Genomic DNA, 57,671 nt, shown 5'->3' on the forward strand with positions numbered 1-57,671 from the left:
CCCCCCCCCCCCCCCCCCCCCCCCCCCCCCCCCCCCCCCCCCCCCCCCCCCCCCCCCCCCCCCCCCCCCCACCCCCGGATCTGGCGGAACCCCACACCCTGGGAACCGGCGGAACCCAACCCCAGTTCCAACCTCAGCCGGCGGCCAGCGACCCGTCCGAGGAGAAGACCAGGCCCACGCTGGCGGCACCGGTCTTGAGCGCGGACTTGGTCTGCGGACCACCCGCGTCCAGCGAGCTGAACGAGCCGGCCATGAAGCTGTACACCTGCACCAACCCGGCCTGGCACTTGGGCCGTTGCGGGCACTCCGGCGGGCCGGCCAGCACCGTCGCCGAGCCGGAGCACTTGCTGGCCAGGTCGGACAGGGTCTGCACGCCGTACTTGTCGGCGAACGGCTTGGTCACCGCGAAGGCGTTCTGGTCCTGCGCCGGCGACGGCTTGCCGAAGGTCAGCCCGACCTTCTGCCCGGCGGCGGTGAGGCCGCTGACCGTCTGGTTCAGGTCGCTGGAGGAGATCGGCGGGGCACTCGGTCCGGCGGCCTTGCCACCGAGGAAGTCGGCGAGGGTCGCCGCGTACTCGGGTACGACCTGGATCTGGCCCTTCTCCAGCGCCGGCTCGTACAGCTCGCGGTTGCCGATCTGCTGCACCTTGACGTCGTAACCCGCGGTCGTGAGGGCGATCCGGTACAGCTCGCCGAGGATCTGGCTCTCGCTGAAGTTGGCGGCGCCCACGGTGACCGAGCCGCCGGGCCCCTTGGTGATGCCCGCGGTGAGGTTGTTGGCCGCCGCGAACTCCTCGGCGGCCACCTTCGGCGTCTTGCGATCGATGTCGACCGCCTTGTTGAGCTGGATCAGCTTCGTGGTGTCGAGCGAGTCTGAGACCTTGTCCAGCGCCGCGACGAGCTGCGGGGTGGCCGCCTTGGAGTTGATCGCCGGGATGACGTTGTCGGTGTTCTGGAGCTTCTTGTCGTCGTTCAGCACGACGAGCTGGTCACCGGCGACCGGCGCGCAGCCGGCGCCCGCGGCGCCCGACTGCGGCGCCTGGGTGCCGGAGGAGCCGGCCCCACCGCAGCCGGTGAGGAATCCGACCGCCGCGAGTGCCCCCGCGGCGCCCAGAGCGATTCGGTTACGTGAGCGCATTACGCCCGCCTTCCGTGTCCCGGCGCGGCCCGGTGTGGGCCGGCCGCGTGTCCGACGGGCGAACCCACTGGCCGCCCGCGACCTCCAACCCAACATCTTTCACGTTGGACCGACAAATTGAGGGCCGATGTTGTCACCTGATCGTCATCTGACCAGCGTCAGCGACGGACGCGGCACCCAACCCGGGCGGAACGGCGTAGACCGGGCTGGATCATCCCAAACCGTCATACCGGCAGAACCGGATCAATCAGGTCTGAATGTGGACTGATCAGCGCCGAGTCCGGGCATACCGGATTGGGGTGTCGGAACCCGTCGTACCCGGATTCCGACGCGGGGTGGTGGACGACGGACCGGTGCCGGCTGGGCGGCCGTGCCGGGGTGGGGGTGGTCAGGCGCCGGCTCCGGCGGCGGCGGACCGGGCCCGGCGGTCGGCACGTCGACGGGCCCGCCGCAGCGGCGGTGGGGTGACGAGCCGTTCCAGGCCACCCACCGCCAGCTCCACGAGCAGCGCCAGCCCGGCCACCAACACCCCGCCGGCCAGGATCTGGCCACCACCCACCGCGATACTCAGGCCGAACCCGGCACTGATGATCTGGCCGAGGCCACCACCGTTCACGAACGACGCCAACGCCGCGGTCGCCACCACCTGCACGGCGGCGGTCCGGAAGCCGGCCGCGAGGTACGGCACGGCCAGCGGCAGTTCCACCCGGCGCAACAGCTGGGCGCCGGAGAGCCCCATGCCCCGGGCAGCGTCCCGGGCCTCCGGGTCGACCTCCCGGATCCCGGTGTAGGCGTTGGCGAGCAGGGGCGGCACCGCGAAGACGGACAGCGCGATGATCACCGGCGGTCGACCGAACCCCAGGGCGGTCAGGGGCAGCAGGGTGAGCAGCGCGATCGTGGGAATCGCCAGGGTCACGTTGGACAGCAGCACCACGATGCCGCCACCCCGCCCGGTGTGTCCCAGCCAAACCCCGATCGGCCAGGCGACCAGGCAGCCCAGCGCGACCGCCGCGCCGGACAGGTACAGGTGCTCGCCCAGCCGGTCGAAGATTCCGCCGGGGTTGGTCCAGTTGAGCGGGTCGTTGAGCCAGACCACCGCCTGCTGGATGGGGTTCATCGCGCGCTCCGCCGGGTCAGCCAGGGGGTGAGCAGCCGACCGATCCCGGCCAGCGCGAGGTCGAGGATGAGGGCGAGCGCCACACAGAGCACCGTTCCGGTGACGATCTCGGCCCGGTAGAAGTTGTTCCGGAAGCCGCCGATGATCAGCTGCCCGAGGCCGCCGTGCCCGACCAGGACGCCGACCGTCACCAGGGCGACCGTGGAGACCGTGGCCAGTCGCAGCCCGGTGAGGATGCCGGGCAGCGCCAGCGGCAGGTCGATCCGGAACAGTCTGGCGAACCGCCCGTAGCCCATCCCCTGGGCCGCGTCCCGCACGTCGGCGGGTACCTGGTTCAACCCGGCCAGGGTGTTCCGGATGATCAGCAGCAGGGCGTAGATCACCAGCCCGATGAGCACGGTGGCGGTCCCGGTGCCGAGGTACGGGGCGACAAAGGAGAACAGGGCCAGCGACGGAATCGTGTAGAGGACCCCTGAGAGTGCGAGAATCGGACCGGTGAGGGACCGGAACCAGTACGCCGCCACGGCCAGCGGGATGGCCACCAGGGCGGCGATCAGCATGGCCTGCGCGGTCAGGGTCGCGTGTTCGCGTAACGCGGCGAGTATGGTCTCGGAGTTGTCCCGCACGTACTGCCAGGAGAACCACGGATTGCCCGGAGCTTCCTGATAGCTCAAGTGGAAGGACATACGTGGACGTTACCCCGGAAGCCGATCCGGGCGCCGGCCGCCGCACCCCACCGGTGGCCGCGGCTCCGATCACCCTGGAGCACATCCGCAAGCAGTATCCGGATGGCACCGTCGCGGTCGCCGATCTGAGCCTGGAGATCCGGGCGGGCGAGCTGGTGGTGTTGATCGGCCCCTCCGGCTGCGGAAAATCCACCGTGCTGCGCATGATCAACCGGCTGATCGAGCCGACCTCGGGGCGGGTCCTGCTGGGCGACGAGGATGTCACGGCGGTCGACCCGGTCCAGCTCCGCCGCCGGATGGGGTACGTCATCCAGAACGTCGGCCTCTTCCCGCACCAGACCATCCGGACGAACGTCGGCACCGTGCCCCGCCTGCTCGGCTGGCCGTCGGCCCGCATCCGCAGCCGGGCGGACGAACTGCTCGAACTGGTGGGCCTCGACCCCGGCACCTTCGGCCGGCGGTACCCGCACGAGTTGTCCGGCGGGCAGCGCCAGCGGGTCGGGGTGGCCCGAGCCCTGGCCGCCGATCCGGTGGTGCTGTTGATGGACGAGCCGTTCTCCGCGGTCGACCCGATCGCCCGGACCCGGCTCCAGGAGGAGTTCCTGCGGCTACAGGCCGAGGTGCGCAAGACGATCGTGCTGGTCACCCACGACCTGGACGAGGCCGTCCGGCTCGGCGACCGGATCGCGATCCTCTCCCAGGGCGGCAAGTTGGAACAGTACGACCCGCCCGCGGCGCTGCTGGGCGAGCCGGCGTCCCCGTTCGTCCGGGAGTTCGTCGGCAGAGACCGGGGCATCCGGCGGCTCGCCGTCACGCCGGTCACCCGGGACCTGCTGGACCCGGTCGAGGGCGTCGACGCCGAGAAGCTGCCGGCCGTCCAGGCCGGTAGCTCGCTCTACGACGCGCTCGCCACCATGCTCGTCACGAACGCCGACCACGCCCGGGTGCTCCACGAGGGAGAACCGGTCGGCCTGCTCAGCCGGCACCGGGTGCTCAGCATCGACTATCCCGCCGAGACCGGCCAGCCGTGACCGTGCGGCCGGCTCCCGAGAGGGTCGGCCGCACGGGTCGCGGTTCGCGCTGGACTTCCGCCGCCGGTCAGCGGCGACCGCGATAGCCACCCAGGGTGGCGATGCCGATGATCCAGCCGGTGAAGAGGCCGTACCGGGCGCCGTCACCGGCCGCCTGAAAGGCGCCGAGCAGCGACGGGTTCGACCTGATCAGCGCGGTGAGCAGCGCCGCGAAGGCACCGGCGAAGATGTACGACGCCCAGCCGGCGAAGAACTGGCTGAGGGTTCCCCGCGCCCGGGCCAGCTGGGAACCCGGCAGCAGGAACAGGAACAGCGCGGTCAGGGCGATCAGCAGGATCGCCTTGAGGTCGGCGGCGACGACGTCCTGGATCGAGTCGGACGAGTCGAACCGCCAGGCCGGCCAGGCCAGCAGTTGCAGGAACCAGCCGCCGGCGGTCCTGGGATTGGTGTTGTCCCGGGCCCAGTCGGCATACCAGGGGCTGCCGAATACCAGGACCAGAATGAGCGCGGCGAGTGTGCCCGCGCCCGGCGCAGACTTGTACCGGTTGGTGAGAGCCATGGGGCGATAATTCCCAGCACGATCCCGCCAGCAAACCTGGCGCAGCGGCACTCGTAAATGGGCACCGGTGCGGTCAGCGCCCGGTGGGCGGCACTTCAGCGCGCTCAGCGCTCGATGGGCGGCGCTGCGGCGGTCAGCGCCCCAGCGGTCAGTGCTTCAGCAGGTAGTCGATGAAGGCGGCCCGCAGCAGCGAGGCGGACTCCTCGTACCCGTGGCCGGTGAGCTCCCGCCAGAGCGCGACGGCCTCGTCGACGGTCGGACCGACCGAATTTGGCGAGCCGTCCAACACCGCCGCCTCGTCGGCGTTGGGCAGATGCCGAAGCACCGACCAGAAGAACCGGATGTCCCGGTGCTCCCGGGCCACGGCGAACGCCCGCTCCCGCAACTCCTCGGTGGAGAGCGCGTCGAGCTGCGCGAAGCCGGCTGGCGACCCGGCGGATGGCGATTCCGTCATGCCTGGAGACTAGCCGGCCGCCATCAGCGGCCGGTGGACCCCCAGCGATCGGCGTCCCACGGGTCGGGCCGCGACTCCGCCGGTTGCGCCGGCAGGGTGGCCGCCCACGAGTCGGAATGGCCCGATCCCGACCATTCGCCGCCGGAGTCGACCGCCCAGTCGCCGTCGCCGGAGTCCGCCAACCGGGGCCGGCCGAACCGCTCCACCAGCCGGGTCACCAGCAGGCCACCGACCAGGGCCGCCGCCGCCGTGGCGGCCAGGGCGATGTTCCAGTCCTTCGCCTGCGAGTACCGCAGGAAGAGGGTAGTCAGCAGGACCGACAACAGGGTGCCGAAGACACCGCCACGGCGACCGAAGGCGCTCGTGCCACCGATCAGGGCGACACCGATCGCCAGGCCGGTCCAGTCCAGACCGGTCGTCGGCCGGGCCGGGCCGGTACCGCCCGCCACGAACAGCAGGCCGGCCGCCGTCGCCAGCACCATCGACCCGACGAGGGTCGCGGTGGCGAGCACGCCGGCGGCCACCCCGCGCCGACGGGCTGGATCGGCCACCGGCCGGAAGCGGCCCACGGTGCGCCGGATCGACTTGATCGTGCCGAACGCCCCGCCCAGGACCGCCAGCGCGGCGAACCCGCCGAACAGGTAGACCGCGGTACGGGTCGGGTCGTACCCGCCCTGCACGGTGACCGGCCCGCCCCGTTGCTGGATGAAGACGATGACGCCGAGCGCCGCGGCCAGGCTGGCCGCCCAGCTGGGCACGTGGAAGCCGACCACGAGCACGGCGACGGCCAGCCCGAGGCCCGCCGCGACCACGACCGCCGGCAGCATCGCGCTGACCACGCCCCGGTCGCCGTTCTCGGCGAAGTGCAGGCCGGCCGCGACCACGACGGGTCCCAGCGCGAGGTTGGGCACCGCGGCCCGCAGGGTGAATGCGGCGGCGAGGGTGAGCAGGCCGAGCGCGGTGGCGGAGACCAGCAGCACCCGAAGCCCCTGGTCGCGCAACGCGGCCGGATCGTCGCGGTACAGCAGGTAGCCGAGCGTCGCCGCCGCGACCAGCAGCAACGCCTCCCACCCCAGGTGTACGGCGAGCCGATCCCGTCCCGGCTCGCCGTGTGCCGGATCATCGAACACGTCGTCCAGCCCGGGTGCCGGAGCCCGGTGGCTGCGGGCGGTCCCGCCGTCCGCGTCGCCGTACGGGTCCGCGTCGTCCAGGTCGCGGCGCCGATAGGGCGACTCGTCGTACGTCATGCGATGCGCCTCCCGGCTCGTCCGACCGACCGGGGTCGCGACCCGCGTGCCCGCGCTCGATGGGGGGCCGCTCGTCCGATCACGGATCGTCGGATCCCGGTCGCAGGCACCGTACCCGCACGACCGGCCGGAAGTAACCCCCTGGCCGACCGGTCGTCACCAGAGTGCAACCAGCCGGCCGTCCCGAGCCGGCCGTCCCGGCCGTGAGCAGGGTCTACCGGCCGCCTGGCAGCCGGTTTTCGTCGTCCGGTTCGTCCTCGTCCGGCCGTTCCGGTACCCGACAGGACCGCTCCAACCACAACGCCGCGGCGACCAACCCGAGCGAGGCCACCAGGCCAGCGACCGTGGCCGGCAGATCGTTGGAGGCCGCCTTGGTGCGCTCGGCCACCAGCCACAGCGTCAGACCGGCCCAGAAACCCGCGAAGATGGCCCCCACCAGCGACGACGCCTTGGCCAGTACGGCGTACCGGGCGACCACGAGCGGCTCGACGGGTTCCCGTCCGGGCCGGCGCTCGATCCGGGCCCGGGTGGTGATGGCGGCGTACGCCTCCAGCACGGCGAGGCCGGCGAGGGTGACCGCCGGCAGCCAGGGCAGGCTCGGTAGGTCGGCGTAGAAGGTGCTGATGAACAGCCAGGCCAGAGCGGCGCTCGCCAGGCCGGCGACCACCAGGCTGGCGGGTCTGGTGGGGCCCATGCTCGGGTTGGGCGCCGGGTCGCGGGGCGGGGTGGACCGATCACTCATGCCGACGTCCCACCATGCCCGACGCCGGTGTGCGGCCCGATCGCGTTGAGCCCGACGGTCCGCTCGCTACGCTCGCTCACCGGTCCGACTCTATCGGGCCGTCCGGCGTGGGGCGCAGCTCCCGGGCCGCCGAGGCCAGCGGCTCCCGGTCGAGCAGGTCGGCCAGCGGGCCGTACCCGGGAAGCTGCCCGTGCGGTTCGAGATCCAGCCACGGTCGGAGCACGAACGCCCGCAGGTGGGCCCGGGGATGCGGCAGGGTCAGTTCCGGGTCGTCGCTCAGCACCGGCTCGCCGTCCGGTCCCCATACGGCGATGACGTCGACGTCCAGGGTCCGCGGTCCGAACCGGCGGTCGGGATCCCGCCGCCGGCCCGCGGCCGACTCCAGCTCGCGGGCCCGGTCAAGCCAGTCACCCGGGCCGGCCACCGGGGCGGCGACCAGCAGGGCGACGTTGAGGTACGCCGGTTGGTCGGTGTCGCCCCAGGGTGGGGTCTCGTACACCGGCGACGCCGCCAGCAGCACGTCGCGCAGGCCCGTCGTGGCGATCCGCAGGTGACCGAGCCGGTCGCCCAGGTTGCTGCCCACCGACAGCAGGGCCCGGGTCATCGCCCCGGCTCCTCGTCGGGCGCCGGATCGGCGGCCCGGCGCTCCCCCTCGGCGGTTCGCGGATCCCCCTCGGCGGCCCGGCGCTCCCCCTCGGCGGCGTCCCCGGTGCGCCGCTGCCGCCCCCGGGAGACGGTGACCGCGACATCGGCGAACTCATATGGAATAGGTGCCTGCGGCTTGTGGACCGTCACCTCGGCGCCGACCACCCGGTCGTCGGCGAGGCAGGCCTCGGCGAGCCGTTCGGCCAGCGTCTCGATCAGGTTGACCGGCTCGCCACCGACGATGTCCACGAGCCGCCGCGCCAACTCGCCGTAGTGGACGGTGTCGGCAACGTCGTCGGTCCGGGCCGCCGGGGCCAGATCCAGGAGCAGGCGTACGTCCACCACGAACTCCTGGCCGCGTTCGCGTTCGAAGTCGTAGACGCCGTGCCGACCCCGGGCGCGCAGGCCGGTGAGCACGATCGCGTCCCGCGGCACCGCCGTCACCCCGCACCCCCGGCGCCGCCGGGAGGCAGACTCGGACCGCCGCCGGGAAGCAGGCTCGGACCGCCGCCGGGGAAATGCTCGGGACCGGCCGGGCCGCCGGTCCCGTCGGGTACCAACCGCGGCCGACCACTGGCCTGCCAGACCGCCAGCGCGTCCGCGGTGTCCCGGACGTCGTGAACCCGGACCCCCCAGGCGCCGGCGGCCACCGCGAGCACGCTGGTCGCGATGGTCGCGGCCGCACGTTCGTCGACCGGCCTGGGCGTACCGTCCGGCCCGGCGAGCAGGCGACCCAGATAGGACTTGCGGCTCGCCCCGAACAGCAGCGGAAAGCCGAGGTCGAGCAGTTCGGCCAGCCGGGCCGTGAGGGCCCAGTTGTCCTCGGCCGCCTTCGCGAAGCCGAGACCGGGATCGATGATGATCCGGTCTGCCGGCACCCCGGCACCGGTCGCGGCGTCGATCCGTCGGGCCAGTTCGGCCTTCACGTCCGCGACCACGTCGGTGTAGCGGGCCAGTTCGTTCATCCGGCGCGAGTGCCCTCGCCAGTGCATGAGAACCCAGGGGCAGCCCGCCGCCGCGACCACCCGGGCCATGTCGGGGTCCGCGAGCCCGCCGGACACGTCGTTGACCACCGTCGCACCCGCCGCCAGGGCGGCCTCGGCGACGGCCGCCCGAGTGGTGTCGATGCTCATCGGTACGCCCGCGTCGGCCAGCGCGCGCACCACCGGAAGCACCCGGGTCAGCTCGGTGTCCACGTCGATCCGATCGGCCCCCGGCCGGGTCGACTCGCCACCCACATCGACCAACCCGGCGCCGTCGGCGTACATCCGCCGGCCGTGGTCGACCGCGGTCGCCAGGTCGGCGTAGCGGCCACCGTCGGAGAAGGAGTCGGGCGTGACGTTGAGGACACCCATCACCACCGGCTGGCCGGAACGTAGCAGTTCGGTCACGTCTCCAGACGGTACCGACCGCGGGTCCTCGCACGTCGAACCGGGCTCATAGTACAGGTGTACGATGAACCGGTCAGTCCGCGCGATCGGGCACTCCGGTCACGCCTTGTTAGAGAAAGGGGCGGGCCGTACGCTGTGCAGTTGCGAGGCATCCAGACGGCGAAGCTGAAGGGAACGGGCCAAAGTATCCACAACACGCCCAAAACTCGTCACTGCTCGTTGCGGGCAGGGAACGTTGGGTCCACCAGGACCGGCAGATCCGGCGTTTTCCAGCCCCTCTGACAACCGCAGTGCGGCTTCGCCGGCCGCGCCTTGGGGAGGTATCGGATGATCGCCACGGAACTCGTGGAACTGGTGTGGAGCGGAGGCGGCCACGCCCTGCACGCGATGACCCAGGCCGCCGCGGCGGCGCCCGAGCCCAAGGGCACAATCAACACCGAGAACGTCGTCACCTTCTTCGCCAGCAAGATCGCCCCGATCCTGCTGGCCGTGCTCGGGGTCATCTTCATCGGACGGGCGAGCCGGGGTGAGATATCCAAGGTGCTGACCAGCTCCGCCATCGCGATCGTGGGGCTGGCGTTCATCGCCGGCGCCGCCACACTGTTCTTCGTCGGTGACTACCTGATCAACCTGATCTTCCAGTAGGCCGGGCTCGACATGCGGCTGCGCACCGACGACGACATCTACCGGGCCCGCCTGGTCTACCTCGGCCCGCCCGGCTACACCCTGCCGGTCCACCTGCCCTACGCCCAGTACGGGCTCTTCATGTTGCTCGTACCGCTGTACGTGTTCATCCACTGGTTGTTCACACTCGAAGTCGATCTCTTCCCCGCCTGGGAGATCGCCCTCGCGATCGTCAGCACATCGTTCGTGTTCCGGTACGTCGATCCGGACCGGCCGGCCCGCACAGTGATCCGTACCGCGCTCACCGACTGGCGTCGTACCCGCGAGCCCGCCGTCGAGCAGCGCGACCCCCGACTCGTCGCCACCCGCATCCGGGTTCGGGAGGAACTGGTATGAGCGTGTCGCGCGGGCGGTTCGACCGGACCGCCACACCGGACCCTCGATCGGGTCACCCGCACGTCCCGGTCCGGGCCGGCGGCGCCGGCCACCGGACGAGCTCCACCGGACCATCCGCGAGCACCTACCCGGACGAGGCGACGGGATGAACCCCTCCTCCTCGCCGGGCTTCCACCGTCCGGCGTCATCGCCGGCCGACCCAGAAGGTAACGGTGTGCGACCGATCGATTACGACGACAGTGATGGCGTGGACGAGGAATCGCTCGACCCGGCCCTGGTGACCAGCCCCGGAAAGGGCACCGTGGCACGGTTCAGGCCGCCGCAGCCGGTCCGCCGTCGCACCGGACCTTCCGGCCATCGGCCGGGCTCGGCCGAACACCCCGACATCGACTCCCCGTTCCTCGACCTGTTCGGCGGCGCCGCTCCGGGCCGCCGGGCCACCCCGGCACCGCCCACCCCGCCACAGCAGCGTCCGGCCGAGCCGTCCGGTCAACGGGTCACCGGACCCGCGTCGGCCAACGGGCGGACCGGCTCGGCAGCGACCTCTCCGGCGAGCACGCCGGAGGCGGCGTCGCCTCGGGCGGGGAGCACGCCCAGACCGGCACCGGCACCGCGACGCGCCGAGCCGGACCCCCGAACCGCCGACCGCCACCGCACCGAGCACCGGCCGGTTGCCGCCGATCCCGACCGGGTCGACGGACCGGCCACCGTGGACCCACGGTCCAGCATCCGGTCGTCGAACGGTCCGATCGGATCCGCCGACCCCGCCGACACCCGGCGGCCGGAGTCCGACGCCCCGCGGGTCCCCGCGTACGTCGAACGGTCCTCCGTCGAGGCCACCCCGCCGGCACCCGGCGGCCGGGGGCGGCCGACCCGGGACGAGCCGACCCGGGCGGCCCTCGGCGGTACCGAGCGAGCGGCGATCGGCCCCGCCGCCCGGACCACCCACCGAGCCGGCCCGGCGGGCACCGCCGAAGATCCCCGGGGAACCGTCGCCCCCGACCGCTCCGATCGGTCCGGCGCACCGACCCGACCCGCGCCGTCGATCGGTGCCGCGGACCCGGCGTCCGCACCCCGCGGGACCGGGCCGGCAAGGCCCGACCGGACCCGCGAGCAGTCCGGACAGACCCCCGCCGAGTCGACCGGACAGTCCCGCGCGGAGAAGAGCGGGCGGTCCCGCACCGAGCAGACCGGGCGGCAGCCACGTCGCCAGCGGACCGCCAAGCCCCAGCCGGCACGCGCTCCCAAGATCAAATTTGGTGATCGTGACCCGTCGGTCGAGTTGGCCATCACCGAGATCGCCGGGCACCTGACCTTCACCCCCAACACCGTCACCGCCTGGTACTGGCTGCCGGAGGTCCGCTGGGCGTTCCGGCCGGACGCCGAACGCGAGGCGCTGCTCTCGGCCATTTCCGAGCAGTACGCCGGGCTCGCCGGTTTCCGGCTGCACCTGCGCCGCACCACCCGGCCGTTCCCCGCCGACGAGTGGGCCCGGACCCTGGACGCACACACCGCCCGTCCGTTGCCCACGGTGCGGGACGGCACCAGTTGGGCCGACCATCTCGTCGCCGCCCAACGGCACCTACTGGCGGTGAACCACGCCGAGGGGCAGACGTACCTGGGCGTGACGTTCGCCCGCCGTTCCATGGGCGACTCGCTCGTCGAACGGGTGCTCCGGACCTTCGGCCGGGGAGTCGCGGACGCCGAGCGCCGCAAGCTGGGCCGGACCGTCGAGCAGTTCGACGAGGTGCTCGGCGCGTTCGGGATGCGCGGCCGACGGGTCACCGCCGGGGAGTTGGAATGGCTGCTCTACCGCTCGGTGGCACTCTGCATGGCGCCGCCGACCACGCTCTCCCCGGTCTCCGGGGGGCACTGGGAACGCGGTGACCTGCTGGCGCTGACCGAGCAGGTCGAACGGTACCGAACGCCGTACGGCTCAACCGTCAAGCTGGTCAACCGGATGACCGGCGAGGAACGGCACGTCGCCGTCCTGGCCGTCGGCCGGATGGAGCCGCTGGAAATCCCCGAACGGCACGAGCCCTGGCTGCACTTCCACGAGCGGTTGCCCTGGCCGATGGAACTGTCCAGCCGGATCGACCTGCTCGGCCCCGGCGACTCGTTCCGCAACCTCGAACACCGGCTACGCATGATCCGGTCCCAGCAGCTCGACTACGCGCAGCACGGCATGGACGCCCCGCCCGAGCTCGAACGGCTCGCCAAACGAGCGCTGGTGATCGGTGACGAGATGACCACCGGCCTGCCGGTGGAGTCGGCGCGCGCACACGGCTGGCACCGGATCGCGGTGGGTGGTCGCAACCGCGAGGAATGTCTGGAGCGGGCCCGCCGGCTGATCCAGCTCTACTCCCGGGAACTGCGGGTCTCCCTGCAACACCCGAAGAACCAGGACTGGCTGGCCCGGGAGTTCATCCCGGGCGAACCGGTGGCGAACACCGGCTACGTCCGCCGGATGCCGGTCAAGCTGCTCGCCGCGGCTCTACCCCAGGCGGCGTCCACGGTCGGCGACCGACGGGGCGACCTGATCGGGCGGACCGCCGGCACCTGCCGCCGGCCGGTCTTCCTCGACCTGCACTTCCCGATGGAGGTACGCGAGCGCTCCGGCCTGGCGGTGTTCGTCGCCGAGCCCGGCGGCGGCAAGTCGACCCTGCTCGGCGCGCTCGGCTATCTGGCGGCCCGCCGGGGGGTCCAGGTGACCCTGCTCGACCCCTCGGGGCCGCTCGCCCGGCTCTGTTCGATGCCGGAACTGCGGCCGTACTCCCGGGTGCTCAACCTCACCGGTTCCGAGCAGGGCACCCTTGCGCCGTACTCGCTGATTCCGACGCCGCTGCGCACCGAGTTCCCCGGCGGGGCCGGTGGGGACCGCGAGTACGAGATCGCGGTGTCCAACGCCCGCGCCGAGCGCCGGATGCTGGTGCAGGACATCTGCATGATGCTGGTGCCGCCGCAGGTGGCCCGGGAGGCGTCCACCGCCACCCTGCTGCGGCACGCGGTCCGGCAGGTACCGGCCGAGGAAACCTCCCGGCTGGACGACGTGGTGGCCTGCCTGGCCGGCCTGGACGACCACGACGGCAAGGAACTGGCCAACCTGCTGTTGGACACCGCGGAGATGCCGCTGGCCCTGCTGTTCTTCGGCCGGCCGCCGGAGGGCCTGCTGGGCGCCGACGCCGCGCTCACAGTGATCACCATGGCCGGCCTCCGACTGCCCGACCTGAAGATCGAACGCGAATACTGGTCCGCCGAGGAGGCGTTGGCGTTGCCGATGCTCCACACCGCTCACCGGCTCGCGGTACGACGCTGCTACGGCGGGTCGATGTCGGCCCGGAAGCTGGTGGGCCTCGACGAGGCGCACTTCATGGAGGGCTGGCGCTCCGGACGATCCTTCCTGGTCCGGCTCGCCCGCGACTCCCGCAAGTGGAACCTCGCCGCACTGGTCTCGTCGCAGAACCCCAAGGACATCCTCGGACTCGACGTCCAGAACCTCGTCTCCACCGTCTTCGTCGGCCGGATCGCCGAGGACGAGGAGATCGCCTCCGAGGCGCTCCGCCTGCTTCGCGTACCGGTCAACGACGGCTACGAGGCCACCCTGGCCTCGCTGTCCGCCGTGGACACCGCGTCGGCGGACCGGCTCGGCTTCCGCGAGTTCGTGATGCGCGACGTCGACGGCCGCGTACAGAAGGTCCGGGTCGATGTCTCCTACGTCCCCGGACTGCTGGAACACCTCGACACCACACCGGCCGCCGCGGCGTCCACCGTGGGCCAGTTGCCAGCCAGCATCAGCGATCCGGAGGCGTGACATGGCACGGCGGGCTGTCGGGACGATCCTCGCCATGGGTGTGTTCGCCCTGGCCTCGTTTGCCTGGTCGGTGCCGGGGGCACGCCCGGCGTCCGCCGCGCCGGCTGGTGCGGTCCTGGCCGAGCCGACCCCCGCGGACCTGTGCACAACCGAGGAATGGCAGGCGGACTGGCGCGCCTGCGTGAAGAAGCTCACCGATGCCGGCAAGCAGGCCGTCACCTGCGACGACACGCCGGTGCCGGGGGCGCCGGACTCCGGACTGGCCGGCTGGTTCGCCAGCCGGCCCGATTCGGCCAAGGAGCCCGGACCGCAGGGTCTCTACAGCACGTACGGCTACGCCGGCTACAGCTACAGCACCTACCGGGTGGACGGCGGTTGTGGCTCCACGCTGATCCATCCCGACTACCGGTTCACCACCACAGTGGCGAACGGGGAGCTGATGATGGCCACCGCGGTGATCGGCGCGTCCAACGCGCTGCGCGAGCGGGCCTGGGCGCCCAAGGAGATGTGGGGCTGGGCCGACCCGCTGGTCGAGCAGGCCACCAAGGCCGTCTACCAGAAGGTCTTCAGCGTCTTCGGCATCATCACCCTGTGCGTCGTCGGCGTATACCTGCTCTGGCGTTCCCGGCAGTCGGACATGAGCGACGCGATGACCACGGCCGGCTGGGCCGTGCTGGTCATGGTCGCGGTCACCGCGCTGGCGGCCTGGCCGGTGCGCTCGGCGAACCTCGCCGACAACACGCTGGTGACCTCGCTCGCCGTGGTACACGACGCCGTGGGCCCACGGTCCCAGGACATTCCGCCGGACAAGTGCGCGTTGCCCAATCCCGAGGCGTGCAAGGATCACCGGCCGCCGGCGGTGCGGGCCAGCGACACCGCCACCGAGACCATGCTCTACCGGAACTGGCTGCGCGGCGCGCTCGGCTCCGCCGACAGCGAGACCGCGAAGAAGTACGGCCGGGCGCTCTACGACGCCAAGTCGCTCTCCTGGGAAGAGGCGGAGAAGATACGGAGCAATCCAGCCACCCGGGACGCCACCATAAAGGCCAAACAGCTGCAGTGGACCGCGGTGGCCGATCAGGTCCAGAAGGAGGACCCGGAGGCGTACGAATACCTCAAGGGCACCCAGGACATGGACCGGATCGGGGCCGCCTTCATCGCGCTGCTCGCCTCGGTGCTGTTCGCGATGTTCGACCTTACCGCCTCGCTGCTGGTGTTGCTGGGCTTCCTGATCTTCCGATGGGCCGTGATCGCGGCACCCATCCTGGGCACCGTGGGGCTGCTCCGGCCGGCGAGCGCGGGCCTGCGGCGGCTGGCCAACGCGGTGGTGGCGGCGGTCTTCAACATCGCCATCTTCGGTACCGGTGCGGCGGTCTACCTGTTCGCCGTCGATCTGGTGATGAGCACTCCCACGCTGCCCGGCTGGCTGCAGGTGGTGCTGGTCTGGTTGTGCGGGGTGGTCGGCTGGCTGCTGCTGCGCCCCTACCGGCGGATCACCCAGCTCGGTGGCAAGGACAACACCGAGGCGGTCAGCTCGGCCGGTTCGTGGCACCGCCGATTCTTCCGGGACATGCGTGAAGCGGCCCGGCTGGACGTGGTGGAGCCCGGAGGCACCGTGGAGCCGAGGGGCGGTCGTCGCCAGCGGGTGATGGTTGAGCAGACCAGCCTGCGTCCCGAGGCCCGCCTGGAGGATGTGCCGGTCGCCGCGCCGACAGCGCCCGACCGTGAATCACCGGGTGACGCCACCACTCCGGTCGCCACGCCCGGCCGGGATCGCGGATCCGTCCCGCCCCCCTCGCGCCGTCGCCGGCCGACCGAGTGGACCGAGCCGGACGTACCGGACCCGGCGCCCTCGTACGCGGTCTACCGGCCGGACTCCGCCAGCCGACCGGTGGTCCAGGATGTCCCGCGGATTCGTTCCGAGGCAAGGTGAGGCGTGGTGAGAGCCGTGCAGCGCGCCATCGCCTTCCTACTGACCCGGGCCCTCCGGTCACGGCTGGGTGCCGCGGTGGTGCTCGCCGTGGTGATTCTCGGCATCGTGGGCGCGGCCCGGTTGGTCTCCGGGCCGGACACCGGTTCTCACTTGATGGGTGAGCCGCGGGGCACGATCAGCGCGGCCGACCCGACCGCCGGTAACGACGGGCTGGCCGCCGACGACCAGCCCGCGTCGCCCCGGACCAGCCCAGGCGCGGATCCTCCGGACGTCGTGGCCCGCGCCTTCGCCACCGCCTGGCTGGATCGGGACAGGCCCGCCGCGCGGTGGTACGCGGCCCTCGCGCCGAGGGCCACGGCCACACTCGCGAAACAGCTGTCCGATGTGGACCCGGCAGCCGTTCCGGCACGTCAGATCACCGGCCAGACCGTGCTGACCCCACAGACCGCCGACCTGGCCGAGGTGAGCCTGCCGGTCGACACCGGAACGCTGCGCCTTCAACTGGTCGGAACCGGCGGGACCTGGCTGGTCGACGAAATCGACTGGGAGCGGTCGTGACCGCGCCGGACGACGGACCGGTCACCCCCCCCGTCCGTGGGCCGCGCCGGCTGGTGACCCTGACGATTGCCAGCACCATCGCACTCGTCCTGCTCTGCTGCGTGGGCGGCGCCGGTGCCTTCCTGCTCACCAGCCTCGGCGGAGACGAGGACCCGGCAAAAACGCTGGCGGCCGACGCCTGCGGTCAGGGTCAGCCGGTCGCTGCGGATGGCCCGATGCCACGGGTGCAGAACTTCGGTGCCAGTCAGCTACGCAACGCGTCGGTCATCATCGCGGTCGGCCGGCAGATGAAGGTGCCACCCCGTGGCTGGGTCATCGCGGTGGCCACCGCCATCCAGGAGTCCCGGCTGTCGAACCTGCCCTACCTGGGCGCCGGCAACGACCACGATTCACTGGGTCTCTTCCAGCAACGTCCCAGCCAGGGTTGGGGCACTCCGGCCCAGGTGCGCGATCCGGCCTACGCTGCCCGCAAGTTCTACGAGCGGCTGGTCAGGGTGAACGGCTGGGAACACCTGGCCCTGACCGACGCCGCCCAGCGGGTCCAGCGCAGCGCGTTCCCGAACGCGTACGCCAAGCACGAGCCGACCGCCACGGAAATCGTCAACCGGCTGGCCGACGGGGCCGCCCGGTCGCTCGGCTCCGCCACGTCGCCGCGCTGCACCTCGACCGGTGAGACAGCCGCGTCCGGCTGGACGGATCCGGTACACGCCAAGGTTGGTTCGGGTTTCCGCACGGCCGACCGGCCGGCGCATGACGGGGTGGACCTGATCGTCGCCCGTGGAACCGAAATCCACGCCGCGGCGGCCGGCCGGGTGCTGGTCGCCCGGTGTGACATCGACCATCGGGGGCGGCGGAACTGCGATGTGGACGGTTATCCGGGCAAGGGTGGCTGTGGTTGGTTCGTCGACATTCTGCATGCCGGCGGAGTGATCACCCGGTACTGCCACATGGTGCGGGCACCATTCGTCCGGCCAGGCCAGCGGGTCGAAGCCGGGCAGGTGATCGGGAAGGTCGGCACCAGCGGCAACTCCTCCGGCCCGCACCTGCACTTCGAGGTCCATCTGAATGGCCTGCGGGCCCGGGCCGGTGCCGTCAACCCGCTGCCGTTCATGCGGGACCATGGCGTACCGCTCGGGGGCAAGGCGTGAGGTGGCACCGCGCGCGATGAGTCGCGAACCGATGCCCGACCCGTTCGCCGGCGAACCGGACTGGGCCCCACTACCGCCCCGACCCGTGGTGCTGGTGCCGGCGACCGGGCGGCTCGACCTGCGCGGACAGCGCATCCGGGTGGGGTTGCCCGGTCTCGGCTGGCGGGCCGATCTGCGGGCCGACGACCGGGTGGTGCAGGGCAGCCGCACCTACGTGCCGGTCATCCCGGAGCATGAGTGGTACCGCGCCGAGGCCGAGCAGACCGAGGTGTTCGCGCCACTGGTGCCCGCCGAACGGGTCTGGGTGGAGTCGCTCGGCGACCGGACCGCTGGTGCACGCGGCCCGACCGACGTGCTGGCCCGGCTCGTCTCGCTGGATGCCCCGAGCCATCCCGGCCCGGTGCCGGTGGTCGGGGTCGACTCCGTCTCGGGGCGGCGGGTCGTCGAGGTGATCGACGGGGTGGAACGACGCGACCTACGCGCGGTCACCGAGTTGCACACCAGTGCCGACGGTGACATCTGCGTCCGGGTCACCACCGAGGTGGAGTGGTATCGCTGGGCTTGGAGCGGGCAGTCACCGAAGACCCAGGAAGTTCCGGTGCATCTGCTCTGGGTGGAGTAGCTCAGCCCACCCGCTCGGCGCCGCACACCCGCCAGCCGTCCGCTTGAATCACCGATATTCGCCAAGGCTGGCTCTCGCGCTGGCTGTAGTCCTCGACGAGAGCGGAAAGTGTCAATTGCACAGCGACTGTCGCGCCAGAACCAGTCTTCTCAACGTTCAAACTTCCCCAGCTGACGCTCAGATCCGCCGAGTACTTCTTCTCCCGCATATCGATGTCAGCGCGCAGATCACTGAACGCCGTCAACATCGGTCTATTACAGACGTACTGCTTTGACCGGATATCGTTACGATCTACCAGGAATGCTCGAAGATAGTTGTCGACCACGACGTCGGGGGCACTGCGATCGGGCGTGGTGGCGTCGTGATACCACATGACGAAGGCCGTACCGCTGACCAGCACGACGGTGAGCAGCAGGCCGAGAATGGTCCACAGGACCGGTCGATGCCGCCGCCGTACCGACGGAGCGGTCGGGGGCTCCCCGCCGGGCGCCGGATCTGCGGCCGACCGTTGACCGCCGGGCGCCACCACCACGCCACCGGGCCGGTCGGCGGGGCCAGCGGGCGGCTGGGCAGCGACCCCCGGCGCGGTCGCGCGAGCATCCGTTGCCGGGGCCGATTCTCCCGCCGGGCCCTGGCCGGGAGCCACCGTCTCCGGTACATCCTGGTCTGGACGACTCCGTTGGGCCGGTACGCGAGAGGTCTGGGAACCGGCGGGCGGCGGCACTGATTCCACCCCCTGAGGCTAGCGGGCACCGAACGTTCACCCAATAGGGCAAGGTCTCGGTTCCATCACCTCTGGTGACCACTGTGTCACCCAAAGCTGCAGTCACCTGGAATGGTCTCGGGTTGGCCACCGGCACGGCTGCCACCGGGCCGCCCGACAGCGGGTCATCGGGCCAACAGCAAGCCACCGGACCACCGGACCCCCGGACAGGGAGCGGAAATCACCTGAGGATCGATCGGCACGCCGAGCCCGAGCCCGGCGGCTTGATGATCACCTTCCGTCAGCCGAAGATCACCGAAGGTGGACGACAGGTCTCTCCGATCAACCTAGTGTGACCAGGTGCGAACCCGCCGCGCTGTCGGTGTCGCGCGTCCCCGAAAGTGTGCCCGGCCTGGGTTACCGTCCATGAATCCGATCCGTCCAGTCGACCCGGTCGGGGGAAAGGCGGATTCGTTTGGCCAGTTTGAAGGCGCGTATCGCCCGGGCGGCGGCGCTGCACCGCCAGGCCGCGGCGACGGCCGGCGCGATCGCCGCGGCGCTGGATGCCGCCCGGCCGGCGGCGGCCGACGAACGCGAGCAGCGCGACCTGGCCAGAGCGCTGACGGCCGCCGCGGATTCGCTGACGCCCGGTTGGCTGGGCGCCGACCTCTCCCAGGGCCCGCCGGACACCGATGCGGAGCCTGAGCGGGCTCCCCGGTACGTACGGCTCGGCCTGGCCGAACCGTCGACCGACGTGTGGTTCCCGGTGGTCGTACCCCTGCTCGGTACGGGTCACCTCACGCTCGACACGGACGCCCGGAATCCTCGGGTGGCGGGGCTGCTCCGCTGCCTGCTGCTCCGGCTGCTGGCGGCGGCGCCGGTGGGGTCACTGCTGGTCCGCGCGGTGGCCGGCGCTGGTACGACGAGGGTGTTCAGCCCGTTCGCCGCGCTCGGCGACGCGGGCCTGTTCCCCCCACCGGCCACCGACCGGGCCGGGTTGCTGGCGGTACTCGCCGAGGCTGAGCGCTGGGTACGACCGGAGTCCTCGACCACGAGCCGGATTCGGCGCCGGGACCGGAATCTCCTAGTGGTGGTGGCCGCACTTCCGGAGGCGGTCGAACCGGCCGATCTGGCCCGGCTCGTGACGCTGGCCGAGGAGGGCGTGCCCGCGGGCCTGCACCTGATCGTGGCCGGTTGGCCGACGGAACCGCTCCGGGTGGCGGCGCCCGATGGCCCGCTGGAGCCGTTCCGCCGACCCACGCCCGCGGTGCCGTTCCCGCGGGAGCTCGGCGGGGGAACCTGGCCGACCACCTCACCCCGGCCGCCGGCCGGTTCGGTGGCCGTCGCGTCGGCTCCCGGCGGCTTGTCACTGTCCGGACCGCTCGCCGATCGGGCACCACGGCCGGTGGCGGTCCCCGGCGGTACGGTGCCACCGCCGCTGGTGCCCGCCACCATGGTCTCGGTACGGCAGGCGTACGCGCTGGTCGGTGATCCCCCCGGTGCCTCGCTCGGCGGTCGGGGACCGCGACCGAGCGCCACCGGACTGGACTGTCCGGTGTTGCTCGACGGGAACCCGTCGGTCGAGCTGGTGGATCGGGTCTGCCAGGAGTTGGTCCGACGGTCCGCGGTGGGCTGTCGGCCACGGCTGCGGGACCTGTTACCGGAGAGCCGGGACTACTGGACCGAGGACGCGGCCGAGGGCCTGACCACCGTGGTGGGGCACGACGGGGACACCCCGGTTACTCTCCGGTTCTCGGAGCTGACGCCGCACTGGCTGGTGGCCGGCCGGGCGGGCTCGGGCACCAGCGCGTTCCTGACGAACGTGCTGCACGGGCTGTGCGCCCGGTACCGGCCGGAGTCGCTGCACGTCCACCTGCTCTCGGTTCGTCCCGGAGCGGCTTTCCCGGAGTTCCTGCCGTCGGAGCGGAACCGGTCCTGGCTGCCGCACGTACGGACCGCCGGTGTGGCGGCGGACCGGGAGTACGCGCTGACGCTGCTACGCGAACTGGACGCCGAGTTGAGCCGGCGGGTGACCCGGTTCGAAGGGGCCGGGGCGACCCGGCTGGCCGAGTTGCCCGGTCCTGATCGACCCCCACGGGTGCTCTGCGTGGCCGACGGGGCGCCCGCGCTGCTCGCCGCGCCGGATCGGTCCAGCCGGGAGACAGCCCGGTTGCTTGAGTCGGTGGCGCGGCGAGGACGCTCGTACGGGGTGCATCTGGTGCTGCTGGGGCGGCCCGCGGAGGCCCCCGACGGCGCGTACCCGGAGCAGCTTTTGGGCCAGTTCCCGGTCCGGGTCGCCCTGCCGGGTGGCGGGGATGTGCTCGAACCGACGAACGATTCGGCGGCCGGGCTGCCGCTGGGTGCCGCCGTGGTGAACACGGCGGGCGGCCTGGGCGGCCCACGCGGGGCCACCCGGGGACACGAGCGGGTGGTGCGCTTCCCGGATCCGGCGGCCGACGCGCCGGACCGGGACGAGTTGCGCAACCGGCTCTGGCTGGCCCGCCCCGATCCGGACGGTCCGCCGGTGTTCGACGGTGCCGCGCCGGTGGCGCTGGCGGATGATCCGACTTACCGGTCGATCGTCGTCGCGGGGTCGGGACCGCCGGTGGTGCTGCTTGGGCGGGCGGTGGACGCCACCAGGACGACCGCGGCCTTTCCGCTGGGCGAGGCACCGGGGCGGCATCTGGCCGTCGTGGGCCGGTCGGCCGCGGGGGCGGCGGTGCTCGCGGCGGGTGTCCGCAGCGTGGCCGCCGCGCATCCGCCCGGCACCGCCCGGTTCGCGCTGGCCACCCTGGTCCCGGAGGCGCAGACCGTGGCCGAGGCGCTCGTGGTGGACCTGCGGGACCGGCACGAGGTGGACGTGTTGGACGCGACCGGCCTGGCCAAGGAGCTGGAGGACGACCGGCCCGGATATCTCGTGGTCTTCGGCATGGACGTGGTCACGCCGGCCGATCTGCCGCCCGAGGTGATCCGGGCGGCCCTTCTGGCGGGTCCGGCGCGTGGTTCCCACCTGCTGTCCTGGTGGCGTCGTACCCGCCGGCTGGTCGAGCTGGCCGGTGACGGTTCCCTCGCCGACTACGTCGCCGGGGTGCTGCTGTTGGACCTGCCTCCGATCGAGGCGGAGTACCTGCTGGGCCGGGACGCCGACTGGCGGCCCCGACCGGACCGGGCGACGCTGGCGGACCGGGCCGCCGGGACGTCCGCCCTGATCGTGCCGTTCGGAGGCACCCGATGACCGACGAGGACGCCTGGCAGCGGTACGTGGCGGCGGCGCAGCGGCTGGACGCGGTGCGGCGGGACGCGGCGACCGTGGCCGACGAGCGGGCGGGCACCCTGGCGACCGCCCGGGACCAGCTCACGGCGGTACGTGACCGGTTGGATCCGCAGCGGGCCCGGTTGCGCGAGTCCGGCGTTCCGGAGGTGGACCTGCTGCCGTCTCCGCCGGAGACCGCCCTGGCCGTCCGGGCGGCCGGGCGCGATCCGGGCACCTGGGCCCTGGCACTTCAGGAGGCGGCGGCGAACGCCGACACCGCCGAGGCGCTGCTGACCGGGGCCCGCCGGCCCTGGTGGAGTGGCGGCCGCCAGGCCTGGTGGAGTGCCGGTGGACGCCGACGGTCCCCGCTGGTCCCGGTGACGGTGTTGCTCGCCACGCTGGCCGGTGTCCTGGGTCTGCTGGTCTATCTGCTGATGTGACGCCGGGACCCGTCCTGACGCCGCTGCTCGTCCGACGCGGAGACCGGCGGGTCAGGGGCGCCGGATCAGGCTCATCGCCTCGGCCCGCGACTTGGCGTCGCGTTGCAGCACTCCGCGCACGGCCGAGGTGATGGTCTGGGCGCCCGCCTTCTGGATGCCGCGCATCGCCATGCACATGTGTTCGCATTCCAGCACCACGATCACGCCGCGCGGTGCCAGCTTGGCCATCAGCAGGTCCGCGATCTGCGCGGTGAGTCGTTCCTGGACCTGCGGCCGTCGGGCGAACACCTCGACAAGCCGGGCCAGCTTGGACAGGCCGGTGATCCGCCCGTCGGGTCCGGGGATGTAACCGATGTGCGCGACCCCGTGGAACGGCAGCAGGTGGTGCTCGCACAGGCTCATCACGTCGATGTCCCGCACCACCACGAGTTCCTCGTGGTTGGCTTCGAAGGTGGTGCTGAGCACCTGTCCCGGGTCCACCCGGAGGCCGGCGAACAGTTCCGCGTACGCCCGGGCCACCCGGGCCGGGGTCTGGATCAGGCCGTCCCGGTCCGGATCCTCGCCGATGGCCACGAGGATCTCCCGGACCGCCTTCTCGATCCGGGCCAGGTCGACGACCTGCTCGACCGGCTGTCCGGAGAGTCGACCGTTGATCAGCCGGGCCGCGAGAGAGTTAAGAGTGTTGTCGCCGTCCGGCTCCGTGCGGGAACCGGACGGCGACGTCCCGTTATCCGCGGCCCGGTCAGCCGCGGCGCTCAGTGTGATCCGTCCGTGTTCGACGTCGTGCCGGTGCCTCCACCGACCGTCGCCTCGGCACCGTCGGCCTGGGCCTGCGCCTTCAGCTTCTCCCGCTCGCTCGGCGTGAGCACCGGGGGCTCGGTGGAGGGCTGCCGCTTGCCGAAGCCGTTGTACGGCGCCATCGGCGGCCGCTTCACCACCCGTGCGCAGATCCGGGCCATGTCCGCGGTGGACAGGGTCTCCTTCTCCATCAGTTCCAGCACGATGCTGTCCAGGACATCCCGGTACTCCACCAGGATCTCCCAGGCCTCGTCATGGGCCAGCTCGATGAGCGCCCGCATCTCGCCGTCGATCTCGGCGGCCACCACGTCCGAGTAGTCCCGTTCGTGGCCCATGTTGCGGCCGAGGAACGGCTCGTCGCCCGCGGTGCCGTACTTGATCGCGCCGAGTTTCGAGCTCATGCCGTACTGGGTGATCATCGCCCGGGCGAGCGCGGTCGCCTTCTCGATGTCGTTGCCCGCGCCGGTGGTGGGCTCGTGGAAGACCAGTTCCTCGGCCGCCCGGCCACCCAGGGCGTACGCGAGCGTGTCGATCATCTCGGCCCGGGTCTGGGTGTACTTGTCCTCGGTGGGCAGCGTGAGGGTGTGGCCCAGCGAGCGGCCCCGGGACAGGATCGTCACCTTGTGCACCGGCGCCGAGTGCGGCAGCGCCCAGGCGACCAGCGCGTGCCCACCCTCGTGGTACGCGGTGATCTTCTTCTCGTGGTCGCTCATCACCCGGGTACGTCGCTGCGGGCCGGCGATGACCCGGTCGATCGACTCCTCGAGCGCGTCGTTCGAGATCGCCCGCTTCTCCGCACGCGCGGTCAGCAGGGCCGCCTCGTTGATCACGTTGGCCAGGTCGGCACCGCTGAACCCGGGGGTCCGCCGGGCCACCGAGTCGAGGTCGACGTCCGGGGTGAACGGCTTGCCCTTGGCGTGGACCCGGAGGATCGCCTTGCGTCCCTCCATGTCCGGCGCGTCCACCGGGATCTGCCGGTCGAACCGGCCCGGCCGCAGCAGCGCCGGGTCGAGGATGTCCGGCCGGTTGGTGGCGGCGATCAGGATGACCCCGCCCTTGGTGTCGAAGCCGTCCATCTCGACCAGCAGCTGGTTGAGGGTCTGCTCCCGCTCGTCGTGGCCGCCACCCATGCCGGCGCCCCGGTGCCGACCGACCGCGTCGATCTCGTCGACGAAGACGATCGCGGGGGCGTTCGACTTGGCCTGCTCGAACAGGTCCCGGACCCGGCTGGCACCGACACCGACGAACATCTCGACGAAGTCGGACCCGGAGATCGAGTAGAACGGCACCCCGGCCTCACCCGCGACCGCGCGGGCCAGCAGCGTCTTACCGGTACCGGGCGGGCCGAACAGCAGTACGCCCTTGGGGATCTTGGCGCCGAGCGCCTGGTACTTGGCCGGGTTCTGCAGGAAGTCCTTGATCTCGTGCAGTTCCTCGACGGCCTCGTCGGCACCGGCCACGTCGGCGAAGGTGGTCTTCGGGGTGTCCTTGGTGATCATCTTGGCCTTGGACTTGCCGAAGTTGAGCACCCGGGAGCCGCCGCCCTGCATCTGCGACATGAAGAACAGCAGCAGGACCAGCAGGAGCGCGATCGGTACCAGGTTGACCAGCAGGCTGAGGAAGATGTTGTCCCCGGACACCTCGGTGTTGACCGGACCGGTGATCCGGTTGTTGGCCTTGGCGTCCTGGATCTGGTTCCAGACCTGGTTGCCGACCTCGTACGGGAACTGGGCCTGGATCTTGTCGGTCTCGGCACCGTCGAACTTCGCCGGCTGCGCCAGATCGATCTTGAGCGTCTGTTCCTTGTCCTGGAACACGACCTTGTCGACCTTGGCGGTGTTCAGCTGGTCGAGCGCGATCGACGTGTCGACCTTGTGGTAGCTCGGACCACCGGTGAACAACTGGGTAAGCGCGACCGCACCGATGATCACCAGGATGATCCAGACCACCGGGCGGCGGAAGAAACGCGTACGTTCCATACTGTTGTCGAGCGCCGTAGCGCCCGGACCCTCCTGATCGACATCCTGACCGTCTGGTTGGATTCCGCCGCGGAAGCGGCGGCCGAGGCCGCCGTGCGGGCCGGCCCCGACACCCGGTGCGGACAGGCCGCGCCGCGGTCATTCGACGGTACACCTTGTGTACGCGCGGCGAGCCCGCGAGCCCACCGGGACCACGTTCACCCGGTCCGTCGTGCCGGCGTGACGCCGGATTGACGCCCGGCGCGCCACCCCGGCCGGTCAACCGGGGCCGAACGCCGGGCGCGGACAGCATCCGCGCCACCACTCCATACCGTAACGGGAATTCCTGAAAGTGCGCTGTACGTACGTTGGTACTTCCGATGCGCGGGACGCCGGATCGCCGATCGGTCAGGATCGGGCGTAGACGTCGGGCTTGAGCACCCCGACGTACGGCACCTCGCGGTACCGCTCGGCGAAGTCCAGGCCGTAGCCGACCACGAACTCGGTCGGGATGTCGAACCCGACGTACTTCACCGGCACCGGCACCTTGACCGCGTCCGGCTTGCGGAACAGCGCCACCACCTCGACGCTGGCGGCCGAGCGCGACTCCAGGTAACGCAGCAACCAGGAGAGGGTCAGACCGGAGTCGACGATGTCCTCCACCACGATCACGTGCCGGCCGGCGATGTCCCGGTCCAGGTCCTTGAGGATGCGGACCACGCCCGACGAGGTGGTCCCCTGCCCGTACGAGGAGATCGCCATGAAGTCCAGCTCCACCGGCGGGCCGTACCGGCCCAGCGCCCGGGCGAAGTCGGCCATGAACATGACCGCCCCCTTGAGCACGCAGACCAGCAGCAGGCCATCCCGCACCGCAGCGTGGTCGGCGGCCACCTGTTTGGCCAGCTCGGACGTCTTGTCGCGGATCTGCGCCTCGGAAATGATCACGTGATCGATGTCGGCGTCGTACCAGGAGCCGTCAGCCATGCTCATAGCCTGCCGTACGCGGTCGGCGTCGCGTCGCCGGGGCGGCACCTTGGTCGGTGGTGACCCGACGGGAGCGCCTCGAACCCACCCTGATGGGCGACCCGACCACCACCGGAGGACCGCCGAGGCGCCCGGTCCGCCGCCGCGCCCGCCCGGTCGCCACCGGACGGCCCGGTCGGCCGGCTCGGGTGGGTCAGTAGCCGACCGCGACGCCGTCGGTCCGGGGCTCGGAACCCGCCACGTAGCCGTCGGCGGCCCGCCAGATCGCCTGGCCGTGCCCGAACACGCCCCGGTCGTCGGCGACGCTCAGCTCGTGCCCCCGGTCCCGCAGCCCGGCGACCAGCTCCGGGCCGTCAGGAGTATCCAACATGATCGACTCGACCTGTACGGCCCGACCGGAGTGCCAGTACCAGCGGGGCCGGTCGAGCGCGGCCTGCGGATCCAGCCCGCGGTCGACGGTCGCTGTCACCAGCTGCACATGGCCCTGGGGCTGCATGTGCCCGCCCATCACCCCGAACGGGCCGACCGGCTCGCCGCCGCGGCTCAGGAAGCCCGGGATGATCGTGTGGAACGGTCGCTTGGCCGGGCCGACCACGTCCGGGTGCGCCGGATCCAGCCGGAACGCCGCGCCCCGGTTCTGCAGCCCGAAGCCGTACCCGGGCAGCACCACGTGCGAGCCGAAGCCGAGGTACGTCGACTGGATCAGGCTCACCATCATCCCGTCGGCGTCGGCCGTGGCCAGGTAGACCGTGCCGCCCCGGGCGGGTTCGCCAGGCACCGGAAGCAGGGCCCGGTCGCCGATCAGCGCCCGGCGCCCGGCCACGTAGTCCGGGTCCAGCAGGTCGGCGGCGGGTACGCGCATCAGCTCCGGGTCGGTGACGTAGGCGTGCGCGTCGGCGAAGCCCAGCTTCACCGCCTCGATCTGCCAGTGTGCCCACTCCGCCGCCGACATCACCGCCGGATCGACCCCGTCGAGGATGGCCAGCGCGAGCAGGGCCGCCACGCCCTGGCCGTTGGGGGGCAACTCCCACACCTCGTGATCGCGGTAGCGCACCCGGAGCGGCTCGACCCAGCTCGACCGGTGCGCCGCCAGGTCGTCCCCGCTGAGCAGACCGCCGGTCCGCGCCGCGTACCCGTGCAGTGCCTCGGCGATCCGGCCCTGGTAGAAGTCCCGGGCCCCGCTGCCGGCGATCCGGCGCAGCGTCTCGGCGGCGGCAGGATTGCGGAACCGCTCACCCGCCCGGGGCGCCCGGCCGCCGTCGACGGTGAACACCCGTGGCCACTCGGCGAACTCGGCGCCGGTCAGCCCGGCCTGGTTCGCCACGGCCCGGGCCCAGTTGCCGGCGACGTTCGCCGAGACCGGATAGCCGAGTTCGGCGTACCCGATGGCATCGGCGAACAGCTCGGCGAAGGGCAACCGGCCGAACCGTTCGTGCAGGTCGTACCACGCCGCCGGGGCGCCCGGCACGGTCACCGGCAGCCAGCCCCGGGCCGGCATGGCCGGCCCGTTCGCCTGGGCGCCGCCGAGCGCAGCCAGCGGAGTCGCCCCCCGGCCCCCGGTCGCAGCCAGCACCGTCGCCCGGTCGAGGGCGGCCGGTGAGCGGCCCGACCCGTTCAGCCCGTGCAGCCGATCCCGGTCCCAGACCAGGGCGAACAGGTCACCGCCGATGTCGTTGGAACCCGGCTGCACCACGGTCAGGGTGATCGCGGCGGCCAGCGCCGCGTCCACCGCCGTGCCGCCGCGACGCAGCGCCGCGAGACCCGCGCTGGCGGCCAGGGGCTGGCTGGTGGCCACGACGCCGGACGGGGCGTACAACGGCGGGCGCAGATGCGGCATCCGCCCTGTCTAGCCCATCGGCCCGGTCCCGGCCACCCCGCCCGCTGGTCCCGTCGGCCCGGACCGACCACCCGGTCAGTCGTCGAGCGGGATCAGCCGGTCGCCCCGGCGGCCCACCCGGATTCCCCCGGGCAGGTGCGTCGGCCCCTGACCCCGCCATCCGGTCACCAGCGCGTCCAGCGCCCGCACGTGGCGGTGGGACAGCGCCGCCGGGACGGCACCGAGTTCCCGGGACCAGGCGTGCAGCACCCGGCCACGCACCGCGGCCGGCAACCCGGCCAGCGCCGGGACCGCGAGACCCGCCGGCTGATCCGGGCAACGGGCGGCGGCGAGCGCCCGGCCGGCCAGTTCGTCCAGGGCCGCCGTGTCGGCGGCCAGCAGCTCCGCCGTACGGGCCAGGTTGTCCAGCACAGCGGGTCCGAGAGCGGCCGTCAGCGCCGGCAGCACGTCGGCCCGCACCCGGGCCCGGGCGTACGACGGATCCGTGTTGTGCGGGTCGTCCCAGGGCGAGAGCCCGAGCGCCGCGCACGCCTTGCGGGTCTGCTCCCGGCTGATCGCCAGCAGCGGCCGGACCAGGCGTACCCCGTCGGTCTCCCGGACCGCCGGCATGCCGGCCAGGCCGCGCGGCCCGGCGCCACGGGCCAGCGCGAGCAGCACCGTCTCGGCCTGGTCGTCCCGGGTGTGGCCGAGCAGCACGGCGCCCGCGCCGTGCCGGCGGGCGGCCTCGGTGAGCGCCTCGTACCGGGCCGTCCGGGCGGCCGCCTCCGGGCCACCGGGTCGGCCGGCGACCTCGACCGGGACGGCCTCGGTCGGCGTCAACCCGAGGGACCGGGCCCACCGGGCGACCTCGGCGGCCCGCTGCGCCGAGCCGGCCTGGAGGCCGTGGTCGACGCTCACCAACCCGGCGGTACGCCCCAACCGGGCCGCCACGAAGGCGGTCGCCTCGGCCAGCGCCAGTGAGTCGGCGCCACCCGAGCAGGCCACCAGCACCGGATCCGGACCGGCCAACGCGACCAGCGCGGTCCGGACCGCGCCGCGGACCGCCGCCACCGGTGGCGCGAGAGCGGCCATCGCGGTCAGCGAGGGGTGTCTCGGGAATTCCCGTGTACGCGGGCCACCCAGGCGTCCGGATCGGACAGCTCGGTCAGTTTCGGCAGGGTGAGCGGGGAGCCGAACACCTTGTTGAAACCAGCCATCCCGACCCGTTCCACCACACCGTGTACGAACTTGCGCCCCTCGGCGTACTGCCGCATCTTGACCTCGACCCCGAGCAGCTTGCGGATCGCCTTCTCCAGCGGGTTGCCGGACTCCCGGCGCTGGTTGAAGGCCGCGCGGATCCGCTCCACGCTGGGAATGACCTGGGGTCCGACGCCGTCCATCACGAACTCGGCGTGCCCCTCCAGCAGCGTCATCATCGCGGTCAGCCGGTCCAGCACCGCCCGCTGGCCGGGGCTCTGCACGATGTCCAGGACACTGGCCCGGCTGTCCGGGTCGCGGACCGAGTCGGCCAGCGTGGCGACGCCCCGGCGCAACCGGTCCAGCAGGTTCTCCCCGCCGGCCTGCGAGGCGTCGACGAACGCCTGCACCTCGCCCAGGAAGTGGCCACGCATCCACGGCACCGCGGTGAACTGGGTGCGGTGGGTGACCTCGTGCAGGCAGACCCAGAGCCGGAAGTCCCGGGGATCGGCGCCCAGCTTGCGCTCCACCTCGACGATGTTGGGCGCGACCAGGAGCAGTTGTCCCGGCTCGGCCGAGAAGACCTCGTACTGCCCGAGCACCCGGCCCGAGAGGTAGGCCAGGACGGTGCCGGCCTGCACCCCGGTCAGTCGCGAACCGATCGCCTCGGTCATCGCGCCGGGTTGCTTGTCGCCGGCCAGCCGGGAGACCAGCGGCGTGATCACCTCACGCAGGCCGTCGATGTTGGCCGCCGCCCAGTCCCGCCGATCCACCACCCGCACCGGCGGGTGTGCGACCTGGGACCGCAGCCCGGTGTACTCCATCACGTGCCCGGCCGCCTCGTCGGTCAGCCTCCGCAGGTCGGCCACGACGGCGGTGGCCTCCTCGTACGACACCTTCGGCCCCGACTTGCCGAGGGTGCCGGCGGTGGCGGCGGCCAGATCCCAGTCCACGAACTGCGCCATGTCCACCACCGTACTCGCGCCGCGACACCCCGCCCGGGCTCGAACAATGCGGCGCACCCGGCAATCGGGTGCGCGGGCGCGGCCGGGCACCGCGCGGACTACCGGCAACCGCATCCGGCCAGGGCGACCGCGACCCGGTCCAGCCGGGCCTCCGCCGCCGGCGAGCCGGCCGTGACGCCGTCGGCCAGCATCGCGAAGGACAGCAGCCGGCCGTCGGCCGTGGTCAACACCCCGGCGATGGCGTTCACCCCGGTGAGCGTTCCGGTCTTGGCCCGCACCACGCCGGCGCCGGCCGCGGTGGACGACTGCCGGCCGAACCGGTCGTGGAGGGTCCCCGACCATCCGGCCACCGGCAGGCCGGTGACCAGGCTGGTCAACTCGGGTCGCCGGCCGCTGGCGGCCAGCGCGAGGGTGTGGGCGAGCAGATCCGGGCTGAGCCGGTTGTTCCGGGACAGCCCGCTGCCGTCGGCGAGCGAGCTCTGGTCGGCCTCCAACCCGAGGTCCGCAAGGGCCGCCGTCACGGCGGTCGCCGCCCCGGCGAACGAGGCGGGCTGGTCGCGGGCCAGCGCCACCTGCCGGGCCAGCGCCTCGGCCACCACGTTGTCGCTCTCGCCGAGCATGTAGTCGACGAGCCGGATCATCGGTGGCGACTCCACCCGGCCCAGTTCGGCGCCCGGCCCGGACGCTCCCGCCGGCGAACCGGACCCGGACGGAGTGTTGGAGCCCGCCGGCGCGTCCGGGGCCTTGCCCCGGACCACCGCCTCGGCGGGCAGCCCGAACAGTCCCGCGAACGAGCGGCCGGCGGCCAGGTCGGGGGCCGAGACCCGAGGGGTCCGGCCGGGCTCCGCCTTCGGATCCACCCGCGCGCCGTCGGTCATCAGCGCGGTGGCCGCGGCGCCGTACCCGGCGGTGGCGATGTCGGCGTCCCAACCGGGCCCGTAGATCGGCCCGGAGTACAGCGACGTGTCGATCACGACCCTGCTCGGCGCGGTGCCGCCGAGGGCCTTCCGCACCTGGTCGGCGAGCCGGTCGAGCCGACCAGCCCCCGGGTAGTACCCGGCGCCGTCGACGGCCAGCGTGGGATCGCCGCCGCCGACCAGTACCACCTCCCCGGGCGTCGTGCCGGCGACCACCCGGGTCGGGATCCGGTACGCCGGCCCCCGGTTGGCCAGCACGGTCACCGCGGTGACGAGCTTGGTCGTCGAGGCCGGCACGGTGGCCAGGCTCCCGCCATGGTCGTACAGGGTCTGCCCGGTGGCGGGGTCGAGCACTGCCACGTTCAGCCGTCCACCGAGCCCGCCACCGGTGACGAGGCCCTCGATCGCGGCCCGCACACCGTCGCCGGTCGGCGCCGGCGCACCGGCGGCGATGCCTGCGAGGACCGGGGGCGGGGTCGGCTCGACCGGATCGCCCGTGGCCGTACCCTGCCGATCGGCGCCGCGCCAGCGCAGCACCCCGACCCCGCCGGCCACCAGGGCCACGGCGACCAGCACGGCCAGCGCCGCGATCAGACCGACCCGGCGGCGGGGTCGGCGGGTCGGCGGCTTACCGGGATCGGCGGCCGGCGGGCGGTCCGGGACCGGAACCGCGCCGTACGTGCCGCCGGCGGTCTGCCCGCCGGGTCGCGCACCGGTGTCCGGCGACCATCCGCTGGCGGGCCGGCTCGGCTCGGTGCCTCCGGGCACCGCACCGGGTACGGCAACCCGCCCGCTCACCGCGCCCGATCCGGTGGTACGCCGGGGTGTCGTCGGCGGCACCTGCCCATCCGCCGGGAACCGCCCGGCCGGGGGCGGTTCCGCCGTCGACCATCGTCCGGAGGGTGATCCGGCCGGAGGCGGCTCCGCCGTCGACCACCCGCCCGGGGGCGGTCCAGTTGGCGGCTGCCAGCCGGGAGGTGGCCCGGCCGGACGGCCCGACCCCGGTTCGTCCCGGGCCCGATCGCGCGACCCCGGTTCGTCCCGGGCCCGATCGCGCGACCCCGGTTCGTCCCGGGCCCGATCACCCGGGCCGGGCACCCGGGCCCGCCCGCTGGCCGGCGCGACGCCGGTGGGGCCGGCACCCGGCACGGTGGGTCCGGCAGCGGGAGCGGACCCGGCTGCTCCGGACGAATCGGCTGGTCCGGGCCACCGTGGTGGCCGCCCGCGCGGGGGCGGCTCTCCCGGCCCACCCGGCGACGGCTCACCCTCACCCGACCACTGGTGTGAGTCTTCCCTCCCCACCGGCCCCTCCTCCCGCACCCCGGACCCGCTTGGGTGACACTACTTGCGTCCGAACCAGCTGCGGTGTCCGGAGGAATCCGGGCCGGCCGGTCATCCGCCCACCGGCCTCCGCAGCGGTCCCGTGAGCCAGCGTGGGCAGACAAGGGAGCGTGAGATGGATTTCGACGTGACGGTTGAGATCCCGAAGGGTCACCGCAACAAATACGAGGTGGACCACGAGACCGGCCGGATCCGGCTGGACCGTACGCTCTTCACTTCTACCCAGTACCCGGCCGACTACGGCTTCATCGAGGGCACCCTCGGCGAGGACGGGGACCCGCTGGACGCGCTGGTTCTGGTACCGGAGCCCACCTTCCCAGGTTGCCTCATCCGGTGTCGCACGATCGGCATGTTCCGGATGACGGACGAGAAGGGCGGCGACGACAAAGTCCTCTGCGTGCCGTTCGAAGATCCTCGGCAGGAGCACCTGCGGGACATCCACCACCTCGGCGAGTTCGACCGGCTGGAGATCCAGCACTTCTTCGAGGTCTACAAGGACCTCGAACCCGGCAAGTCGGTGGAGGGTGCCACCTGGGCCGGCCGGGTCGAGGCCGAGGCCGAGATCCGCGCCTCGTACCAGCGGCAGGCCGACGCCGACGCCGCCCGGCGGACGGCCGGCGGGAGCGACGCCGCGCACTAGCTCCAGCTTCGGCGACGGGCGCGAACCCGACCCGTCCACCGGCGGGCGCGCCCTCCAGCGGTGCGACGACGGCGACGTGCCCCAACCGGTTCCGTCGGCGGGCGCACTCCCGGGCGACGCGGGGCTGGTTGGCCTGGCCGGTCGCGCACCTCGACAATCCGGGCCCGTGGGCCGCTCAACCGAGCAGCCCGCGGGCCCGGCCGTAGAGGCCGAGCACCCCGCAGGCCACCGGAATCACCGAGACCACCAGCAGGGTGTCGGCCAGCTCGGCGGCGCGGGCCAGGTACGGCGTCGGCGGTCGGCGCGCGTACGTGACGCCGGCGGCGACGACCAGCAGGGTGGCCAGCGCGGTGCCGGCGATCAACACCGGGCGGCCGGCGCCGGTCACCGGGCCGGCCAGAGCGACGCCCAGCACCGCCAGCCCGGCGAGCCCGGCCGTCATCATCGGGGCCCGTTGCCGACGGCTGACAAACGCCCGGCACCGCAGCAGCAGGCTCACCGAACCGATCGCGGTGAGTGATCGGCCCGGCACACCACCCGCGACGACCAGCGGAACGGTCGCCGCCACCACCAGCAGCCCGTGGCCGATCAGCATCCCGGTCAGCAGCTCCTCGGTCCGCGCCACCGCCGCGAGCACCCGGCTCCGGCGCGGCAGGCCCGGACCGGCCGGCGCGAGCGATTCGCTGCCGCCCGGTCCGCCCGGTCGGCCGAACCCGCCAGATCCGCCCGACCCGTCGGGTCCCGGCGGTGTGGTGGACGGCAGCGTGGCCGGCGGCAGCGGCAGGCGGCCGAACCTGATCGCCAGCAACGGGACCGCCCCGACGGCGCAGACCAGCACCGACAGCCCGATGGCGGCCACGCCGGGCGCCGGGAGCACGAATCCGGCCAAGCCGGCCATCGCACCGGACACCCCGACGGTGGCGCCCGCGGTGAACAGCCGAAGCCCGGCCGCCACCCCGACCGCCCCGAGCACGGCGCCGAGCAGCAGGACGGCCGAGCCGGCGAGCAGCTCCGGACCGCCCAACCAGCCGACCGGCCCGCCCAACCAGCCGGCCGGCCCGCTCGGCCCGATCGGAGCACCGGACCCGACCAGCCCGGCGCCCCCGACGAAGGCGTACGGCAGCGCGTACCCGCCGAGCGCGGCGCCCGCCGAGCCCAGACCGTAGGCGCGGGACGCGGTCACCCCGGCAAGCAGCAGCCCGACGGCGATCCCGAGCGCAACGGGGGCACCCACCCGCCAACCCGGGCCGGCGGACAGCAGCGCCAGCAACCCCACCCCGGCCGGCACACCGGCGGCGATCAGGGCAGCGGTACGGGTGGTGGCGCCGTTCCAGGCGGCCCCGCGATCCCGGGCGCCGTCGGCGATCGCCTCCACCACGTCGTCGTACTCGGGTTCCGGCCAGCCGGTGCGGGCCGGCACGAGGTGCAGCAGCTCACCGTCGTGCACACCCTGGGGCAGCAGCGCCCGGCCGGTCTCCAGCGCCGCGCCGTCGGTACGGCGGAGCACCCAACCGCCGTGCCGTTCGCCAGCGTCGGCCAGTCCCTCCCCGGCGTGTCGCAGCAGCTCCGGCAGCAGCTCGGCCACCGGCAGGTGATCCGGCAACGCCACGTCCAACCGCCGTCGGGGAGCGCTGACCGTCACCCGGGCGAGCCCCGTACCCATCGGTGTTCCTCCATCCGGTGCTGTACGACGCCCGCACTTTACCTACTATCAGTCCGGTTCGGATTACCGAGCGAAACCGCCGGCGACCCGGGGAGGGCGCGACAGCGTGAGCACGATCGTGGTGAAGCGACCGCCGCGCCAGCCCGGGCCGGAGATCCCCAGCGGGGAGATCGTGGTGACCGCGCCGCCGGAGTTTCCGGAGGCCGGTGGCGGCCGGTGGCAGCAGGCAATGCTGATCCTGCCGATGCTCGGTGGCTCGGTGGCGATGGCCATGATGTTCGGCCGGGGTGGCGGCGCCTATTCGTACGCGGTGGGCGCGATGTTCGGGGTCAGCTCGCTGGCCATGCTGGTCACCTCGTGGGGTGGCGGGGCCGGCGTTGTGCGCCGGGCCGAGTTGATGGCGGCCCGGCGCGACTACCTGCGGCACCTCGCGGGGCTGCGCCGGCAGGCGCGGGACACCGTCGAGCGGCAACGCGCGGCCCTGTTCTACCGGCATCCCGACCCGGCCCGGTTGTGGTCCACCGTCCACAGTCGGCGGGTGTGGGAGCGGCGGGCTGGCGATCCGGACTTCGGGGTGGTCCGGGTGGCGGTCGGACCGCAGGCCCTGGCCACTCCGCTGGTGGCGCCGGCGACCCGGCCGCTGGAGGAACTGGAGCCGATGACCGCTGGCGCCCTGCGCCGGTTCCTCGACACCTACGCCGTGGTGCCCGACCTGCCGGTGGCGCTGTCGCTGCGGAGTTTCGGCCGGATCGTCGTACGGGACCGGACCGGCGTACGGAATCGGACCGGCGCGGCCGACGGCCGGGACCGGACGGCCGACCCGGCCGGCCGCGCGCTGGTCCGGGCCATGCTCGTCCAGCTCGCGGTCTTCCACGCGCCGGATGAGCTGCTGGTCGCGCTCTGCGCCGGCCCGGAACGGCGGGCCGACTGGGAGTGGATCAAGTGGCTGCCGCACGCCCACCATCCGGCCCGAACCGACGCCCTCGGCCCGGTCCGGCTCGTCACCAGCTCGCTCGCCGAGCTGGAAGGGCTGCTCGAGGACGTACTCGGCAACCGTTCGCGGTTCAGCCCGCTCGGCCCCGCCACGGCCGGGCCGCACCTGCTGGTCGTGCTCGACGGTGGTGACCCGACCGATGCCACCCGGTTCACCCGGGACGGCGGCGTCGACGCGGTGACCGTGATCGACCTGGACGCGCCGCCGGCCCGGCCGGTCGACCCCACCACCCTCGCGCTGGAGCTGCGCGGCGGCCGGCTCTGCACGGTCGCCGACGAACTGGTCGAGGTCGGTACGCCGGACCGGCTCGGCACCGCCGAGGCTGAGGCGGTGGCCCGCCGACTGGCGCCGCTGCGGCTGGCCGTGGCGCCCACCGGGCCCACCCCGACCCGCCTCGACCTGGGCCTGACCGACCTGCTGGGGCTCGGTGACCCGGACTCGTTCACCGTACGGCGAGCCTGGGCCCGCCGGCCGGAGCGGGACCGGCTCCGGGTGCCGATCGGGGTGGGCCCCGACGGCGGCGCCGTCGAGTTGGACCTCAAGGAGTCCGCGCAGGACGGCATGGGACCGCACGGCCTGCTGGTCGGCGCCACCGGTTCGGGCAAGTCGGAACTGCTCCGCACCGTGGTGCTCGGGCTGGCCGCCACGCACTCCTCCGAGGAGTTGAACGTCGTTCTGGTCGACTTCAAGGGTGGGGCCACCTTCGCGAGGCTCGACCGGCTGCCGCACACCGCGGCCGTGATCACCAACCTGCGCCAGGAGCTGCCGCTGGTGGACCGGATGGTGGACGCGATGAACGGCGAGCTGATCCGCCGGCAGGAGCTGCTGCGCCGGACCGGTGGGTTCGCCAGCCTGCGCGACTACGACCGGGCCCGCGCGGGTGGCGCCGCGCTCGCCCCGCTGCCCACCCTGCTGGTCGTCTGCGACGAGTTCTCCGAGCTGCTCGACGCCAAGCCGGACTTCATCGAGCTGTTCGTGCAGATCGGTCGGGTGGGCCGGTCGCTGGGCGTCCACCTGCTGCTCGCCTCGCAGCGGCTGGAGGAGGGCCGGTTGCGCGGTCTGGAGACGCACCTGTCGTACCGGATCGGCCTGCGTACCTTCTCGGCGTTGGAGTCCCGGGCGGTGCTCGGCGTGCCGGACGCCTACGAACTGCCCCGGTCCCCCGGCCACGGTTTCCTGCGCGCCGGTACCGAGCCGCTGCGGAGGTTCACCGCGGCGTACGTGTCCGGCCCGCGCCCGCGGCCCGGGACCGGCGCGACCCGGGAGACCGGACGGCCCGCCCGGATCCTGCGTTACTCCACCCACCACGTGGCTCCGGTCGAGGCCGAACCGGTCGAGGTACCGCCACCGGCCGGTCCGGCCGACGACACCCTGCTCGACGTGCTGGTGGCCCGACTGGCCGGGCAGGGCCCACCGGCGCACCGGGTGTGGCTGCCGCCGCTCGACACCGCGCCGGCGCTGGACGAGCTGCTCGGCCCGCTTTCGGCGGACCCGGTACGCGGGCTGACCGTGACGAATCCCGAACTGCGCGGCGCGTTGCAGGTGCCGGTGGCGGTCGTGGACAAGCCGTACGAGCAGCGCCGGGACCTGCTGTGGTTGCCGTTGCACGGCGCGGCCGGGCACGTGGCCGTGGTGGGCGGCCCGCAGAGCGGCAAGTCGCAGTTGCTGCGCACCCTGGTCTGCGCGTTGGCGCTGACCCACACGCCCGCCGAGGTGCAGGTCTACTGCCTGGACTTCGGCGGCGGTTCGCTGGCCGGCCTGCGTGACCTGCCGCACGTCGGCGGTGTCGCCGGCCGGCTCGACGCCGCCGCGGTACGCCGGACCGTGGGTGAGGTGGCGGCGGTGCTGGCCGGCCGGGAACGGGCGTTCTCGGCGGCCGGCATCGAGTCGATGGCCGCCTACCGACGACTGACCCGGACCAGCCCGGAAGAGTCAGCCCGGACCAGCCCGGAAGCACCGGTCCGGACCGGCCCGGAGGCGCCGACGCAGCCGGCGGCGCCGGTCCGGGCGGCCGGCGGCGGCCCGGAGCCCGGGACGGACCGGTCCGGTGATGTCTTCCTGGTCGTGGACGGCTGGCCCACCCTGCGCGGTGAGTACGACGACCTGGAACCGATGGTCACCGACCTGGCCACCCGTGGCCTGTCCTACGGGGTACACGTGGTGGCCAGCGCACCCCGCTGGCTCGACTTCCGCCCGGCGGTCCGCGACCTGTTCGGTTCCCGGATCGAACTGCGGCTCGGCGACCCGACGGACTCCCTGGTGTCCCGGCACACCGCCGCGAACGTCCCGGAGAAGACCCCCGGCCGGGGGATCACCACTGACGGGCTGCACCTGCTCACCGCGGTGCCGGCGCTGGTCACCGGTGGTGAGCCCGCCGAACTGGTTGCCGCGGTCCGGACCGGCTGGGCCGGGCCGGTCGCACCACCGGTGCGGCTGCTGCCGCCGGTGCTGCCGTACGCCGAACTCGATCCCGCCGGCAGCACCGGGCTGCGGCTGCCGATCGGGGTGGCCGAGGCGGACCTGCGGACGGTGGTGCTGGACTTCGGCGCCGAACCACACTTCCTGCTGTTCGGCGACGCCGAGTCGGGCAAGTCGTCGTTCCTGCGTACGCTCGCCGCGTCCGTGGCGGACCGGTTCGCCCCCGAGCAGGCCCGGCTGATCCTGGTCGACTACCGCCGCAGTCTGCTGGGCGCGGTACGGACCGAACACCTCATCGGGTACGGCACGGCGGCCGCGGCCACCGCCGAGCTGGTCGAGTCGGCCGCCGGTTACCTGCACCGCCGGCTGCCGCCCGAGGAGGTCACCCCGGACCAGTTGCGGGACCGGTCTTGGTGGACCGGTCCCGAACTGTTCGTCCTGGTGGACGACTACGACCTGGTCGCGGCCGGCCCGATGAACCCGCTGCGGGCCCTGGAGGAGTTCCTGCCGCAGGCCCGGGACGTCGGCCTGCACCTGGTGCTGGCCCGGCGCACCGGCGGGGCCGCGCGGGCGCTCTACGACCCGCTCATCCAACGGCTGCGGGAACTGTCCGCACCGGGCGTCGTGCTCTCGGGCGATCCGGACGAGGGGCCGCTGCTCGGCCCGGTCCGGCCCACCGCGCTGCCGCCCGGTCGTGGTCGGCTGGTCACCCGGAAGGAGGGCGTACGCCTCGTCCAGCTCGCCTTTCTGGCAACGGCGTGAGGAAGTCCGCCGGTTCGCCCCTGAGGCGCTCGGAAACACGCTAACCTCCGTTCGACACGTGTCCGCCGGGATGGATTGGCAACGATGTGACTGGGCCGTGGCGTGGTCGATCGCACGCCGTCCGGCGGTTGACCGCCGCGGCGTTGTTCATGGTGACCACAATCGCCGGCGGTTTCGGGACACCCGCCGGTCCGGCGACCGCCGCGGAACTGGTGGCGCCGGTGTCCCAGGCTGCGACGCCGCTGCTCGGGGACACCGTCCGCCAGGACCAGTTCCAGCTCAAGGAGCTGGCCGCTCAGCGTGCCTGGCAGCTGTCCACCGGCAAGGGCGTGACGGTCGCGGTCATCGACTCCGGGGTGTTCGGCAAGCATCCGGACCTGGCCGGTCAGGTGCTGCCCGGCGTCGACCTGGTACGCGGTTCGGGTGACGGGCAGGACGATCCGGTCGGGCACGGCACCACGGTGGCCGCGTTGATCGCCGGCCGCCGGGACGACGACCGGGGCGTGGTGGGGCTCGCGCCGGACGCCCGGATCCTTCCGGTCCGGGTGCTGGACGAGGAGAACCGGTACGACGACGCGCTCATCGTGGCCCGTGGGGTGCGCTGGGCGGTCGACAACGGGGCCCGCGTGATCAACATGTCGTTGGGCGGCAACGGGGACAGCCCCGCGCTGGCCGCCGCGATCGACTACGCCTTCGCCCGCGATGTCGTGGTGGTCGCCTGCACCGGGAACCTCACCCCCAGTTCGCCGGTGGACCGGGTCTGGTATCCGGCCCGGGAGCCCGGGGTGCTCGCCGTCACCGGGTTGGAACGGGAGACGGACAACCTGTGGTCCAACTCGATCACCGGCCCCGGTACGGTGCTCAGCGCCCCGGCCAGCGGGCTGGTCGGCGCCCGTCCCGGCGGCTTCTGGCCGGTGCAGGGCACCAGCTTCGCGGCACCACTGGTGGCGGCGACCGCGGCCCTGTTGCGGTCCCGCTGGCCGACGATGTCCGCCGCCGAGGTGGTCAACCGGCTGATCGTCACGGCGCGGGATCTCGGCCAGCCCGGCCGGGACGACCAGTTCGGCTTCGGCCGGATCGATCCCGTCGCCGCGCTCACCGTCCCGGTGCCCCGGGTCGTGGCGAACCCGCTGGACGACAGGCGTTCACCGGGCAGCGCGGGCTTCGGGCCGGCGCCGGGCTCCCTGCCACCGCCGGTCACTGAACCGCCGGCCCGGCAACTCGACCTCGGCTCGACCGAACGACCCCGGTGGGCCGCCCGGGCCGCCGGGCAACCCGCCGAGCGGGACGCCCACCCCGGGTGGGGCTGGCTGCTGCTGGTCGTGGTGGTGACCGGCGCCGGCACCCTGGCCCTGGTCCGGCGGCGCAGACGGGTCCGCTGAGCCGAACCAGGAGGTGGCGGACCGTCAGGTGCAGTTTCCGGTGCCGGTGCCCCGGGTGTTGTCGGCGCCGGCCGTGGCCACCGGTTCCGCCTCGGTGGCGGTGACCGCGAACCCGGTGTTCCGGTCGTCGGCCGCCGCCGCGAAGATCACGCCGAGCACCTGGCCGTTCGCCGCCACCAGCGGACCACCCGAGTTGCCGCTGCGGACCAGCGCTCGGATCGTGTAGATCTCCCGGGTCACGTCACCCGAGGAGTAGATGTCCGGGCCGGTGATCCGGCTCACGTCACGTACCCGGGCCGGGCGGGCGTCGTACGGGCCGTCCAGCGGGTAGCCCAGCACGATCGCGTCGGCGCCGGTTCCCGCGGGCCGAGGGGCGAAACGCAGCGCCGGCGCGCCGAGTCCCGGCACGTAGATCACCGCCAGGTCGCGGTCCGGATCGTAGACCACGACGCGCCCGTTGTGCCGTTCGCCGTCCGCCTCCACCTGGACACTCCGGGTACCGGCCACGACGTGGGCGTTGGTCATCACCCGGTCGGTGGCGTAGACGAAACCCGACCCCTCGATGCGGCGGGAGCAGCTGGGCGCCGTACCGAGCACCTTGACCACCGACCGCTCGCTGCTGCTGACCACCCGGGAGCCGGCCAGGGTCGGGTCGGGTGGGGAGACCTGGCGGGCCCGGGTCGGGGTGAGCCCGTTGAAGACGTCCGGGAAGCCGTTGGTGTCCACGGTTTCCCGCAGCGCGGTCGACAGCGCCTGCGCCTGGTCCGGCAGCACCCGGTCGACCACGCCGAGCAGCGCGCTGTTGCGGACCGAACTGGCCAGCCCGGGCAGCGAGGACGACCCCAGCGGTACGGCGACCAGCCACGCCACCAGCAGCACCGCGAAGATCGAGACGATCGCGCCACCCACGTCGTCCACCCGCCGGGCCACCCGGCTGGTGATGGCGTGCCGCAGGTGCGAGCCCACCCAACCGGCTCCGGCCTGCCCGACGATGGCCAGGCCGAAGATGGCCACCAGCGACACGATGACCCGCATGGAAGGGCTGTCGAACTGCTGGGCCAGCAGCGGCCCGAGCTGCAATCCGAGCAGGGCGCCGAGGAAGAACCCGGTGAACGAGAGCACGCCGATGACGAATCCCTGCCGGTAACCGCTGATCGCGAAGGCCAGCATGAGCAGAAGCAGAACCAGATCGACCGCGGACACCCGTCCAATGTACGGGTGGTGTGCTGCCAGCGACGCGAGCCCTCAGGAGCCGGCCGACCCAGCGTCACCGACACCGTACCGACCGGAGTCGCTACGCCGACGGGCCGACAAGCCCGCCCGGCGGGTCGGTGGATTCCCCCGCCGGCGGACCGGTCAGGTCATCCGCCGGCCCGGTCAGTTCCTCCGCCGGGTCCGGATCGCGGCCGGATCGCACCGGCGGGAGGTCGCTGATCCGGTCCCGGGGCCACGGCCGGGCCCAGCCGCCCATTTCGAGCAGCGTCGCCAGCACACCGGCGGTGAATCCCCAGACCAGCATGCCGCGGACCTGGAACGCCGGGCCGATCCAGCCGCTGGAATGCCGGACCCGCAACCGGTTACCCGGGTCGACCAGCTCTGCCACGGTGAGCCGGGCGACGTGCGCGACCTCCGCCGGTTCACGCGGATGCACCGGATGGGGGCGGTGCCACCAGGCCAGGACCGGGGTGACCATGAAGTCGCTGACCGGAATCCAGAGCCGGGGCAGCTGGGCCAGCACGGTGACGCTGGTCGGATCCAACCCGACCTCCTCGGCCGCCTCTCGCAGCGCGGTGGCCGACGGGTCAGCGTCCCCCGGATCGGCCGCGCCGCCGGGAAACGCCGGCTGCCCGGCGTGGTTACGCAACGTCGCGGCGCGCTGCATGAGCAACACGTCCGGGCCCTGGCCGGGTTCCTCACCGAACAGGACGAGCACCGCGCTCTCCCGTCCACCGCTGCTGGGCGTCCGCAGCCGGGTGAAGTCCTCGGCCCGGGCCGAGCCCACCCGGGCCAGCAGGCGTCGCGCCCAGTCGGGCGGCTCGGGGTCCGGTACGGCGGTCGAGCCGGTCACGATGGCACCCGTACCCCGAGGTGGCGCCACACCAGTGCCGTCAGGGTCTCGTCGTCGAGCGCCCCGGTGTCCTGGACGTACCGGATCTGACCCGAGGCGTCCAGGAAGACCGTGGCCGGCAGGCCCCGGCCGCCCACCCCGATCCGCAGCTTCTCGTCCCGGTCCGTGAGCGTCGGAAAGGTCACGCCCAGGTCGCTGGCGAGCGAGGCGGCCGCGTCCCGGTCGTCCCGGGTGTCGACACCGATGACCTGTACCGTCCCGCCCGACCGGGTGGCGAGCCGTTGGAAGGCCGGCAGCTCCCGGCGACACGGCGCACACCAGGCGGCCCACAGGTTGATCACGGCCGGTCCGCGAAGCTCCGCGAGGCGTACCTGCCGGTCACCGGTGAAACACGGCAGCGCGAGGTCGGGCAGCGGGCGGGACCCCGCCCGGCCAGCGGTCGTGGCCCCGGCCCCGGTCGAGGTCCCGGTTCCGCTCGCGGCCCCGGCCACGGTCGAAGTCCCGGTCCCGGTCGGCCCGGGGGTCGCCGGGCCACCGGACCCTGAGGGACGATCGGCGCTACTTGACCCCGACGGCCGGTCGGTGCCGCCGAGCGACCGCTCGGGACCGGCCGTCGCCACCGCCGGGGGTGGGACGGTGAGCGAGGAACAGTCGGCGAACGGTGACACCGATCCAGCGGTGCCGGCCGGTCCTCCGGTTGCGGCCGGCCCACCGCCGGAACAGCCGGCGACGGCCAGCAGCACGGCCAGCCCCGCCCCCGACCCGACCCGACCCAACGCGCGACGGATCACCGCTGGAGGTCCTTCGTTCGCGGCTGCGGGGCTGGCAGAACCGGCCAGCTCCTCGCGCTCACCACAAGGTCCTTCGTTCGCGACTGCGGGGCTGGCAGAACCGTCACGGTGCCTCCGCGACGACCGCGCGGGCGGGTACCAGCGACGGGTCGAGGCCGGCCTGTACCGCCAGTTCCGGCGCGCGTGGGCCCTTCAGCAGCTTGGCGGCGGGCACGGCGTCGGTCGGCCCGGTGCCGTACGACGGGCAGAGCTTCGCCAGCGTGCAGGCACCGCAGGCCGGTGTGCGGGCGTGGCAGACCCGTCGACCGTGGAAGATCACCTGATGGGAGAGCAGGGTCCAGTCACGCCGGGGGAACAGCGCCCCGATGGCATGCTCGATCTTCACGGGGTCGCTCTCCACCGTCCATCCCCAGCGTCGGACCAACCGCTGGAAGTGGGTGTCCACCGTGATACCGGGTACGTCGAAGGCGTTGCCGAGGATGACGTTCGCGGTCTTGCGGCCGATCCCCGGCAGGGTCACCAGGTCGTCGAGCCGGCGCGGCACCTGGCCGCCGAACCGCTCGGTGAGCGCCTGGCCGAGCTTGATCAACGAGTCGGTCTTGTTCCGGTAGAAGCCGGTCGGCCTGATCAGCCCCTCCAACTCGGCACGGTCGGCAGCGGCGTAGTCGGCGGCCGTGGGATAGCGGGCGAACAGCTTCGGGGTGACCTCGTTGACCTTCTTGTCGGTGCACTGCGCCGACAGGATGGTCGCCACGGCAAGCTGTAGCGGGCCCTCATGGTCCAGCTCGCAGTGCGCGTCCGGGTGGGTCTCGGCGAGCACCCGACCCATCCGGCGGGCCCGTCGCTTCCGGCCCAGGTCGGTCTCGGCCGAAGCTGTCGACCCGACCGCGCGTTCCGCTACCCCGTACCGCTCATCCACGCCGGCCAGCCTACGTCGCGGCACCGACCACCCGGCGTGTCAGCCCGCGGCGGGTGGCGAGATCCGACCCGAGCCGTCCAGCCGGGCACCGGTACGCGGAAAGTCGCTCCCGGTGAGCTGCCGGACCAGCGCGAGTCCCCGGCCGGCGGAGTCCGGCACCGGGCGTCCGGCGGCGTTCAGGCTGGTCGACGTGAAGGTACCGGCGGACCACGAACCGTCTTTGGTGAGCGAGACCCGCAGGACACCGGCCTGGCCGAGCCGGCCGGTCCGGGTCAGCGTGCCGCTCCCGCCGGCGAAGTTGCCCAGGCTGTACGCGATCAGCCGGCCCTGGTAGAACTCCATGCCGCGCAGCACGTGTGGCCCGTGGCCCACCACGAGATCGGCACCGGCGTCGATGACCGCGTGAGCGAAGGCGACCGGATCGCCCCGGTTCTCCCCATGGAACATCTCAGTGCCCGGCCGGACGTGGACCTGGTCCGAGCCCTCGGCGCCCTGGTGGACCTGGACGACCACCAGATCCGCCGTCTCGTCCGCCCGCTTCACCAGGTCGGCCGCCTCGTCCAGATCCAACGAGCTGTTGTTCCACGGGTACGGCGAGAAGCCCAGCACCGCGACGGTGGTGCCGGCCACGTTTAGCACGGTGATCTCGTCGGGCGCCCCGGTGTGCTTGAGGCCGTGCTCGGTCAGCGCCACCTGGGTGTTCCGGTACCCCGCCGGCCCGAAGTCGTTGCCATGGTTGTTGGCCTGGTTCAGCAGGGTGAACCCGGCGTCCGACAGGTGCTGCGCGTAGCTGGGTGGGGCGCGGAACTGGTAGCAGTTGGTCGACCCGGCGCCACACTTGGCGGTACCCGTGTCGTCGGTCAGCGGCTCCTCCAGGTTGCCCATCACCACGTCGGCGGCCAGCAGCTTGCGTACCGGGGTGAAGAAGCCCTTGCCCCCGCCCGAGGGCAGCCGGTCCGGCGCGTCACCCATGATGATGTCCCCGGTGGCGGACAGCGAGATCGTCTTCGCCGCCGTCGCCTTGGCGCTGGCCGTCGGCGTCGCGGCGCGACCGCTCTGGCCGGCCTGCCACTGCGGGCCACCGGCGTCCTTGTCCCCACACCCGACGGCACCGACGAACAACACCCCGAGCAGCACGCCGGGCAGCAGCCACCGCCGCCGGGGGCGACGCTCGGGACGGAGGTTCGGGTACGCGGACATCGCCGCCGACCCTACCGGGCGGACCGGGGCTGCCACAGTCCCGCGCGTGCGGTCCTACCTGCGATCACGGTCACCGCCCGGCCGGTCGGACCAGGGAACCGTCGGAACGGCACCCCCGGTGAGTACGGCTCGACGCACGGCCCGGGCCAGCGGCGCGCCGTACCGGGATCGGGGCCCGCCGTACGCCTCGATCGGTCCGGCCGGCGCGCAGAGCACCGTCACCGCGTCGGTCGCGGTGCCGGTGGCCCGCAGGCCCAGCTCCCAGAGCGCCTGCGCCTTCGCCTCGGTGACCGTGGCCACCGCGTTGACCAGCGCCGCCTCGGACAGTCGCGCGGGTACCACCGCCACGATGTTGACGGTGCCCACCCGGTGCGCCGTACCCGGCGATCGGCCCGACCCGGTCACGCCCGGCGGTTCACCGACGGCCGGCGATCCGACGGCCGGCGATCCGACGGCCGGCGATCCGACGGCCGGCGATCCGTCCGGGCCCGGCGGGCCCGGCGATCCGTCGACGGTGGCCGGTGGTCCGTCGTCGGCGGCCCAGATCGGTGCTCCGAGGCCGACCGTCGCCCAGACCCGCACCCCGGCGGACGTCGCGGCCACCACCTCGGCCACGTCGACGCCGGTGAGGTGTCCGACGCCGGGTCCGCGCAGGTCCAGCGACGCGGCCAGCCCGGCGAGGTGCCGGTCCGGGTCGTCCCGGTCGTACGACATGGGCACCGTCGCGTTGATCACCCAGTGCCGCGTCCCGATCCCGCCTCCCAACGGCGCGGAACTGATGGTCGGCAGCGGCGCCGGGCACCGCCAGGCCAGGATGGGCAGGCTCAGCCCGTTCTCGGCGCGGACGGTTCGGACGGGTTCGGACAGCACGGCTGCGACCCTAGGACCCCGCCGCGGTGGGTCCGGTCGCCCGGTCCGCTGGTCGCTCCGTCCCGGGACGTTGGCGGTCGGGGCCGGGCAGGGTGGATGATGGGTGTGAGGTCGATCAACACGGTCAGCGGCGGATCGGGGTTCCCCGGGGTGCGCCTCCGAATACCGCTCACGTGCGCCTAGACTGGCGGCGCGCGGCGATCAACGGCCGACAACGGGCCGACGGACGGCACGTGCAGTGGAGGTGCGCGATGGACGAGGTGTTGGCCCGCAGCGGGATCTTCCAGGGTGTCGACCCGGAGGCCGCCGAGGCGCTGGCGAAGGAGATGGAGACGATCGACGTCCGCAAGGGCGAGGTTGTCTTCAACGAGGGCGAACCGGGCGACAGCCTCTACATCCTGCTCAGCGGGAAAATCAAGGTGGGTCGACGGGCCGCCGATGGCCGGCAGAACCTGATCGCCGTCATGGGACCCTCCGACATGGTGGGCGAATTGTCCCTCTTTGACCCGGGCCCGCGTACCGCCACGGCCACGGCCGTCACCGACACCCGGCTGGTACGGCTGCGCAAGCAGGCCCTGCGACCGTGGCTCAACAACCGGCCCGAGATCGCCGAGCAGCTGCTCCGGGTGCTCGCCCGCCGGCTGCGTCGGACCAACGACTCGCTCGCCGACCTGATCTTCACCGACGTCCCGGGCCGGGTCGCGAAGAACCTCCTCCAGATGGCCGGCCGGTTCGGCACCCGGGACGGCGGCGTCCTGCGGGTGACCCACGACCTGACCCAGGAGGAGATCGCCCAGCTGGTCGGCGCCTCCCGGGAAACCGTCAACAAGGCGCTCGCCGACTTCGCCTCGCGCGGCTGGCTACGCCTGGACGGCAAGAGCATCATCATTCTCGACCCCGAGCGCCTGGCCCGCCGCGCCCGCGTCTGAGCTGTAAGGAAGGGCTCCCTGTTATCGCTTTTCGTATAGCAGGGGGCCCTTCTTAACGCCCCCGGTGGCAGATTCTGCCCTCGGTTAACCAGCCTCGACGTGGGCGCCGTGGAACGGGCACCCTGGGTCGATGCCGAGCAGAGTCGCCGTCCTGTCCGACATCCACGGTTCGCTCCCGGCCCTGGAGGCCGTCCTGGCTGAACCCGACGTGGCCACTGCCGACGCGGTAGTGGTCACCGGGGACATCGCCGCCGGCCCACAGCCGGTGGAGGTGCTCGACCTGCTCGCCGGGTTGGGTGAGCGGGTGTACTGGGTCAACGGCAACGCCGACCGGGAGTTGGTGGCGGCACGGGACGGCCGGGAGCCGGAGCACCCGGAGTCGCGTTGGGCCGCCACCCAACTGCGGGCCGATCAGGTCGACCGCCTCGCGGCGCTGCCGCTGACCCTCACCCTGCCGGTGGACGGACTCGGTCCGGTGCTGTTCTGCCACGCGACCCCGCGGAACGACGAGGAGGTCGTGCTGGTCGACACCCGACTGGAACGCTGGGTGGAGGTGCTCGCCGACGTACCGGCCGAGGTGCGCACGGTGGTGTGCGGGCACACCCACATGCCGTTCGTCCGGCTTGTCGACCGACGGCTGATCGTGAACCCCGGCAGCGTGGGAATGCCCTACGGGCCGACGGGGGCGCACTGGGCCCTGCTCGGGCCGGGAGTGCAGCTACGCCGTACGGAGTTCGACCTGACCGCCGCGTGTACCCGGATCGCCACGGAATCCGGCTATCCCCAGGCGGCCGAGTGGGCCGACGAGTACGTCCGATCCCGCAACAGCGACATCGACGCCCTACTCACCTTCGCCCCCCACGACGGCCGCTGACCCCACCCCCAACCCCCTCCCCCCTCCCCCCACCTCCCCCCACCTCGTCCGTTGATCATGAAGTTAGCGGCGTATTCGATCTCAAAAACGGCAGCTAACCTCATGATCAACTGGGGAGGGGAGGGGTGAGGGGAGGGGAGGGGGGAGGGGTGCTGGGAAAAAGCAGGCTTGACTGTTTCTTTTTGGGTCGGCAGGCTGGGCGGGTGTCGTCCACATCGATCCGCGTACCGCAGCAGGAGCGCAGCCGTAACACCCAGGCCCGACTTCTGGCGGCCACCGTGGACTCCCTGGTCGAGTGCGGCTGGGCCGGCACCACCACCACGGCCGTGGCCGCCCGGGCCGGGGTGTCCCGGGGAGCGCAACTGCACCACTACCCCACGAAGGCCGCCCTGGTGATGGCGGCCGTCGAGCACCTGGCCGAGCGACGGGCCGCCGAGATCCGCGCCGAGGCCGCCGCACTGCCGGCCGGTCCCGACCGGCTGGGGCGGGTGGTGGACATGCTGGCGACGCTGTTCACCGGCCCACTCTTCGCCGCCGCGCTGGAGTTGTGGGTCGCGGCCCGCACCGACCCGCCGCTGCGGGCCGCTCTGGTACCGCTGGAGGCGCGGGTCGGTCGCGAGATGCACCGGTTGACCGTCGAACTGCTCGGTGCCGACGAGCGACGTCCGGGCGTACGGGAGTCCGTGCAGGCCACCCTCGACCTGCTACGTGGTCTCGGCGTGGCCAACCTGCTCTCCGACGACTCCGCCCGGCGCGGCGCCCTGCTGGCGGTGTGGAAACACCAGCTCGCGACCGCCCTGGCCGCACACCCCCACCGCTGAGCCGAGAGGTGTCCATGGTCGAGCTGGACCGTCTGCTGACCGACCTGGCCGAGGAGTCGGCCCAGCTCGACGCCCTGGTCGCCCCGCTACCGGTCGACGGCTGGGCACTGCCCACCCCGGCACCCGGCTGGACCATCGCGTACCAGATCGCCCATCTGGCCTGGACCGACCACGTGGCGCGGCTCGCGGCCACCGATCCGACGGCCTTCTTCGACTCCATCTCGCGGGCCGGCGCCGATCTCGCCGGCTTCGTCGACCGAGGTGCCGAGGAGTTTCTGGCCCCACCGGCCGAGTTGCTGGCCCGGTGGCGGGACGGCCGGAATGCGCTGGCCACCGCCCTCGCCGACGCCCCGCCCGGCGAGCGCCTTCCCTGGTACGGCACCCGGATGACCCCCGCCTCGATGGCGACCGCTCGGATCATGGAGACCTGGGCGCACGGTCAGGACGTCGCCGACGCGCTCGGGGTGAGCCGACCGCCGACCGACCGGCTGCGGCACGTCGCGTACCTCGGTGTTCGTACCCTCGGGCACAGCTTCGCCGCCCACGGCCGGCCGGTACCCGACCGCCCGGTGCGGGTCGAACTCACCCCACCCGGCGCGACGGCCGAGGTCTGGGCCTTCGGGCCGGCCGACGCGGCCAACCGGGTGACCGGCCCGGCCCTGGACTTCTGCCTGCTGGTCACCCAGCGCCGGCACCCGGCGGACCTGGCGTTGGTCGCGACCGGCCGGGTGGCGCGGGAGTGGCTGGAGGTGGCCCAGGCGTTCGCCGGTCCACCCGGGACCGGCCGGGAACCAACCGCACCGACACCGCCGAGCGACGCCGACCCGACACCACCATCCGGCGCCGCCCCTGGCCCGGCGGGCACGGAGGCGGCGGGCACGGAGCCGGCGGGCACGGAGCCGGCGGGCGCGGGACCGGCGGGCGCGGGACCGGCGGGCGCGGGACCGGCGGGCGCCCCGGACGGTACGGCCGCGGGAGTCGCCCGGTGACCGCGCCGATCCGGATCGGCAATGCCTCCGGCTTCTACGGTGACCGCCGCTCGGCCTGGCGGGAGATGCTCGACGGTGGCGATCTCGACGTGCTCACCGGCGACTATCTGGCCGAGTTGACCATGCTGATCCTGGGCCGGGACAGGCTGAAGGATCCCGATCTGGGCTACGCGCGCACCTTCCTGCGCCAGCTGGAGGACTGCCTGGGTACCGCCGCCGAGAAGGGCGTCCGGATCGTGACCAACGCCGGCGGGTTGAACCCGGCCGGGCTGGCCGACGCGCTGCGGTCGCTGGCCGACCGGCTCGGCCTACCGGCGAAGATCGGGTACGTCACCGGCGACGCGATCGAGCGACCGGGCGCGCTCACCGCGAACGCGTACCTCGGGGCCTTCGGCATCGCCGCCTGCCTGCGGGGCGGGGCGGACATCGTGGTGACCGGCCGGGTGACCGACGCCTCGCTGGTGGTGGGTCCGGCGGCCGCCCACTTCGGCTGGCGGGACGCCGACCTCGACGAGTTGGCCGGCGCAACGGTGGCCGGGCACCTGATCGAGTGCGGCGCCCAGGTGACCGGAGGCAACTTCAGCTTCTTCACCGAACTGCCCGACCGGGGTCGCCGGCCCGGTTTCCCGATCGTCGAGGTGTACGCCGACGGTTCCTCGGCGGTCACCAAGCACCCGGGTACCGGCGGAGCGGTCACCGTCGAGACCGTCACCGCGCAACTGCTCTACGAGATCGAGGGGCCCGCCTACCTCGGTCCGGACGTCGTCGCCCGGCTGGACAGCGTCGCCCTCGCACCGGACGGTCCCGACCGGGTACGGGTCAGCGGCGTCCGCGGCGCCGCCCCGCCGCAGCACCTCAAGGTGGGCGTGACGAAGCTCGGCGGGTTCCGCAACGGGATGACGTTCGTGCTCTGCGGGTTGGACATCGAGGCGAAGGCCGAACTGGTCCGGACGCAGCTCACCGACGCGGTCGGGCCGGACGGGCTGGAGTTCACCCTGGCCCGCACGGACCATCCGGACGCCACCGAAACCGAGGTGGCGAGCGCGCTGCTGCACGTGAACCTGCGGGCCGACGACCCCAAGCGGGTCGGGCGGGGATTCTCGGCCGCCGCCGTGGAACTGGCGCTGGCCTCGTACCCGGGCTGCACCCTGACCACGCCGCCCGGGGACGCCCGGCCGTACGGGGTGTTCACCGCGGAACACGTACCGCAGGACTCCGTGGAACATCTGGCGGTGCTGCCCGACGGGAGCCGGGTCCGGATCCCACCGCCCTCGGCGACCGCACCGCTGCCGGGGCGTTTGGAGGGGGCCCTTCCTATACAAAAAGCGATAACAGGGGGCCCTTCCTTTCCCTCAAGCCGGCGGGGGCCGCTGGGCGAGGTGGTCGGCGCCCGCTCGGGTGACAAGGGCGGCGACGCGAACCTGGGCGTCTGGGCCCGCACCGACCCGGCGTACGACTGGCTGCGCGGCTGGTTGACCGTCGACCGGCTGCGCGAACTGCTGCCGGAGACCGCCGGGTTGACCGTCGAGCGGTACGAGTTGCCCAACCTGCGAGCGGTCAACTTCGTGCTGCGCGGTCTGCTCGGCGCGGGCGTGGCCGCCTCGACCCGGTTCGATCCGCAGGCCAAGGCGCTCGGTGAGCTGCTCCGGTCCCGCATCGTCGACCTACCGGACCTGCCGGGCCTGCCGGACCCGACCACCCCGATCAGTACGGACCGCGCGACCAGCACGGACGGCGCGGACATCCCGGCCGGCGGGGACGGCGCGGCATGAGTCTTGTCGACACGCCCGAGCGGCGGCAGTTGCGCGAGCTGACCCGGTCCTTCGTGACCCGGGAGGTGTTGCCGCACCTGGCCGACTGGGAACGGACCGGCGAGGTGCCGCGATCGCTGCACCGGACCGCCGCCGAGCTGGGCCTGCTCGGGATCGGCTTCCCGGAGAAGGTCGGCGGCAGCGGCGGGGACCTGCTGGACTCCATCGTGGTCACCGAGGAGCTGATCCGCGCGGGCGGCTCGTCCGGGCTGGTGGCCGCCCTGTTCACCCACGGCATCGCGCTGCCGCACATCGTGGCCGCGGCCGGCGCCGGGCCGGGGCTGCCGACCCGGTCCACGGTCCGGGCCGGGTCCGCCGGCGCGCGGGCCGGTCAGGACCTCGTCGACCGGTACGTCCGACCCACCCTGGCCGGGGAGCGGATCGGCGCGCTCGCGATCACCGAGCCGGGCGGCGGCTCCGATGTGGCCGGCATCCGCACCACGGCCCGCCTCGACGGTGAGCACTACGTGGTGAACGGCACGAAGACGTACATCACCAGCGCGGTCCGGGCCGACTTCGTGACCACGGCGGTCAGCACCGGGCGGGCCGGCGGAGGGCCGATGTCGCTGCTGGTCATCGACAAGGGGCTGCCCGGCTTCACCGTGGGGCCGCCGCTGGCCAAGATGGGCTGGCACTGCTCGGACACCGCCGAGCTGTCCTTCGCGGACGTCCGGGTGCCGGCCACGAACCTGGTCGGCCCGGTCGACACCGGGTTCCTCCAGATCATGCAGCATTTCGCCACCGAGCGGCTGTCGCTGGCCACCAGCGCGTACGCCACGGCGCAGCGCTGCCTCGACCTGACCGTCGGGTGGTGCCGGGACCGGCACACGTTCGGCCAGCCGCTGGCCAGCCGCCAGGTGATCCGGCACCGGCTGGCCGAAATGGCCACGGTGACCGAGGCGGCCCGCAGCTACGTACACGACGTGGCGACCCGGGTCGCGGCGGGGCAGCCCCTGGTCACCGAGGTGGCGATGGCCAAGAACGTCGCGGTGGCCGCCTGCGACCGAGTGGTGGACGCCGCGGTGCAGTTGCACGGCGGGTTCGGTTACCTGCGCGACGCCGAGGTCGAGCGGCACTACCGGGACGCCCGCATCCTCGGCATCGGCGGCGGCACCACCGAGATCATGAACGAGATCATCGCGAAGGGTCTGGGGATCTAGGGATGACGGTGTTGCGTACCGCGCCGGTGACCGGTGCCGCCAACCGGGCCGCCATGCTGGACCGGCTGGCCGAGTTGGACGCCGCGCTCGACCAGGCGCGGGCCGGTGGCGGCGAGAAGTACGTGACCCGGCATCACGGCCGGGGCAAGCTGCTCCCCCGGGAACGGATCGAGCTGCTGCTGGACCGGGACGCGCCGTTCCTCGAACTGTCCCCGGTGGCCGGCTGGGGCACCGACTTCCCGGTGGGCGGCAGCGTGGTGACCGGCATCGGGGTGGTCGAGGGCGTCGAGTGCCTGGTCGTCGCCAACGATCCGACGGTACGCGGCGGCGCGGTGAACCCGATCTCGCTGGCCAAGACCCGCCGGGCCGGGGAGATCGCGTACGCGAACCGGCTGCCGATGGTCAACCTGGTCGAGTCTGCGGGTGCGGATCTGCCCAGCCAGGCCGACATCTTCATCCCGGGTGGCCGGGTGTTCCGGGATCTGACCCGGCTCTCGGCGGCCGGCATCCCGACCGTCAGCGTGGTGTTCGGCAACGCCACGGCCGGTGGCGCGTACGTGCCGGGGATGTCCGACTACACGATCATGGTGCGGGACCGGGCGAAGGTCTTCCTCGCCGGGCCACCGCTGGTGAAAATGGCCACCGGCGAGGTGACCGATGACGAGTCGCTGGGTGGGGCGGCCATGCACGCCACCCGGTCCGGTCTGGCGGACTTCCTGGCCGAGGACGAGCGGGACGGGATCCGGCTGGCCCGTCGGTGCGTCCGGCGGCTCAACTGGCGCAGGCAGGGCCCGCCGCCGCGTACCGCCGACCCGAACCCACCGGTGTACGACCCGGAGGAGTTGCTGGACATCGCCAGCGCGGACCTCAAGGTGCCGTTCGACCCGCGCGAGGTGTTGGCCCGGGTGCTGGACGGCAGTGAGTTCGACGAGTTCAAGCCGGCGTACGGCGCGGCGCTGGTGACCGGTTGGGGGGAGCTGCACGGCTGGCCGGTCGGGGTGCTGGCGAACGCTCGCGGGGTGCTGTTCAGCGAGGAGGCGCAGAAGGCCACGCAGTTCATCCAGCTCGCGAACGCCGCCGACACTCCGCTGATCTTTCTGCAGAACACCACCGGCTACATGGTGGGGACCGAGTACGAGCAGCGCGGCATCATCAAGCACGGCGCGTTGATGATCAACGCGGTGTCGAACTCGACGGTGCCGCACCTGACGGTGAACCTCGGCGCGTCGTACGGGGCTGGCAACTACGGCATGTGCGGCCGGGCGTATGAGCCGAGGTTCCTGTTCACCTGGCCCAACGCGCGCTCGGCGGTGATGGGCCCGGCGCAGCTCGCCGGGACGCTGTCCATCGTGGCCCGGCAGGCCGCGCGGGCCCGGGGCCGGGAGTACGACGAGGAGTCCGACGCCGCCATGCGGGCCATGGTGGAGCGGCAGATCGAGTCGCAGTCGGCGGCGCTGTTCCTGTCCGGCCGGCTCTACGACGACGGCGTGATCGATCCCCGGGACACCCGTACCGTCCTCGGGCTGTGCCTGTCCGCCGTCCACAACGCCCCGGTGCGCGGCGCCGAGGGCTTCGGCATCTTCCGGATGTGACATGCCCATGTTCTCGTTGATCATGAAGTTGCCGCCGCGACACGCCGACACGGCGACCGGCAACCTCATGATCAACCAGGCGGGGCGACGGGTGGGGAGGAGGGGGCTCGCATGATCTGTCGACTGTTGGTCGCGAACCGGGGCGAGATCGCCCGGCGGATCATCGCGACCTGCCGCGAGTTGGGCATCGAGACGGTGGCCGTGTACTCCGACGCGGACAACGACGCGCCGTACGTGACCGAGGCCGACACCGCGGTGCGGTTGCCGGGCAACGCGCCGGCCGAGACGTACCTGCGGATCGAACGGCTCGTGGCGGCGGCCCGGCGGGCCGGCGCGGACGCGGTGCATCCGGGGTACGGCTTCCTGGCCGAGAACGCGGCCTTCGCGGCTGCCGTGGTCGACGCCGGCCTGACCTGGGTCGGGCCACCCGCCGAGGCCATCGCCGCGATGGGCGACAAGATCCAGGCGAAGGCGCTGCTCGCCGACGCGGGCGTGCCGATGCTGCCCACGTACACCGACCCGGCGCAGGTCACCGACTTCCCGGTGCTGGTCAAGGCGGCGGCCGGCGGCGGCGGCCGGGGCATGCGGATCGTCCGGGAGCCGGCCGAACTGGCCGATGCCGTGGCCGCCGCGCGCCGGGAGGCCGAGTCGGCGTTCGGCGACGGAACGGTCTTCCTGGAGCGGTACGTCGAACGCTCCCGGCACGTCGAGGTGCAGATCTTCGGCGACGTCCACGGTACGGTGCTCAGCCTCGGCGAGCGGGAGTGCTCGATCCAGCGCCGGCACCAGAAAATTCTCGAGGAGGCGCCGGCGGTGATCCCGGACCGGCTACGCCGCGCGCTGGCCGAGGCGGCGGTCGCGGCGGGTCGGGCGGTCGGCTACGTGGGCGCCGGCACCGTCGAATTCCTCCTGGCCCCCACCCCCCAGACACAGCCGGAGCCGGGGTCTGGCGGAGGCGGCCACCGGCCCGATGGACCAGCCGGAGCACAGCCGGAGCCGGGGTCTGGCGAAGGCGGCCACCGGCCCGATGGACCAGCCGGAGCACAGCCGGAGCCGGGGTCTGGCGAAGGCGAGCACCGGCCCGATGGACCAGCCGGAGAGTTCTACTTTCTGGAGATGAACACCCGGCTCCAGGTCGAACACCCGGTGACCGAGTGCGTCACCGGGCTTGACCTGGTCCGGCTGCAACTGCTGGTCGCACAGGGTGAGCCGCTACCGATGGCCGCGGCGCCGCCGGTGCGCGGGCACGCCATCGAGGTACGGCTGTGCGCCGAGGACCCGGCCCGGGACTGGTTACCGGCCACCGGCGTCCTGCACCGGTTCACCGTGCCCGGCGCGGCTCACGGGCTGCGACTGGACTCGGGCGTCCTGACCGGCTCGACCGTGAGCGTCCACTACGACTCGATGTTGGCCAAGCTGATCGCCTGGGCGCCGACCCGCGCCGAGGCGGCCCGGGTACTCGCCAGTGCCCTGGCCCGGGCGGAGATCCACGGCATAACCACCAACCGAGACCTCCTGGTCCGCACCCTCCGCACCCCAGCCTTCACCACCACCAAAAGCACGCGATCTTGGAACTCTGTGGCCCCTGGAGGGGTAACAGGACTCCAAGATCCGGAAAGTGGGACGGACACCGGGTTCCTCGATCGGCACCCCGAGGTCTTCCAGCCACTCGCCGGACCGGGCGCGGTACGCCTGGCCGCGTTGGCCGCCGCGCTCGCCGGAGCCGCCGGTCGGCGCGCCACCGCCACCGTGCTGGCGGGGCTGCCGTCCGGCTGGCGCAACGTGCCGGCCGTACCGCAGTCGGTCCGGTTCGCCGCTCCGACCGGCGAGTTGGAGGTCCGGTACCGGCTGGACCGCACCGGCGCACTGGTGTCGTGGTCCGTCGGCCCCCCGTCCAACCCTGCTGATCAGGTGCCTTACAGCGAGAATCCGGCGTCCACGCGCGATGAGAAGACCCCGGGAGCCGAGGGGCTCGCGGGGGTCGCGGAGACGACGAGGGACGCGGGGGTCGGCGAGAGGACGAGGGACGCGGGGGACGCGGAGACGACAAGAGACGCGGAGACGACGAGGGACGCGGGGGTCGAGGGGGTCGCGGAGGCCATGGAGGTCGGGCTGATCGCGGCGGACGCCGACCGGGTGGTCCTCGACGTCGACGGGTTGCGGCAGACCTTTGCCGTACACCGGGTCGGTGCGGACGTCTTCGTCGACGGCCTGGACGGTTCGGTCGCCCTGGCCGAGCTGCCACGGTTCCCGGAGCCGGTGGCCGAGCTGGCGGCCGGCTCGCTGGTCGCGCCGCTGCCCGGCGCGGTCACCCGGATCTGCGTCGAGGTCGGCCAGCGGGTGGCGGCGGGTGATCTGCTGCTCACCCTCGAAGCGATGAAACTCGAACACCCGGTGCTCACCCCGGCCGCCGGCACCGTCGTCGAACTACCGGTACCGGCCGGCGGCCAGGTCGACACCGGGGCCGTGCTGGCCGTCGTCGAACCCGACTGACCGGCCATCGTCGAACCCGACCGAAAGGCGTCCACCGTGGACTTCGACCTCACCGACGAACAGGAGCAGCTCCGCGCCGCCGTACGGGCGCTGGGCAGGCGGTACGGCCACGAGTACTTCGTCGCCAAGGCGAAGGCCGGGGAACACACCACCGAACTGTGGGCCGAGGCCGGCAAGCTCGGCTACCTGGGCGTCAACATCCCGACCGAGTACGGCGGGGGTGGCGGCGGGATCACCGAGTTGGCCATCGTCTGCGAGGAGTTGGCGGCGGCTGGCTGCCCGCTGCTGCTGCTCGTGGTCTCCCCGGCCATCGCGGCGACGGTGATCGCCAGGCACGGCACCGAGGCGCAGCGCGCCCAGTTCCTGCCCGGCTTCGCGGACGGCTCGCTCAAGGTGGTCTTCGCGATCACCGAGCCGGAGGCCGGCTCCAACTTCCACCGGCTCGGCACCGTGGCCCGGCGGGACGACGACGACTGGCTGCTGTCCGGGCGCAAGTGTTACATCTCCGGCGTCGACGAGGCGCAGTACGTCCTGGTGGTCGCCCGGATCGCAGACGAGAACGCCGCCGACGAGAACGCGGCCGACGAGAGCGCTGCCGGTAAGAACGCTGCCGGCGAGGGCGCCCCCGCCGGTGGCGGGCGGCAGCGGCTCCGGCCCGCACTGTTCCTGGTGCCCACGGACGCCGCCGGGCTGACCCGCTCCAAACTGGACATGGAGATCCTGTCCCCGGAGAACCAGTTCCTGCTCTACCTGGACGACGTACGGCTGCCGGCCGACGCCCTGGTCGGCGGTCCCGACTCGGGCCTGCCGGCGCTGTTCGC

45 protein-coding genes and 2 pseudogenes (1 of these 47 running past the window's edge) are annotated in these 57,671 nt (G+C 72.9%); 22 read left to right on the forward strand and 25 right to left on the reverse strand.

Going from position 1 to position 57,671, the window contains the following annotated elements:
• Nucleotides 1-133: 133 nt before the first annotated feature.
• From ACXN5W_RS15550 to ACXN5W_RS15560, 3 genes are all read right to left on the reverse strand, one after another.
• A complete protein-coding gene (locus ACXN5W_RS15550) occupies nucleotides 134-1,138 on the reverse strand; it encodes a glycine betaine ABC transporter substrate-binding protein (RefSeq protein ID WP_473158996.1) in 1,005 nt (334 codons plus the stop codon).
• A 388-nt stretch (nucleotides 1,139-1,526) separates the two neighbouring features.
• Nucleotides 1,527-2,279 (reverse strand): ABC transporter permease, encoded by a 753-nt coding sequence (locus ACXN5W_RS15555; protein WP_473159055.1) that lies wholly within the window; start codon nucleotides 2,277-2,279, stop codon nucleotides 1,527-1,529.
• A complete protein-coding gene (locus tag ACXN5W_RS15560) occupies nucleotides 2,252-2,941 on the reverse strand; it encodes an ABC transporter permease (RefSeq protein ID WP_473158997.1) in 690 nt (229 codons plus the stop codon). The genes ACXN5W_RS15555 and ACXN5W_RS15560 overlap by 28 nt, the downstream gene beginning before the upstream one ends.
• A 2-nt stretch (nucleotides 2,942-2,943) precedes the next feature.
• Between ACXN5W_RS15560 and ACXN5W_RS15565 the strand changes: the two genes are divergently transcribed.
• A complete protein-coding gene (locus tag ACXN5W_RS15565) occupies nucleotides 2,944-3,972 on the forward strand; it encodes an ABC transporter ATP-binding protein (RefSeq protein WP_473158998.1) in 1,029 nt (342 codons plus the stop codon).
• A 67-nt stretch (nucleotides 3,973-4,039) separates the two neighbouring features.
• On the opposite strand, the gene ACXN5W_RS15570 is transcribed toward ACXN5W_RS15565, so the two are convergent.
• The 7 genes and pseudogenes from ACXN5W_RS15570 to folP all read right to left on the reverse strand — a co-directional run bounded on the left by ACXN5W_RS15570 (nucleotide 4,040) and on the right by folP (nucleotide 9,010).
• A complete protein-coding gene (locus ACXN5W_RS15570) occupies nucleotides 4,040-4,531 on the reverse strand; it encodes a hypothetical protein (RefSeq protein ID WP_473158999.1) in 492 nt (163 codons plus the stop codon).
• Between the two features lie 148 nt (nucleotides 4,532-4,679).
• On the reverse strand, nucleotides 4,680-4,985 hold the full coding sequence (locus tag ACXN5W_RS15575) for a hypothetical protein (RefSeq protein ID WP_473159000.1): 306 nt from the start codon (nucleotides 4,983-4,985) through the stop codon (nucleotides 4,680-4,682).
• Between the two features lie 23 nt (nucleotides 4,986-5,008).
• Nucleotides 5,009-6,232: an ABC transporter permease gene (locus tag ACXN5W_RS15580; protein WP_473159001.1), complete on the reverse strand. Its 1,224-nt coding sequence runs from the start codon at nucleotides 6,230-6,232 to the stop codon at nucleotides 5,009-5,011.
• 214 nt (nucleotides 6,233-6,446) lie between these two features.
• Nucleotides 6,447-6,926, reverse strand: coding sequence for a DUF3180 domain-containing protein (locus tag ACXN5W_RS15585; protein WP_473159056.1), 480 nt, complete (start codon nucleotides 6,924-6,926; stop codon nucleotides 6,447-6,449).
• A 124-nt stretch (nucleotides 6,927-7,050) separates the two neighbouring features.
• The gene (gene folK, locus ACXN5W_RS15590) at nucleotides 7,051-7,578 is read right to left on the reverse strand and encodes a 2-amino-4-hydroxy-6-hydroxymethyldihydropteridine diphosphokinase (RefSeq protein ID WP_473159002.1); all 528 of its coding nucleotides are present in this window, start codon (nucleotides 7,576-7,578) and stop codon (nucleotides 7,051-7,053) included.
• A 122-nt stretch (nucleotides 7,579-7,700) separates the two neighbouring features.
• Nucleotides 7,701-8,054 (reverse strand): annotated as a pseudogene (folB, locus tag ACXN5W_RS15595) (dihydroneopterin aldolase); the annotation flags it as partial.
• 5 nt (nucleotides 8,055-8,059) lie between these two features.
• The gene (gene folP / locus ACXN5W_RS15600) at nucleotides 8,060-9,010 is read right to left on the reverse strand and encodes a dihydropteroate synthase (RefSeq protein WP_473159003.1); all 951 of its coding nucleotides are present in this window, start codon (nucleotides 9,008-9,010) and stop codon (nucleotides 8,060-8,062) included.
• 327 nt (nucleotides 9,011-9,337) lie between these two features.
• On the opposite strand from folP, the gene ACXN5W_RS15605 reads away from it, so the two are divergent.
• The 7 genes from ACXN5W_RS15605 to ACXN5W_RS15635 all read left to right on the forward strand — a co-directional run bounded on the left by ACXN5W_RS15605 (nucleotide 9,338) and on the right by ACXN5W_RS15635 (nucleotide 18,102).
• Nucleotides 9,338-9,655, forward strand: a complete 318-nt coding sequence (locus ACXN5W_RS15605; protein ID WP_473159004.1) for a hypothetical protein — start codon at nucleotides 9,338-9,340, stop codon at nucleotides 9,653-9,655.
• A 12-nt stretch (nucleotides 9,656-9,667) separates the two neighbouring features.
• A complete protein-coding gene (locus tag ACXN5W_RS15610) occupies nucleotides 9,668-10,030 on the forward strand; it encodes a hypothetical protein (protein WP_473159005.1) in 363 nt (120 codons plus the stop codon).
• Between the two features lie 214 nt (nucleotides 10,031-10,244).
• Nucleotides 10,245-13,841 carry an ATP-binding protein gene (locus tag ACXN5W_RS15615; RefSeq protein WP_473159006.1) on the forward strand — a complete coding sequence of 1,199 codons (3,597 nt, stop codon included), beginning with the start codon at nucleotides 10,245-10,247 and terminating at the stop codon, nucleotides 13,839-13,841.
• 1 nt (nucleotide 13,842) lies between these two features.
• A complete protein-coding gene (locus ACXN5W_RS15620; protein ID WP_473159007.1) occupies nucleotides 13,843-15,774 on the forward strand; it encodes an MFS transporter in 1,932 nt (643 codons plus the stop codon).
• A 6-nt stretch (nucleotides 15,775-15,780) separates the two neighbouring features.
• Nucleotides 15,781-16,332 carry a hypothetical protein gene (locus ACXN5W_RS15625; protein ID WP_473159008.1) on the forward strand — a complete coding sequence of 184 codons (552 nt, stop codon included), beginning with the start codon at nucleotides 15,781-15,783 and terminating at the stop codon, nucleotides 16,330-16,332.
• Nucleotides 16,329-17,480, forward strand: coding sequence for a M23 family metallopeptidase (locus ACXN5W_RS15630; RefSeq protein ID WP_473159009.1), 1,152 nt, complete (start codon nucleotides 16,329-16,331; stop codon nucleotides 17,478-17,480). The genes ACXN5W_RS15625 and ACXN5W_RS15630 overlap by 4 nt, the downstream gene beginning before the upstream one ends.
• Nucleotides 17,481-17,496: 16 nt before the next feature.
• A complete protein-coding gene (locus ACXN5W_RS15635) occupies nucleotides 17,497-18,102 on the forward strand; it encodes a hypothetical protein (RefSeq protein WP_473159010.1) in 606 nt (201 codons plus the stop codon).
• A 1-nt stretch (nucleotide 18,103) separates the two neighbouring features.
• On the opposite strand, the gene ACXN5W_RS15640 is transcribed toward ACXN5W_RS15635, so the two are convergent.
• Nucleotides 18,104-18,748 carry a hypothetical protein gene (locus ACXN5W_RS15640; RefSeq protein ID WP_473159011.1) on the reverse strand — a complete coding sequence of 215 codons (645 nt, stop codon included), beginning with the start codon at nucleotides 18,746-18,748 and terminating at the stop codon, nucleotides 18,104-18,106.
• Nucleotides 18,749-19,280: 532 nt separating this feature from the next.
• On the opposite strand from ACXN5W_RS15640, the gene ACXN5W_RS15645 reads away from it, so the two are divergent.
• Nucleotides 19,281-22,040: an FtsK/SpoIIIE domain-containing protein gene (locus tag ACXN5W_RS15645; RefSeq protein ID WP_473159012.1), complete on the forward strand. Its 2,760-nt coding sequence runs from the start codon at nucleotides 19,281-19,283 to the stop codon at nucleotides 22,038-22,040.
• Nucleotides 22,037-22,498, forward strand: coding sequence for a hypothetical protein (locus ACXN5W_RS15650; protein ID WP_473159013.1), 462 nt, complete (start codon nucleotides 22,037-22,039; stop codon nucleotides 22,496-22,498). The genes ACXN5W_RS15645 and ACXN5W_RS15650 overlap by 4 nt, the downstream gene beginning before the upstream one ends.
• A 51-nt stretch (nucleotides 22,499-22,549) precedes the next feature.
• On the opposite strand, the gene folE is transcribed toward ACXN5W_RS15650, so the two are convergent.
• From folE to dacB, 7 genes are all read right to left on the reverse strand, one after another.
• Entirely contained in the window at nucleotides 22,550-23,257 is a 708-nt protein-coding gene (gene folE / locus ACXN5W_RS15655; protein WP_473159057.1) for a GTP cyclohydrolase I FolE, read from the reverse strand.
• Entirely contained in the window at nucleotides 23,254-25,275 is a 2,022-nt protein-coding gene (ftsH, locus tag ACXN5W_RS15660) for an ATP-dependent zinc metalloprotease FtsH (RefSeq protein WP_473159014.1), read from the reverse strand. The genes folE and ftsH overlap by 4 nt, the downstream gene beginning before the upstream one ends.
• Nucleotides 25,276-25,662: 387 nt before the next feature.
• A complete protein-coding gene (hpt, locus tag ACXN5W_RS15665; protein WP_473159015.1) occupies nucleotides 25,663-26,238 on the reverse strand; it encodes a hypoxanthine phosphoribosyltransferase in 576 nt (191 codons plus the stop codon).
• Nucleotides 26,239-26,431: 193 nt separating this feature from the next.
• Nucleotides 26,432-28,075 carry a gamma-glutamyltransferase family protein gene (locus tag ACXN5W_RS15670; RefSeq protein ID WP_473159016.1) on the reverse strand — a complete coding sequence of 548 codons (1,644 nt, stop codon included), beginning with the start codon at nucleotides 28,073-28,075 and terminating at the stop codon, nucleotides 26,432-26,434.
• 75 nt (nucleotides 28,076-28,150) lie between these two features.
• On the reverse strand, nucleotides 28,151-29,146 hold the full coding sequence (tilS, locus tag ACXN5W_RS15675; protein ID WP_473159017.1) for a tRNA lysidine(34) synthetase TilS: 996 nt from the start codon (nucleotides 29,144-29,146) through the stop codon (nucleotides 28,151-28,153).
• 5 nt (nucleotides 29,147-29,151) lie between these two features.
• Nucleotides 29,152-30,216 carry a zinc-dependent metalloprotease gene (locus ACXN5W_RS15680; RefSeq protein WP_473159018.1) on the reverse strand — a complete coding sequence of 355 codons (1,065 nt, stop codon included), beginning with the start codon at nucleotides 30,214-30,216 and terminating at the stop codon, nucleotides 29,152-29,154.
• Between the two features lie 98 nt (nucleotides 30,217-30,314).
• The gene (gene dacB, locus ACXN5W_RS15685; RefSeq protein ID WP_473159058.1) at nucleotides 30,315-31,727 is read right to left on the reverse strand and encodes a D-alanyl-D-alanine carboxypeptidase/D-alanyl-D-alanine endopeptidase; all 1,413 of its coding nucleotides are present in this window, start codon (nucleotides 31,725-31,727) and stop codon (nucleotides 30,315-30,317) included.
• A gap of 862 nt (nucleotides 31,728-32,589) precedes the next feature.
• Here dacB and ACXN5W_RS15690 point away from each other — a divergent pair.
• Nucleotides 32,590-33,114: an inorganic diphosphatase gene (locus ACXN5W_RS15690; RefSeq protein ID WP_473159019.1), complete on the forward strand. Its 525-nt coding sequence runs from the start codon at nucleotides 32,590-32,592 to the stop codon at nucleotides 33,112-33,114.
• A gap of 175 nt (nucleotides 33,115-33,289) precedes the next feature.
• Here ACXN5W_RS15690 and eccD read toward each other — a convergent pair whose 3' ends face one another.
• A complete protein-coding gene (gene eccD, locus ACXN5W_RS15695; protein WP_473159020.1) occupies nucleotides 33,290-34,777 on the reverse strand; it encodes a type VII secretion integral membrane protein EccD in 1,488 nt (495 codons plus the stop codon).
• 106 nt (nucleotides 34,778-34,883) lie between these two features.
• On the opposite strand from eccD, the gene eccCa reads away from it, so the two are divergent.
• A complete protein-coding gene (eccCa, locus tag ACXN5W_RS15700; protein WP_473159021.1) occupies nucleotides 34,884-38,951 on the forward strand; it encodes a type VII secretion protein EccCa in 4,068 nt (1,355 codons plus the stop codon).
• A 149-nt stretch (nucleotides 38,952-39,100) separates the two neighbouring features.
• Complete coding sequence (gene mycP, locus ACXN5W_RS15705) at nucleotides 39,101-40,333, forward strand: type VII secretion-associated serine protease mycosin (protein WP_473159022.1); 1,233 nt, start codon at nucleotides 39,101-39,103, stop codon at nucleotides 40,331-40,333.
• Between the two features lie 24 nt (nucleotides 40,334-40,357).
• Here the strand turns inward: mycP and ACXN5W_RS15710 are convergent, their stop codons facing one another.
• The 6 genes from ACXN5W_RS15710 to ACXN5W_RS15735 all read right to left on the reverse strand — a co-directional run bounded on the left by ACXN5W_RS15710 (nucleotide 40,358) and on the right by ACXN5W_RS15735 (nucleotide 46,181).
• Nucleotides 40,358-41,536, reverse strand: coding sequence for a MarP family serine protease (locus ACXN5W_RS15710; RefSeq protein WP_473159023.1), 1,179 nt, complete (start codon nucleotides 41,534-41,536; stop codon nucleotides 40,358-40,360).
• 91 nt (nucleotides 41,537-41,627) lie between these two features.
• On the reverse strand, nucleotides 41,628-42,401 hold the full coding sequence (locus ACXN5W_RS15715; RefSeq protein ID WP_473159024.1) for an NUDIX hydrolase: 774 nt from the start codon (nucleotides 42,399-42,401) through the stop codon (nucleotides 41,628-41,630).
• On the reverse strand, nucleotides 42,398-43,192 hold the full coding sequence (locus ACXN5W_RS15720) for a TlpA family protein disulfide reductase (RefSeq protein ID WP_473159025.1): 795 nt from the start codon (nucleotides 43,190-43,192) through the stop codon (nucleotides 42,398-42,400). The genes ACXN5W_RS15715 and ACXN5W_RS15720 overlap by 4 nt, the downstream gene beginning before the upstream one ends.
• A 103-nt stretch (nucleotides 43,193-43,295) precedes the next feature.
• Entirely contained in the window at nucleotides 43,296-44,021 is a 726-nt protein-coding gene (nth, locus tag ACXN5W_RS15725) for an endonuclease III (RefSeq protein WP_473159059.1), read from the reverse strand.
• 129 nt (nucleotides 44,022-44,150) lie between these two features.
• Nucleotides 44,151-45,311, reverse strand: a complete 1,161-nt coding sequence (locus tag ACXN5W_RS15730; protein ID WP_473159026.1) for a CapA family protein — start codon at nucleotides 45,309-45,311, stop codon at nucleotides 44,151-44,153.
• Nucleotides 45,312-45,365: 54 nt separating this feature from the next.
• On the reverse strand, nucleotides 45,366-46,181 hold the full coding sequence (locus tag ACXN5W_RS15735; protein WP_473159027.1) for an adenosylcobinamide amidohydrolase: 816 nt from the start codon (nucleotides 46,179-46,181) through the stop codon (nucleotides 45,366-45,368).
• 251 nt (nucleotides 46,182-46,432) lie between these two features.
• On the opposite strand from ACXN5W_RS15735, the gene ACXN5W_RS15740 reads away from it, so the two are divergent.
• From ACXN5W_RS15740 to ACXN5W_RS15780, 9 genes and pseudogenes are all read left to right on the forward strand, one after another.
• Nucleotides 46,433-47,110 (forward strand): Crp/Fnr family transcriptional regulator, encoded by a 678-nt coding sequence (locus ACXN5W_RS15740; RefSeq protein ID WP_088976469.1) that lies wholly within the window; start codon nucleotides 46,433-46,435, stop codon nucleotides 47,108-47,110.
• A 130-nt stretch (nucleotides 47,111-47,240) separates the two neighbouring features.
• Nucleotides 47,241-47,984: a metallophosphoesterase family protein gene (locus ACXN5W_RS15745; RefSeq protein ID WP_473159028.1), complete on the forward strand. Its 744-nt coding sequence runs from the start codon at nucleotides 47,241-47,243 to the stop codon at nucleotides 47,982-47,984.
• Between the two features lie 203 nt (nucleotides 47,985-48,187).
• A complete protein-coding gene (locus ACXN5W_RS15750; RefSeq protein ID WP_473159029.1) occupies nucleotides 48,188-48,805 on the forward strand; it encodes a TetR family transcriptional regulator in 618 nt (205 codons plus the stop codon).
• 14 nt (nucleotides 48,806-48,819) lie between these two features.
• Nucleotides 48,820-49,611 (forward strand): annotated as a pseudogene (locus tag ACXN5W_RS15755) (TIGR03084 family metal-binding protein); the annotation flags it as partial.
• A 248-nt stretch (nucleotides 49,612-49,859) separates the two neighbouring features.
• Entirely contained in the window at nucleotides 49,860-51,566 is a 1,707-nt protein-coding gene (locus ACXN5W_RS15760; protein ID WP_473159060.1) for an acyclic terpene utilization AtuA family protein, read from the forward strand.
• Complete coding sequence (locus ACXN5W_RS15765) at nucleotides 51,563-52,765, forward strand: acyl-CoA dehydrogenase family protein (protein ID WP_473159030.1); 1,203 nt, start codon at nucleotides 51,563-51,565, stop codon at nucleotides 52,763-52,765. The genes ACXN5W_RS15760 and ACXN5W_RS15765 overlap by 4 nt, the downstream gene beginning before the upstream one ends.
• 2 nt (nucleotides 52,766-52,767) lie before the next feature.
• Nucleotides 52,768-54,357 (forward strand): acyl-CoA carboxylase subunit beta, encoded by a 1,590-nt coding sequence (locus tag ACXN5W_RS15770; RefSeq protein WP_473159031.1) that lies wholly within the window; start codon nucleotides 52,768-52,770, stop codon nucleotides 54,355-54,357.
• Between the two features lie 111 nt (nucleotides 54,358-54,468).
• Nucleotides 54,469-56,850 carry an ATP-binding protein gene (locus ACXN5W_RS15775; protein WP_473159032.1) on the forward strand — a complete coding sequence of 794 codons (2,382 nt, stop codon included), beginning with the start codon at nucleotides 54,469-54,471 and terminating at the stop codon, nucleotides 56,848-56,850.
• A gap of 36 nt (nucleotides 56,851-56,886) precedes the next feature.
• Nucleotides 56,887-57,671: the 5' portion of an acyl-CoA dehydrogenase family protein gene (locus ACXN5W_RS15780; RefSeq protein WP_473159033.1), read on the forward strand. It continues 454 nt past the right edge of the window; only the first 785 of its 1,239 coding nucleotides appear in the window; it begins with the start codon at nucleotides 56,887-56,889; its stop codon lies beyond the right edge, outside the window.

This window comes from Plantactinospora sp. A48, assembly GCF_055793945.1.

Coding starts and splice junctions, on each gene's coding strand:
- ACXN5W_RS15550 (WP_473158996.1), bottom strand. CDS start 1,138: ATGCGCTCACGTAACCGAATCGCTCTGGGCGCCGCGGGGGCACTCGCG.
- ACXN5W_RS15570 (WP_473158999.1), bottom strand. CDS start 4,531: ATGGCTCTCACCAACCGGTACAAGTCTGCGCCGGGCGCGGGCACACTC.
- ACXN5W_RS15740 (WP_088976469.1), top strand. CDS start 46,433: ATGGACGAGGTGTTGGCCCGCAGCGGGATCTTCCAGGGTGTCGACCCG.
- ACXN5W_RS15620 (WP_473159007.1), top strand. CDS start 13,843: ATGGCACGGCGGGCTGTCGGGACGATCCTCGCCATGGGTGTGTTCGCC.
- eccD (WP_473159020.1), bottom strand. CDS start 34,777: ATGGGTACGGGGCTCGCCCGGGTGACGGTCAGCGCTCCCCGACGGCGG.
- hpt (WP_473159015.1), bottom strand. CDS start 26,238: ATGGCTGACGGCTCCTGGTACGACGCCGACATCGATCACGTGATCATT.
- nth (WP_473159059.1), bottom strand. CDS start 44,021: ATGGGTCGGGTGCTCGCCGAGACCCACCCGGACGCGCACTGCGAGCTG.
- ACXN5W_RS15585 (WP_473159056.1), bottom strand. CDS start 6,926: ATGGGCCCCACCAGACCCGCCAGCCTGGTGGTCGCCGGCCTGGCGAGC.
- ACXN5W_RS15580 (WP_473159001.1), bottom strand. CDS start 6,232: ATGACGTACGACGAGTCGCCCTATCGGCGCCGCGACCTGGACGACGCG.
- ACXN5W_RS15650 (WP_473159013.1), top strand. CDS start 22,037: ATGACCGACGAGGACGCCTGGCAGCGGTACGTGGCGGCGGCGCAGCGG.
- ACXN5W_RS15760 (WP_473159060.1), top strand. CDS start 49,860: ATGCTCGACGGTGGCGATCTCGACGTGCTCACCGGCGACTATCTGGCC.
- ftsH (WP_473159014.1), bottom strand. CDS start 25,275: ATGGAACGTACGCGTTTCTTCCGCCGCCCGGTGGTCTGGATCATCCTG.
- ACXN5W_RS15605 (WP_473159004.1), top strand. CDS start 9,338: ATGATCGCCACGGAACTCGTGGAACTGGTGTGGAGCGGAGGCGGCCAC.
- ACXN5W_RS15610 (WP_473159005.1), top strand. CDS start 9,668: ATGCGGCTGCGCACCGACGACGACATCTACCGGGCCCGCCTGGTCTAC.
- ACXN5W_RS15560 (WP_473158997.1), bottom strand. CDS start 2,941: ATGTCCTTCCACTTGAGCTATCAGGAAGCTCCGGGCAATCCGTGGTTC.
- folK (WP_473159002.1), bottom strand. CDS start 7,578: ATGACCCGGGCCCTGCTGTCGGTGGGCAGCAACCTGGGCGACCGGCTC.
- ACXN5W_RS15575 (WP_473159000.1), bottom strand. CDS start 4,985: ATGACGGAATCGCCATCCGCCGGGTCGCCAGCCGGCTTCGCGCAGCTC.
- tilS (WP_473159017.1), bottom strand. CDS start 29,146: ATGGCCGCTCTCGCGCCACCGGTGGCGGCGGTCCGCGGCGCGGTCCGG.
- ACXN5W_RS15635 (WP_473159010.1), top strand. CDS start 17,497: ATGAGTCGCGAACCGATGCCCGACCCGTTCGCCGGCGAACCGGACTGG.
- ACXN5W_RS15770 (WP_473159031.1), top strand. CDS start 52,768: ATGACGGTGTTGCGTACCGCGCCGGTGACCGGTGCCGCCAACCGGGCC.
- ACXN5W_RS15745 (WP_473159028.1), top strand. CDS start 47,241: ATGCCGAGCAGAGTCGCCGTCCTGTCCGACATCCACGGTTCGCTCCCG.
- ACXN5W_RS15765 (WP_473159030.1), top strand. CDS start 51,563: ATGAGTCTTGTCGACACGCCCGAGCGGCGGCAGTTGCGCGAGCTGACC.
- ACXN5W_RS15690 (WP_473159019.1), top strand. CDS start 32,590: ATGGATTTCGACGTGACGGTTGAGATCCCGAAGGGTCACCGCAACAAA.
- mycP (WP_473159022.1), top strand. CDS start 39,101: ATGGTGACCACAATCGCCGGCGGTTTCGGGACACCCGCCGGTCCGGCG.
- ACXN5W_RS15670 (WP_473159016.1), bottom strand. CDS start 28,075: ATGCCGCATCTGCGCCCGCCGTTGTACGCCCCGTCCGGCGTCGTGGCC.
- ACXN5W_RS15775 (WP_473159032.1), top strand. CDS start 54,469: ATGATCTGTCGACTGTTGGTCGCGAACCGGGGCGAGATCGCCCGGCGG.
- ACXN5W_RS15680 (WP_473159018.1), bottom strand. CDS start 30,216: ATGGCGCAGTTCGTGGACTGGGATCTGGCCGCCGCCACCGCCGGCACC.
- ACXN5W_RS15730 (WP_473159026.1), bottom strand. CDS start 45,311: ATGTCCGCGTACCCGAACCTCCGTCCCGAGCGTCGCCCCCGGCGGCGG.